Below are 55,667 nucleotides of genomic sequence, written 5' to 3'. Positions count from 1 at the left end.
GGCGTCGCTGACGGCGCCGTCTTCCAGCGCGAAATGCACGCGCATGAAGAACAGCTGGGATTCCTGGTCGCCAAATTGGGCGGAATCGAGGATGTTGCAGCCGTGTTCGGCCAAGAAGCCGGAGACGCGGTGCACGATGCCGCGCTGGTCCAGGCAGGACAGGGTCAGGATGTATTCGGGATGCGTCATGGTCGCGGAATCAGGTAAAAAGTAAGGCTATGCTCGGCTCAGCCACGCGCGCCGGCCATCGGCTGCGCTGCCGCGAGCCGGCTATTGTCGCACGGCCGGGCCTGTAAACATGCATTTTCCACACAAGCGGCATGGCTGCCGACTGCGGCGACCTGATTGACGTTCATTTGATCTGGCACAAAGTGATTGCGTTTTTCCATCTGCCAGCCCTCATTCTCGCGCCAAACCGGCATCTGCCATGGAACCTGGCACGCCGTTGGGCGTCTATCTCTTTGCTTGTTTCACCATACGTCGCACCCGGCGCACCGGGTGTTTCCCGGATCAGTTTTTCATTGAGGTAGAACATGTTCACAAACAGTATTTCCCCCAGTCTCAGCCCCGCCCTGAAGTCCCATCTCGAGGCCCAGTGCAGTTTCGCCACGGAACTATCGCGCAAGATGTTCGATACGGTGCAGCAATTGAGCGAGCTGCATCTGCGGCTGGCGCAAGACCTGCTGCAGGAATGGAGCAACGCCAGCCAGCAACTGCTGTGCGCACGCGACACGGGCGAGTTCATGTCGATGGCCGCCGGCCAGCTGCAGCCAAGCGGCAACAAGCTGCGCCAGTACCAGCAGCAACTCGGCAATCTCGTCGCCAACGCCAATGTCGAAATGAACCGCACGGCAGAAAATCACCTGCCCGAAGCGCGCCGCACGGCCGTGGCCTTCGCTGACGAAGTGGTGCGCAAGACGGCGGAAGAAACGGAAAAAGCCGCGCAACGCCAGCGTGAAATGATTGAAAAAATGCATGCCACGGGCCACCGCGACGGCGCGGGCAGCAGCCGCGATACCAGCAGGCAATCCGAGCAGGCGCATTGAGCACCTGCATTGACCACTTGACCCCACTCGACAGCAAGGAGAGCGATATGGCTAGCAATCAAGGAAATGAACAGGGCAAAGGCGCTGGCAGCAGCCAGAAAACCAGCGAATCGGGCAGCGCCAAAGGCACGAGCAAACGCGGTTTCGCCGCCATGAATGAGGAGCAGCAACGCGAAATTGCCAGCAAGGGCGGCCAGGCAGCCCATCAAAAAGGCACGGCGCATGAATTCGACTCGGAAGAAGCACGCCGGGCCGGGCAGAAAGGCGGCGAAGCCGTCAGCCGCAACCGCGAACACATGGCGGAAATCGGCCGCAAAGGCGGCGAAAGCCGGCAATCGGCCCAGCGCGCCAATGAAAGCCGCAGCACGGCGGCGCGCGGCGGCGGCACTGGCCGGCAGGGCGGCAAGGACGAAGACGACAAGGGCTGACCAGAGTTGACAGGACTGCCCGGGCTGAGCGGCTTGGCCCGGCAGCGCACGGCTTGACGCAGGAAGGCGCGGGGCGGCCCTGGCGGCCCCATGCAAGGGCTGGCGCAGCGCCAGGGGCGGCGGTATGGTACATTCTCGCCTTACCGACACCTCCGCGCCACGTCCCGCCCTTCCCCGCATGCAGCCATCCCTGAAATACCTGAGCGCCTATTCCGAACAAACGCAAGCGCAAGTGCAGCAACTGATCGCACAGGACAAGCTGGGCGACGTCCTGTTGAAACGCTATCCGAACGCGCACGATGTGCGCAACGACAAGGCTTTGTATCAGTATGTGCAGGACTTGAAGAATGAATTCCTGCGCAATGCCGAGCCCATCAACAAGGTGGCGTTCGACAGCAAGATCCATGTGATCCAGCATGCGCTGGGCTTGCATACCTCGATCTCGCGCGTGCAGGGCGGCAAGCTCAAGGCCAAGCATGAAATCCGCGTGGCCACCATGTTCAAGGAAGTGCCGCTGGAATTCCTGCGCATGATCGCCGTGCACGAACTGGCGCACGTCAAGGAAAAGCAGCACGACAAGGCGTTCTACAAGCTGTGCACGTATATGGAACCGCAATACCACCAGTACGAATTCGACGTGCGCCTGTACCTGACCCAGCTCGACCTGTCAGGCCAGCGCCTGTGGTCATGAAGTCCTGGTCATGACATCCATGTAAAAATGCCGCCCGGCATACAACTGGGCGGCATTTTTACTGATGCGCCGGCATGACCGGCGCCATGTTCAAGCTCAGGCGGCGTTTTTGCGGCGAAGCATGAAGCCCATCAGGCCCAGACCGCCCAGCAGCATGCCGTAGGTGGCCGGTTCCGGCACGGCGCTGACAGTGGCGGCGATATTGTCTACCTGGAAGGTGTGCAAGGCGCCTTCCTTCCACGTTGCCGACAGCAGATTGCTGAAACCTGTAAACGTGTAATCGGCAAAGGTGTGGCCGCCACCGAGGGTGAAGGTCTGGCTCACCGTGCCGCCGCCCACTTGGTGGCCGACGAACGTCACGTCAAAGGAACCGGGCAAGCTCACGAAGTCGGCCAGGCTGATCGAGCTCAGCGAGAAAGCGGCGCCATCGGCACGGCTCAGGGTGGTCGTCGACAGTGGGGTCGCGCCGAGACCGGCCGAGCCGGCATAGGCGAAGCTATCCTGGTGCGCCGAGCTCAGCAGGCCGAGGAAGCTGCTGTCGAAGTTGTAGCCGCCTTCGGAGTAGGAATTGAACACGGAACCGAAGTAGCCCGGTTGTTCCAGCGAATCAAAGCCGATGGTGGTGGTTTGTGCGTGGGCGCCGCCAGCAGTAGCGAGAACGGCGGCGACAGCGGTCGCTCGCAAGAGGGTCATTGGTTTCAAAATAGCATCCTTTCGAGATGATGAAGTAGCGTGGTTGTGGCAACTTGAAACGGCTCGGCACCTTTTTTGGGGAGTCTGTACAGCGCTCGTCGGTGTCCGATATTCCTAACTTTTGAATCCTGACAGTAGACCACAGCCATGATTAAAAATCATCTTCATTTTCAAAAAAACATGCTTCTAGAGCAATTTTATAGCCATATTTTTATTAATTAAGTCATTCAGCCCGATCAATTTTCCCGTGCAGAAATAAAAAAGCCATGCAGTGCGCACCGCATGGCTCTTTCAAGCGACATCAAAAATAGTTGATCGGCGGCGCCCGCACGGCCAGGCGAACATGGCGTTACGGCACGCACTCCTTCAGGCGCTGCACCAGCGCTGCCGGATCGGCGTCGGCATTGAGGAAGGCCGCGTGCTGCGGGCGGATAAAACCCTGTTCCTTGCCATTTTGCACGAAAGCGATCAAGCCATCGTAGAAACGGTCGACATTGAGCAGGCCGATGGGCTTGGCGTGCAAGCCCAGCTGGGCCCACGTCAACATCTCGAACAGTTCTTCCAGGGTGCCATAGCCGCCGGGCATGGCGATGAAGGCGTCGGACAGGCTGGCCATCATCGCCTTGCGCTCATGCATGTCCTTCACGATGAACTGGCGCGTCAAGCCCATGTGGCCCACTTCGCGTTCGACCAGCTGGGTGGGAATCACGCCCGTTACCTCGCCGCCCAGGCGCAGCACTTCATCGGCGATCACGCCCATCAGGCCCACCTTGCCGCCGCCATACACGAGCGAAATATTTTCCGCCACCAGCACGCGCGCCAGTTCGCGCGCCGCCACGGCATAGTCCGGCGAGACGCCCGCGTTGGCGCCACAGTACACACATAAAGCCTTGATCACAGTAATCCCTACCCTTTCAATTCATCGATGGCCGCCTCGACTTCGAGGCGTTCCTTGGCGTCCAGCGCCACGCACTCGGCCGCCTTTTCATACAGGGCCAGCGCTTCCGCCAGCTTTTTCTTTCCGTCGAGCATATTCAACGCACGCGCATATTCACTGTGCGCCAGCGCCGAATACGGCGTCAGGGCCAGCGCCGTCTTGAAGTGCTGGTAGCCGTCTTCCTTGTTGGCGCCGTAGGTCAGGCTGCCTATCATGGCGCCGACCTTGTCGATAATTTCCGTATGATAAATCCCAAACGCGATATGCGCTTCCGCATGCATGGGCGCTACCGTCATCGTGCGGTCCAGGCTGTTGCGCACGCGCGCGCCCATGCCTTGCGCCAGAGCCTTGACGACGGACGTGCCCAGCGCGTAGCGGCCCAGGCTGTAGGCATGCCAGTAGTAGCCGGCCGGATTGTCCGGCTGCTCGCTCTGCTGGCGCTCGCAGCGCTCGGCCACTTCCTCGTACATGTCGAGTTTCTGGCTGTCGTTTCCTTCCAGGTGCGTGGCATAGATGCAGGTGGCCTTGTGCGCCACCGCATAGCCGGGCACGCCGACTGCCAGGCCCAGCTTCACGGCGCGCTCGAAGTCGCCCGCGTGGAAGGCCAGCCAGGCTTGCAGCAGCGCAGGGTGCGTGGGAAACGGTTCCACATCGCCCGCATGCAGGCGCGGCCAGGCCGCTTCCAGGGTTTGCGGCGTGTAGACATATGCTTCGTCCGGATAGGGGAATTGTTTCCAAGCCATCTCTCTCTCCTGTAATTGACGACGTGGCGCCAGCAGCAGCGTCAGTCGTTCTTGAGTTTGGTCACATACTCTTCCGACAGTTTGCGAAACAGCAAATGCGTTTCATTGCGCAGATACGGCCCGATCAGGGATAGCACCTGGTAGCAGCCGCGCGCCAGCGCATCGGACATCGATTGCTGCTCGCTGTACTTGCGCGGGTTGCGCACGTACTCGTACGACAGCCAGTAGGTGGCGACGACGACCATATTCGTCGCCATGGCAGCGACTTCCATGTCCGACGCTTCGAGCGACTGTTCGCTGCGCAAGTCTTCGCACAGCTGGGTGGCCACCTTGATCTTGTGCGCCAGGATCAGTTTGAAATGCAGTTCCAGCTTGCGGTTGCGCGACAGCAAATCGTTGAGGTCGCGATAGAAAAAGCGGTAGCGCCAGATCAGTTCGAACATCAGGTGCAGGTACAGCCAGACGTCCTCGATATTCGAGCGGCGCCCGTCGGGCACGGTCAGGATGCGTTCGATTTCCGCCTCGAACTGGACGAAGATCGAGTTGACGATGTCGTCCTTGTTACGGAAGTGGTAATACAGGTTTCCCGGCGAAATGTTCATCTCTTCCGCAATCACGGTCGTCGTGATATTCGGCTCACCAAACTCATTGAACAGGCGCAGCGACAACTCCAGGATGCGTTCGCGGGTACGGCGTGGTGCTTTTTGTAGCATGGCGGGCAATCTCTCTGTGTTCTGCCTCAAGCATACCACCTAAGATAGTCGTAATGAAACACTGCGCCCGCTGGCACCGGCGAAAACCGCAGGCAAAAAAAAGCCTGCGCGAGCAGGCTGGAGGAATGCGGCGCCAGCTCAGGCGGCCGGCGCTTTTTTCTTCGCCGCCGGCCTCGCGGCGGGTTTGCTCACCGCTTTGCTCGCGGGCTTGACCGGCGCCTTGGCGGCAGCCGCTTTCGGTGCAGCTTTTGGTACGGCTTTCGATGCGGCTTTTGGCGCCGCCTTCACGGCAGGCTTGGCCGCAGCCCTGGGCTTGGGCGCCGGCGCGGCCTTGGCCGACAGCGCCGCCACCTGCCGGCTCAAGGCATCGATCTGCGCGTGCAGCGCGGCGATGTCCTGTTGCGTGGGCACGCCGATCGTGGCCAGCGCGCGCGCCACGCGCTCTTCGAACACTTGCTCAAGCTTGTCCCACGAGCCGCTGGCCTGCTTGCCCACGCCATCGGCCAGTTTGCCGACGCTGCCGCTGACGTCGGCCACCTTGTCTTCGGCCCGTTTCTGGAATTCCGTGCCTTCCTTCACCAGCCGGGAAAACACGCGTCCGCCCTCTTCCTGCGCCTTGGCGAATGCGCCGAGGCCCGCTTGCCAGATCTGCTGCGCGGACGAGCGCACGGCACTCGTCAATTCCGTATCTTCCGTCAGCGCCTTCAATTTCTTCACCATCGCCAGCTCCCGTCATGTGAAAGGCCATGCCACTTCATGGATGCGTTTTATTCTAGAGAGCAAAACTAGAGACGGGAGTCTAATTCGATGGAAAGCTGCTGCGCAAGGTGCGCCAGCGCACGCGGCGGCCAATTACCCGCTGCGGAAAATCCTCAGGCCGCCGCTTTCACCTGGCCATGCAGCAGCTTGTGCAGCCGAAACCCTTCGCGGATATTCTCGCGCAGCACGGCGCCTTTCCACGGCTTGGTATAGAAGCGGTCGACGGCGCCGCGGTTGATGGCTGCCATGATGGGCGTCAGGTCGGCAAAGGCCGATAGCATGATGCGGAAGGTGTCGGGGCACAGGTGCTTGACCCGCTCCATGAATTCGGTGCCGCTCATGAGCGGCATGCACTGGTCGCACAGGATCACCTGCACCTTGTGGCGCGCCAGGATGTCGAAGCCCTCGGCGGCCGTCTGCGCCGTCAGAATGCGGTAGCCGTCCTGCGCCAGGAAGTCGCTGAGCACGTCGAGCATGAAGACATCGTCGTCGACGATCAGCAAGGTTTGCTGCTCTTCGCTGCCCGCATCCTGCGGCGCCTGCAGCAGCTTGCCGCCCATCAGCATCTGCTCGAATTCTTCCTGCGGCACGGGGCGGCTGAAATAATAACCCTGCATCTCGTCGCAGCCGTGGCGACGCAGATAGGCCAGCTGCGCATCGTTTTCCACGCCTTCGGCGATCACTTCCAGCTTCATGCTGTGCGCCATGCTGATGATGGCCAGCACGATGGCCGCGTCGTCCGGATTGCTCGTCACTTCGCGCACGAAGGCGATGTCGATCTTCAGCTTGTCGATGGGGAAGCGCTTCAGGTAGGCCAGGCTGGAATAGCCGGTGCCGAAATCGTCGATGGAAATCTGGATGCCCAGCGCCTTCAGGTTGCGCAGCACGGCGATGGTTTCCTCGGCATTCGACATCAGCGAGCTTTCCGTCAGCTCCAGCTCCAGCAGGTCGGGCGCGATATCGTGCTTGCGGATCGCCTTGAGCACCTCTTCTTCCAGGCCGCCGACGAAGAACTGGATGCCCGACACGTTCACCGACAGGTGTACGGGGCCGATGCTGCTGGCGCCCCACTCGCTGATCTTCTTGCAGGCCTCGTCGAGCACCCAGTTACCGACGCGCACGATGAGACCCGTTTCTTCCAGCAGGGGGATGAACAGGGCCGGCGAAACCATGCCGTGGCCAGGACGGCGCCAGCGTATCAGCGCTTCGGCGCCGCTGATGCGCCCCGAGATGATATTCACCTTGGGCTGGAAGAACAGCACGAATTCCTCGTTGTCGATGGCGCGCCGCAGGGCATTTTCCATGTCCAGCCGCGCCATCGATTGCGCGTTCATTTCCGCCGTGAAGAAGCGGAAGGCGTCGCGCCCCGCTTCCTTGGCGCGGTACATGGCCGTGTCGGCATATTGAATCAGGGTGTCCGCATCGGCAGCATCCTCGGGGAAGACGGAAATGCCGATGCTGACCGTCACCGTCACCTCGTGGCCCTGCAAGTCGAAAGGCTTGCGCATCGCCTCGCGGATCTTGTCGACCACGCCAACAGCATGCTGGGCGCCTTCGGGCAGCAGCAGGATGGTGGCAAATTCATCGCCGCCAAAGCGGCCAATGGTGTCGCGCACGCGCAGGCAATCGACGAGGCGGCTGGAAAACTGGCGCAGCAGGTCGTCGCCGATCGTGTGGCCCAGGGTATCGTTGATATTCTTGAAGCGGTCGACATCCATGAACAGCACGGCCACGGCCCACTGGTGCTCGGCCGCCTGGGCCAGCGAATGGGTCAGTGAAGCGTAGAACTGGCTGCGGTTCGGCAAACCCGTCAAGGTGTCGAAATGAGCCAGTTTCATCAAGCGCTGCTCGGCGTCCTTGCGCTCCGTGATGTCGCGCGCCACGGCCACCAGGATCCAGCTCTGCCCCGAACGCAAGGTGCGCCGCTGCACTTCCACCGACAGCGGCGAACCGTCCTTGCGCTGCAGCTGCAATTCCGTCATCGGGCCGCCCTGGTCGCCAGCCAGCAGCTTGTTGTACAGCTCTTCCAGCTGGGATTCGCCCTCGTGCGCACGGCCCGGGCCCACGCGCAGGAAATCCTCGCGCTCGAAACCGAGCATGCGGCACGCCGTCTGGTTGACGTCGACGAAGCACATGCCGGCGCGGTCGACGAGGAAAATCGCATCGGCCGTGGCGTCCATCGCCAGGCGGAAGCGGCGCAAATCTTCGTCGAGGCGGATGCGCGCCGCCATGTCCAGGGTCAGCTGCTCGTGGTGGCGCTTGATCTCGTCGTACAGCAGCAGGTTGTCGTAGGCGACGGCGATCTGCGCCGCCACCGTGGCGGCGACCCGTTCGTCGACTTCGGAAAATTCATTCGCCCCCAGCTTGTCGACCAGGTACAGCCAGCCGTGGCTGCGCTCGCGCGAGGCGATGGCCACGCCGAGGAAGGAGTGGACGGGCGGATGCGTGTCGGGCAGGCCCAGCGCGCCGGGATCGCCCTTCAAGCCATTGACGCGGTAAGGCTGGCGCTGTTCCAGCAAGCGGTTCAAAATGCCCGTGCGCGGCGTGCTGGCGATGCGATCTAGGTTTTTCTCGGCGCCGCACGAGGAAAAATAGCTGAGCTTTTCGGCGCCCTCTTCCAGTACGCCGATGCAGGCGTACTTGGAGACGCAGATATTCTGCGCCACCTTGCAGCCCGCCTCGATCAGGGCGCGCGGATCGCGTTCGGCACCCAGCTCGATGCCCAGTTCGATCAGGGCCGTCAGGCGCAGGCTCACCGCCTGCAGGCTCGACAGCGAGCGCGACAAGCGCTCCGTCATGATGCCCAGGTCTTCGGGGAGCGCGGCTTGGCCCTCGCGCTGGCTGGCCAGCTGCGAAATCTGCTGGCTGCTCGATTCGAGTTCGTCGAGGTAGCCGCTGACCTGGTGCTCGATGCCGGCCAGCTGGCCCGTGGCGGGAAGCGCCGCCCCGCCGCCCGCGCCAGGCGTCGCCGGCACTTGGGGCGCCGCCGGCATCAGTCCCAGCGCCTCGTTGACGGTGCGTACGATGACTTCGGGATCGGACGGCTTGGGCAGCACCCAGCGCACGCCGCACGCCTGCGCCAGCAGGATCGCTTCCTGCTCGCGGTAGGTGGCCGTATAAAAGATGATGGGCACGTCGGCCAGCGCGGGATCGGCATGCACGCGCGTGACGAATTCGTAGCCGTCCATGTTCGGCATGAGGATGTCGGAGATGATCAGGTTGGGCCGCTCGGTGCGCAGTATTTCCAGCGCGTCGGCGCCGTTGGCCGCCTCCAGCAGGCGGTGGCCGCCGTAGCCGAGAAGTGCGGTCAGGAACTCGCGGTTCAGCACATGATCATCGACGATCAGGATGGTGGCTATGTCGTTTTTAACTGGCGTCGACGGCGCCCCGGGTAAAAAAGACTCCAGCTCCGCGACGAACAGGTCGGGTTCGATCGGTTTGCCGATGTAGCCATTGAAGCCCGCTTCGAGCAGGCGCTCGCGGTCGCCCACCATGGCCAGCGCCGTCACGGCCAGCGCCGGGATCTTGCGCAGCTGCGGGTCTTTCTTCAGTTCCGCCACCACGCCATAGCCATCGAGCTTGGGCAAGTGCACGTCGCAAATGATCAAGTCCGGCAACTCGCTGCGCGCCATGCGCACGCCCTCTTCGCCGTCATAGGCGGCCAGCGGCGTGTACCCGAAGGCACGCAGCAAGTACACCATCAATTCCATATTGGTGGCGTTATCTTCGATAATCAGGATACGTGCGGACAATTAGCGCCCCCAATAAAAACGGCATGGACTCATTTTTCCGCATGCGCGGGCTACATAACAATCGTATAACATCTTGCCATACATTCAGGGAAATTTCTGGCCCACGTACGCCTGCAGAACGGCTCAAGCGGCCTCATGAACAAATTTTTCCCGCTTATCTTCTGACGTTAGCTTAACTTATCTTCTGACGTTAGCTTAATACAGTACGCCAGTGGAAAACAGCATTTTCTGCCTCGTGCGTTGTTAAACATGGGCAACAGCAGAGTCAAAAGAGACAGTCTTGCCATGCAGACAAAACACAACAGGACTCAGGCGAAATGGGGAGCGGAGGGAGGCTGGGCGACTTCGCTCTTGATAGTGATTTCTGCCAGCAGCTGGCGCAGCACGCGCGCATCGCTGGCCAGCGCCACGTGGCCGATGCCGCCGAAAGCGATATTGCGCGCGCCCGGCAGCTGCGCGGACGCTTGCGGCGCGACGATATTGTCGTGATGCGAATAGATCGACGTGATCAGGGCGCGCGTCTCGGGCGTCTCGCTGGCGGCCAGCTGCGCCAGCCAGCCGCTGGGCGTGCCATCGACGCGGCTCATCTGGCGCGCATTGGCGCCCGCCGCCAGGTTGGCCAGCGCCGTGCCGTGGTGCGGCGTGCCGATCGTGACGATGCGCGCCACGCGGGCCGCGCCGTAATGGCGCAGCCAGGCGCGCGCCACCAGGCCGCCCATGCTGTGGGCGACGAGAATCACGCGGTCGCTGCCCGTGCGGGCACATAGCTCGGTGATGGCTTGTTCCACCAGCGGCACGAACTCCTCGATATCGGCGTTGATCGGTTCCAGGTCGATCGCCTTGTGCACGATACCGGCCCGTGCCAGCTGCAGGCTCAGCTTGGTCCAGTAGCCACCGTTGCACACATAGCCGTGCACCAGCAGCACCGGCAGGCCTTGGCCGGGGATGGTGCCGGCCGCATGCAGGCGCGGACGCAGCATGCCCCATGACGACGTCCACAGGGTGGCACGCAGTTCGCCCAAAAACAGGCGCGCCGCGCCCATGGTGCCCAGCTGGTATTCAGGCGGCACGGGGCTGCCCAGGCGCCGGCTCTCCCAGAAATTGCGCACGACGATCAGCGCGCGCACGGCCAGCAGCATGGCCAGCGCCAGCAGCACGGCCAGCAGCGGCGAAGCGACGCCCCACGCCTGCATGGCCAGGTACGCCAAGCCCAGCACGGCCAGCACTTGCAGCAGCATCAGCCACTTGAGGATGCGCGCGATCATGCGGCGCCTGTTGCGGCGGCAGGCATGGGAACGGGCGCCGGTTTGCCCGTCAGCGCTTGCGCCAGGCCGCTGGCCAGGCGCGCTGCCAGCGCGTAGATCGTCAATTGCGGATTGGCGCCGATCGACGTGGGGAACAGCGAACCGTCGTGCACGGACAGGTTGCGCACGCCGTGATAGCGGCCGTCGGCGCCCGTCACGCCCAAACGCGCATCGTCCGACATGGCGCAGCCGCCCATCACGTGGGCCGACACCATGCGCGCCAGCAGCGCCTTCATCGGCAACTCGCCGATGGCCTGCTTTGCCTGCGCCCAGCTCGTGTAGTGGATGGCCAGCTCATGCACGGGATAGACGCTCCTGGCGCCGGCCGCGAACTGGATTTCCGCCATCGACAGCAGCGCGCGCCGCACGCCGTCCCAGAGAAAAGGCGTGAGCGGATAGTCGAGCACGGGCGCGCCGAAACTGTCGATGGAGACGCTGCCGCCCGCCGCATCATGGTGAAAGCCGTCGCGCAGCAGCGCCAGCAAGGCGTGCGCATGGGGAAATTCGCGCATGGTGCGCGCATGCTCGTCGCCGAAGCCGCCCATGGTGGTGGCCATCAGCAGCGGGTGCAAGGGCGGCGCTTCGAGCTTGTAGCCGATGGGGCCATCGATGGGCGCCGTATGCAGGAAATGGTCGGAATAAATCGTCTGTGGCGCGCCCGCATAGGCGTCGACCCTCTGCTTGAACAGGCCCGCCGACACCACCGTCGGATGCAAGAAGGTGCGCCGGCCCAGCAAGCCGTGCGGGTCGGGCACCTGCGAGCGCAGCAGCAGCGCGGGCGAGTTGATGGCGCCGCCGGCCAGCACAAAGTGTTTCGCGCGCAGCGTCAGGCGCACGCCCGTCGGCACTTGCCCGGCGGCGTCCAGCGCGGTGACTTGCAGGCTGTCGATGCGCTCGCCCTTGAAAATAAAACGTTCGGCGCGCGCATGCACGAGCAGGCCTGCGCCCAGCGCCAGCGCCGACGGGATCGTCGTCACCAGCATCGACTGCTTGGCGTTGGTCGGGCAGCCCATGCCGCAGTAGCCGAGGTTCCAACAGCCGTTCACGTTGCGCCGGATGGCGGCCGTGGGAATGCCCAGCGCCGTGGCGCCACGCCGCAGCAGATCGTTGTTTTCATTGGGCGGTGCGGCCCAGTCGCTCACGTGCAGGCGCTTTTCCATCATGGCGAACCACGGCGCCATGGCGTCGACGCCATAGCCGGACAAGCCAAAGTGCTTGCGCCAGTATTCGAGCGTGCCTGGCGGCGTGCGGAAGCTCGAGGTCCAGTTGACGGTGGTCGAACCGCCGACCGTGCGTCCCTGCAGGATATTGATCGCCTTGTCGCGCGTCTTGCGCGCGGCCGATTCCTGGTACAGCGCGGGATAGGCCTGCGCTTCGCGCATCTTGAAGTCTTGCGAGGACTTCAAGCCGCCCTCTTCGACGATCAAGACCTTCAAGCCGGCCAGCGCGAGGATTTCCGCCGTCACGCCGCCGCCGGCGCCGCTGCCGATGACGACGACGTCCGCTTCCAGGGTGCGGTCGGCGGCCAGGGTGCTGGCGTCGGTGACGTTCCAGCCGGCGGCCAGGCCGGCGGCAATCGGGTCGGGTATGGGGGATGTGCTCATGGATGCCTTATGCGCTCAGTTCGGGCAGCGGTCCCGGATAGCCGATGGCGGCCCAGTGGGCGGCATCGGCATACCAGGCGCCGAGGATCAGATCGTGCAGGGCCAGGTAAGCCGTCTGCAGTGTCGCCAGGCGGTGCGTGCGCCACGCCTGCAGAAAGGCGGCCACCTGGGCCGGGTCGGCGTCAAGCCAGCCTTTCTCAACGCCGGCGACGAAGCGCCGCGCGGGCGCCAGCGCCAGCAGCCCAAACAGATCCTGCACTTCCTGTTGCGCCGCCAGCGGCAAGCCGCGGATGGCCGTGTCCACGCCGGCGATGGCGCCATCGAGCGCCGTGGCCCGCGCGGTCGCGTCCCGAGTCAGTGCGCTGCCCAGCATCGCCGGCACGATGGCCGCCAGCGCCGCGCGCGCTTCGCCGTCGAGGACGAAGCGGCCCGGTGGCGCCGGTCCGCGCACCAGGCGGTAGGCGGCGCCGCCGGCGGCCAGCACACCGGCGCCGAGCACGCCCAGTTTCAGAAACGATCTGCGTCGCATCCCCATGTCTCCCTTGTTTTGTACGGCCTTTTGCAGGCCAGTGTACGCCAAAGGCAGCGGGCATTTAAACGCAAAAACTAGAGCGACCCGTCTAGTTTGCGCGACGGGAACCATAGCAGCAGCATGGCCAGCAGCGCCGCCAGCGCGCCGCCGATGGCGATGCTGGGTAAGCCAAAGGCGACGATCAGCGCGCCGCCCAGCGCGCCACCGGCCGCCGTGCCCGCATTGAAGGCGGCGATATTCAGGCCCGCCGCCACGGCGTCGCTGCCAGGGCAATGCTGCTGCGCCAGGCGCAGCAGCCGCATGGTCGACAGGGTCACGAGGGCGAAGAACAGCAAGCCCAGGGTGCCGCACAGGGCCAGCATGGCCACGGGCTGGGCGCGCAGCATATAAAACGCCAGCAAATTGAGCGCCAGCGCGGCCAGTGCCAGCACGGTGGCGCGCAGCGCGTGGGGCCTATCCGCGCACCAGCCGCCCAGCAGGTTGCCGCCGATGGCGCACGCGCCAAAGCACAGCATGGCGGCGCCCAGCCAGCCCGCATCGAGTCCGCCCAGCTGCAGCAGGAACGGCGAGATATACGTGAAAAAACTGAAGGTGGCCACGCTGACCAGCGCCGCCACGCCGGCCGCCAGCAGCAGGGGCGGCTGCAAGATGGCGCGCAGGCTGGCCAGCGCCGAGACGGCAGCGGTTTCCTGGCGCACGGCCGGCATGGCGAAGCGCAAGCCGGCGCCGCCGCACAGGGCCAGCACGCCGATGGCCGCAAATACCCAGCGCCACGACGAGACGGCGCCTAGCCATGTCCCCAGCGGCACGCCGCCCGCCAGCGCCAGGGTCAGGCCCAGCCAGACGATGGATAGCGCCCGTCCCGCGCGCGACGGGTCGACCAGGCTGGTGGCCGCATGCGAGGCGACGGCCATGAACACGCCATGCGCAAGTCCCACGGCAAAGCGCACACCGAGCAGCGCGCCCAGCGCCGGCGCGGCCGCCATGGCCATGCTGCCGGCCGCCAGCACGAGCATCGTGGCCACCAGCACCTGGCGCGTGGGCCGGCGCGCCAGCATGGCCGTCAGGATCGGTGCGCCGATGGCCGCCCCCAGCGCATACGCGGCAATGGCGCCGCCTGCCGCCGCCACGCTGGCGTGCAAGTCGCGCGCCATCGGCGTCAACAGGCCGGCGGCGATGAATTCAGATAAACCAAAGGCGAAGCTGCACAATGACAGCAAATAAATAGAGGGTGGCAGCGCGCGGCTGCGCGATGAAACGATGGACATGGCGGCTCCAGTACAGGCAAAACGCCATGCTGGCCCCTGGACCATCATCTGTAAAATATCTTATTTATCTTGAAATGAGACCTTAAAAGTCTCAATGCGTGGAGGACAGCCGCAACTGCGCCAGCAGCCGCTCGCGCACGGGCGACGTGCGCTGCGGGTCACACGCCATGTACAGGTCGAGCTGGCGCAGCGCCTCGGGCGCGCTGCTTGCCAGCGGCAGCATGATCACGCCGGCAGGTGCGCAGGCCGCCAGGCTGGCCGGCAGCAGCGCCACGCCAAAGCCGGCCGCCACCAGTCCCAGCACCGTTTGCAGGCGGCGCGCCTGCTGCACCACGCGCGGCACGAAACCCGCATGCAGGCACAGGCTGGCCAGCTGGTCGTGGAAACCCTGGCCCAGCTCGCGCGGCGAAGCGACGAAATCGTCACCGGCCAGGTCCGCCAGATCCACCATCGCCTGTCCCGCGCAATGGTGGTCCAAGGGCAGCGCAATCACGATGTCTTCGTCCGACAGGCGCTCGAAGCGCAAGCCCGGCGTACTGCGGCCCGGTGCGCGCAGCAGCGCGATATCGATGTCGCCCCGCTCCAGCCACTCGACCTGCTGCTGCGTCGACGCTTCGCGCAAGGTGAATTGCACGGCGGGCGAGGCGGCGCGAAACGCGCGCAAAGCCTCGAGCACGTGGGCATACGGCGTGATGTGGATAAAGCTCAGGCGCAAATGCCCCTCGATGCCTTGCGCCACGCGGCGCGTGGCGGCCACGCCCTCTTCCAGGCTGGCCAGCACCTGGCGCGCCGTGGCCAGGAAAGTGCTGCCGGCCGGCGTCAAGGCGACCTTGCGGTTGGTGCGTTCGAAAACTGGGTAGCCAAGCGCCTCTTCCAGCCGCAATATCGCTTGGGACAAGGGCGGCTGCGCCATGTGCAGCCGTTCGGCCGCGCGCCGGAAATTGAGCTCCTCGGCGACGGCAATGAACTGGCGCAGCAGCCGGGTCTCTATCATGGGCCTTTTTTGGCTACCGCCAGGATATGGCGCGCGATGCCGCGCAGGATATTGACTTCTTCCGTTTCCAGTCCCGTGCGCGAAAACAGGCGTTTCAAACGGGGCATGAGCTTTTTCGGGTTGTCGGCGTCGAGGAAATCGATGGCGACCAGCGCCTGCTCCAGATGCGCATACATGCCGTCGACCTGCGCCAGGCTGGCCGCGTCGCCATGGAAACCGACGGGGCTGGCCATTTGCCCATCGCCGAGCGCCGCCACGCGGCATTCATAGGCGACGACCTGGGCCGCCTGCGACAGGTTCAGCGACGAATACTCGGGATTGGCGGGGATGTTGATCAGCACATTGCACTGCTCGACGATCTCGTTGGGCAAGCCGAAGCGCTCGTTGCCGAAGATGACGGCCGCGTGCAAGTCTGCGCCGGCCGCCAGCTGGGCCGCGATGGCGCGCGGGGCAGTGACGGGCGGCGAAAATTCGCGCAACCTGGCCGACACGGCGGCCGCGTAATTGCAGCCTTCGAGCGCCTCGGCGATCGAGCCGACGATGCGCGCGCCCGACAAAATATCCTGCGCGCCGCTGGCGAAGGCCACCGCTTCCGCATCCGTCAAGGCATCGGGAAAGCGGGGATTGACCAGCACCAGATCGGAAAAACCCATCGTTTTCATGGCGCGCGCGACGCCGCCAATGTTGCCAGGACGACTAGTTTCGACAAGAATAAATCGCAGGCGTTTGAAAAGAGACGTGTTGATTTCGGGCAGATTCATTTAAAATAGCGCTATTGCGCGGTATCGATACAGGAAATTTCGGGAAACGGAGTCACAAAACGCTGACGCCAGGCCGGGATTTTAACCACTTCGGCACCGCTCCGCTCTTTAATTCATTCTTGCACTCTATCGTACCGGCGCCGCAAGGCGGCCATGGGCGGTCGCGTGCTTTTAACGGAAGCTCACATGCACCCAATGCTCAATACGGCGATCAAAGCCGCCCGCCGCGGCGCCGCCGTCATCAACCGCGCCTCTTTTGACCTCGACCGCGTCGTCGTCACGGAAAAACAACATAACGATTTCGTCACCGACGTCGACCAGGCGGCCGAACAAGCCATCATCGAGGTGCTGTCCAAAGCCTACCCGGACCACGCGTTCCTGGCTGAGGAATCGGGAGCTTCCGCCAACTCGCACGACGAGAATGAATATCAGTGGATCATCGATCCGCTGGACGGCACCACCAACTTCATCCACGGTTTCCCGCAATACTGCATCTCGATCGCCCTCGCGCATCGCGGCGTCGTCACGCAAGCCGTCATCTACGACCCGGTCCGCAACGACCTGTTCACGGCCACCAAGGGCGCCGGCGCCTACCTGAACGAAAAACGCATCCGCGTCACCAAGCTCGACCGCATCTCGAACGCCCTGCTGGGCACCGGCTACGTGGCCGGCAGCGCCCGCGCGCTGGACGAATACCTGAAGATGTACGCGATCATGGGCGAACGCAGCCAGGGCGTACGCCGCGCCGGCTCGGCCGCGTTGGACCTCGCTTACGTCGCTTGCGGCCGCCTGGACGGCTTCTACGAAAAAGGCTTGAAGCCTTGGGATATCGCAGCAGGCGCCCTGATGATCACGGAATCGGGCGGCATCGTCGGTGAATTTTCCGGCGAATCGGACTACCTGTACAAGGGCGACGTCATCGCCGCCAGCCCGAAGATCTTTGGCCAGATGATCACCTTGCTGACGCCATTCGCCTGATTGCCAGGCAAGGGCTGATGTAAAGAAGCTGCCGGAGGAAACTCCGGCAGCTTTTTTTTGCCCGCTCGGCTACCCCTCAGCTGCCCCGCATGGCCGGCAGCAGCACGCGGTAAATCTGCAGGAACGCCGGGCCCATCAGCACGACCATCAGCGATGGAAAAATGAAAAAGATCAGCGGAAACAGCAGCTTGAGGGCGATCCTGGCCGCCGTTTCTTCGGCGCGCTGGCGCCGCTTGGTGCGCAGCTGGTCGGACTGCACGCGCAGCGACGCGGCGATGCTCGTGCCGAAGCGTTCGGCCTGGATCAGCAAGGTCACCAGTGCGTCCACGTCTTCCACGCCCGTGCGCAGGGCCAGATTGCGCAAGGCCTTGTCCTTGGCGCTGCCGGCGCGCAGTTCCAGCGTCACCAGTTGCAGCTCTTCGGCCAGCACCGCGCTTTTCAAGCCGATTTCTTGCGCCACGCGCGCCAGCGCCGCATCCATCGCCAGGCCCGCTTCGACGCACACCGTCATCAGGTCGAGCGCATCGGGAAAGGTCTCGAACACTTCGCGCTGGCGCTGTTTCAAACAGTGGGACAGCCAGACATTGGGCAGGTAATAGCCGAGGGCGGCCGCCGCAACCAGCCATAACAGCATATTCTGTCCGCCCTGGCGCAGCAGGAAATACACGAGCAGCGGCAAGCCCACGAACAGGCCCGTCTTGGCCGCATAAAACAGGGCCGGCGCGGCCTGGCTGCGCCAGCCGGCATGGACGAAGCGGCTGCGAATGGGCGAACTTTCCCAGCCTTCGTCGGGCAGCGACAGCCTGGCCAGCGGGCGCGTGAGGCTGACGGCGTGCGCCACCCAGCGCCGCCTCGCATGGCGCTCCCGGTCGTCGGCGGCGCCCGCATCACCGAGCGATTGCAGCCGCTGCTGTACGGCACTGCCGGCGAACAGGCGCAGCACCAGCACGGCCAGCGCGAAAACAATCAGGAACAGCAAGCCCTGCAAAGCCAGCTGCGACGCATTCATGCCGCTCATCGTGTTTGCTCTTTCATGTCACACCCGGATATGGATAGTTTTTCGGATACAGAGCACGCCAACCAGCAGCAAGCCCAGCGCCACGCCGACCATCTTGCGCCCGCCCGCATCCGTGTACAGCACGGCAATGAATTGCGGATTCATCACGTGCATCATCAGCGCCGCGCCAAACGGCAGCAAGCCCAGTACCCAGGCCGACATGCGCCCTTCGGCCGACAGCACGCGCACCTGGCCCAGCAATTTCAATCGGTCGCGGATGATGGCGCTGATGCTGCCCAGCAATTCAGTCAGGTTGCCGCCCGTTTCCCGCTGGATCAGCACAGCGATGACGACATAGCGCAAGTCCGTGCTGGGCACGCGCGCGGCCAGGTTGCCCAGCGCATCGGCCATCGCCACGCCAAAACTGACTTCGTCGAACACGGCGCGAAACTCGTCGGCCAGCGGCCCCGTCATCTCCTCGCCCACCATTTTCAGCGCGGTGGGAAACGCATGGCCGGCGCGCATGGCGCGGCCCATCAGGTCCAGCGCGTCCGGCAATTGCTGCTCGATGCGCACCAGCCGCCGGCTTCTGGCGCGGCGCGCCAGCAGATACGGCAGCGCGGCGGCGCCCGCGCCCACACCCAGGCGCACATACCATGGCAGGGGCAGCGCGCTGGCCGCCAGCAGGCCGGCGGTCGCGCCAAGCGCGCAATAGCCGAGGAAGCCGGCCACGAGCCAGCGCATGCCCGCCTGCAGCAGCAACTGCTCGATGCGCCACACGCCGGGCAAGCCTTCCAGCACGCCCTGCAGAAACGGATAGCTGCTCAGCGGGCGCTGCTTGGTGATCGACAGCGCCTGTTCGCCATCGCTGGCCGTGTACATGGACTGCAAGCGCCGCGCCACCCGCGCAGCGCCCGCCCCCCGCGCCGCTTGCCACGCCAGCCAGGCGCCCGCCACCAGCAGCACGACGGCAAGGAAGAGGAACAGATAGACAAGATAGGAAAGCATGGCGTTCAGCGTCCCGCCGCGGTGGGTTCGAACAGGGCGGCCGAGACGCCGATGCCAAAGCTGTTCAGGCGCTCGAGGAAGCGCGGGCGGATGCCGCTGGCCGAGAACTGCCCGACCACGGCGCCGCCCTCGGCCACGCCCGTCTGCTTGAAGCTGAAGATTTCCTGCATCGTGATGACCTCCCCTTCCATGCCCGTGATTTCCTGGATCGACGTGACCTTGCGCTTGCCGTCGATCAGGCGCGACACTTGCACCACCACCGACACGGCCGAGCTGATCTGCTGCCGGATGGCCTTGCTGGGCAAATTCGCCGCCGCCATGCTGATCATGTTTTCCAGCCGCGTCAGCGCGTCGCGCGGCGTATTCGCATGGATGGTGGCCATCGAGCCTTCGTGGCCCGTGTTCATGGCGCCCAGCATGTCGAGCGCCTCGGCGCCGCGCACTTCGCCCAGGATGATGCGGTCGGGGCGCATGCGCAGCGCATTGCGTACCAGCGCGCGCTGGCTCACTTCGCCCTTGCCTTCGATATTCGCGGGCCGCGTTTCCAGGCGCACCACGTGCGGCTGCTGCAATTGCAGTTCGGCCGCGTCTTCCACCGTGACGATGCGTTCGGTATGGCCGATGAAGCCGGAAATCACGTTGAGCATGGTGGTCTTGCCGCTGCCCGTGCCGCCGGAAATGAGGATGTTCATCTTCGCCTTGCCCAGGCCCTGCAGCACTTCGGCCATCTCGGCCGTCATGCTGCGGTAGGCGACCAGGTCGGCCAGGCGCAGCGGATCGACGGAAAAACGCCGGATCGACATCACGGGACCGTCGATGGCCAGCGGCGGGATGATGGCGTTCACGCGCGAACCGTCGGGCAGGCGCGCATCGACCATGGGACTCGACTCGTCGATGCGCCGGCCCACGCGCGAGACGATCTTGTCGATGATTTTCATCAGATGGGCGTCATCGTCGAAGCAGATGTCGGTCAGCTCCAGGCGGCCGCCGCGCTCCACATAGACCTGCTTGTGGCCGTTGACGAGGATGTCCGACACGCTGGCGTCCGACAACAGGGTTTCGAGCGGCCCGAAGCCCAGCATCTCGTGCTGGATGTCGCGCGTGAGGCTCTTGCGCTCGGCGTCGTTGATGACGACCGCCTCTTCGTCCAGCAAGCGCTCGACGAGGCCGCGCAATTCTTCGCGGATGCGCTCCTGCGACAGGCGCTGCATGCTTTCCAGGTCCACCCGTTCGAGCAGCAGTCCATGGATGCGCAGCTTGAGGGCGCGGTAGCCGTGGTTGTCGATGGCCGCCGCGCGTTGCGGCGCGAGTGCGGCGATCTTGGCGCTGCCGAGCCTTTCGCGGATGGACAAGGCGGCGGTGGGGGAACTAGCCATGCAATGCTCCTGTTCTGGGGTGTGGGTCAAGCATGTGCATCAAGCGCGCCGCAGGACGCGGCCCAGCCAGCCCTGGCGCGCCGTGCTGGCCGCGCCGCCGGCCAGGCTGGCGGCGAACTCCTGCAGCGAGCGGGTGATCGGGCTGGCTTTGTCGAGCTGCAAAATCGGCATGCCCTGGTTGACGGAGGCGGCCGCCGAGGCGTAGTGATTGGGCACCGTGCGGTAGACAGCCGTGCCATACGCCGCTTCCAGGTCGCGCAGGCGGATTTCGCCGCCCTTGTCGTGGCGGTTGACGATGATGTGCACCTTCTCCTTCGCGTATTCGAGCGAGCGGAACATGCCCAGCAGGCGCTTGCCGTCGCGGATGTACGGCAAGGTCGCCTGCAGGACGGGAAAGATCATGTCGGCGTGGTCGAGCGCGCGCACGCTGACGGCGTCGAGGTTGCGGCCCACGTCGAGCACGATGAAATCGTACTGGCGCCTGGCTTGCCGGATGATGGCGTCGATGTGTTCGGGCGCCACTTCGCTGGCGTGGGCCGGATCCTCGGGCGCGGCCAGCACGCTGTAGTTGGGCAGGATGTGCAGCATGCTCGATCCCAGGAACGAGGAGTCGAGCCGGTGGATGTCGCGCGTGACGTCGGACAGCGTGGCCAGCGGCTTGTTCTCGGAAATGAAGAGCGAAGCGTCGCCAAAATGCAGGTTCATGTCGATCAGGGCAACGCGCTGCTGGCCGCCGGCGGCCAGCGCATAACCGAGGTTGCTGGCAATGAAGGTGGCGCCGCTGCCGCCCTTGCAGGAAATGAAGGCCAGCACCTTGCCGTTGCCATGCTCGCGCCGCTCCAGCTTTTCCTCGATGCGTTCGAGCGCCGCATGCAGGCTGGCCGGCACGGCGGGAAACGGCAGCACGTCGCGCACGCCCGCGCGCATGGCCTGCAGCAGGAATTCGGGCGGCTGCTGGTGGCACAGCACGATGAAGGCCATGCGCGGATGCAGGTTGCTGAGGCGCTCGATGGCGGCCAGGTCGGCGCCGTCGTTCGACGGGCGGTCGAAGATCAGCACGTCGGGCAGCGATTGCGCCGCCTGCAGCGGTTCGAGCGATTCGCCGCCCGCGCTGATCTCGTCGAGCCGGTTGCGGCTGCGCAGCAGCCGGCCCAGTTCGGACAGTATTTTTTCATCCCTGGAATTGATGGCGATTTTCACGATATGCCTTGCTGATTCTGTGGTGACGGTGCCAGGCTCACGGGCGCGCCCCGACGCCGATGGTCAGGGCGGCCCCTTGCGGCGCGGGCGCGGCAAAGCTTTTCTGGTACGCCGCGTGGGCGGCCTGCGCGGCCTTGCCATCGATGCCGGCCACGGGGTCGCGGTTCGCGCCCGCCTGCGGCGCCAGCACCTGGCGCGCGCGCAGCTGCTCGACGCTGTGGCCGAACTGGCGGTCCAGGTTCGGCGTGGCGGCGCAGCCGCTGGCGGCCAGGGCGGCCAGCAGCACGGGGAGGGAAAGTGAATGCTGCATGGTGTGCTCCTATTGAATGTCCGGGCTGGCCGGCGCTGTCTGTGTGGCCGCTTCCTGCCGTGGCCGTGGTGGGGCGGCGCCTTCCATTTTTCCTTGCAAGAAGAACTCGCCGCGGCTCGGTGCCACATAGGCGTCGGTCGGCAACACGACAGCGGCGCCATCGGCGGTATCGAGCGGCTTGACCAGATGCGGCGTGATGATGAATACCAGTTCGGTGCGGTCGGTCTGGAAATCGCTGCTGCGGAACAGCGCGCCCAGCACGGGAATCTCACCCAGGAAGGGCAAGGCCTTGATATTGGTCGTCACATTGTTCTTGATCAAGCCGCCAACGGCAAAACTCTGGCCATCGAACAGCTGCACCGTCGTCGTGGTGCGCCGCGTGGTAAAGGCCGGCAGCACCGCATTGGCGGCGGCGCCCCCGCCCGTGGTGATACCGATGCCTTCGCGGTTCAGTTCCGACACTTCCGGCGCCACCTTCAGGTTGATGCGCCCCCCTTCCAGCACGGTGGGCGTGAACTTGACGGCGATGCCGAATTCCTTTTCCTCGAGCGTGATCTTGTTGGTCGTGCTGTCTTGCGCTACCGGAATGAAAATCTTGCCGCCCGCCAGGAAACTGGCTTCCTGGCCGCTGATGGCCATGATGTTCGGTTCGGCCAGCACCTTGACGAGGCCGTCGCGCTTTTGCGCATCGAGCGTCAGGCCGTTGCCATTCTTGCCGTTGATGGCGCCCAGCTGGCTGGGGTTGCCGCTGAGCAGGTTCGACAGCAGGCCGTAGCTCCAGTTGCCGCGCGTGCCGCTGATGCCCACGCTGGCGCCCAGCTGGTCGACGAGGGTCTTCGACACTTCGGCGATCTTCACTTCCAGCATCACCTGTTGCGGCGCCGTGACCGACAGCATATTGATGACCTTGACGGCGGCGCCCGCACTGACGGTGGCGTCGGCCGGTGCGGCCGGCTCGCCGGCGCCGCGCTGCGCATAGGCTTGCGCCATCTCGAGGATCTGGCTGGCCTTGACGCCGTCGCTCACCTGTCCCGACAGCACGATGCTGCCGCCGGCCGCGCCAACTTTCACGGCGCGCTCGCCAGGGAAGACATAGGCCAGCTGCGCCTGCAAGCCTTCGACGTCGATCTCGACTTCAATATCGACGATCACGGGGCGCTGCTGCCGGTCCCACAGGATCAGGTTGGTGCTGCCCGGGGCCAGGCCCCAGACGAACAGCTGGCTGGACGAGCCCAGCATCCTGGCGCCGGCCACGCGCGCATCGTTGACGGCGATCTGCGACACCGGCAAGCTCAGCTTGCGCAAGGTGGACTTGCCCACGGCGATGCGCACGGGCTCGCCCAGGCGGGCGATATCGGCGCCCAGCGACATGGCCGGCGCCGCCACCGGCGACATGACGGCCTGCCGGGCCGGCGCCGCCGCGATGGCGCCGCCCGGCCAGGCCAGTCCTGCCGCCAGGGCCAGGCGCATGCCCGCACTCACGGAGTGCTTACGAAATGTGTTCATCGGTCATCCTTGCTTGCCTGCTGATTGTTAAAATTGCTGGACGCTCGTATCCATGCCCTTGACGACGGTGACGCTGTCGCGCGTTGCGGCGCGTGCCGGGGCCGCCTGGCGCCGCGCCGCTCGCACCGGCGCGGGCGCCGGCACCTTCAGTTCCAGCAACGACTCCTTGGTGGCGCCGCCCGTGTTGACGGGGGCCGGATCGACCTGGTTGCGCAGCACCAGCGACAGGCTGCCCACGCTGCGCGCCAGGTCCAGCTTTTCCACCTGCTCCGGCGTCAGTTCCAGGGTCACGGCGTTGACCACCTTGGGCTTGTTGTCGTCGCGGCCCGACTCCTGCGCCACGGCCAGCACCAGGATGCGTTCAAGCACGATCTTGGAAATGGCCAGTGGCGCGCCGCCCGCCGGCCTGGCGCGGTCATCCTGCGTATGGACGAGAATGTCGACGAAATTGCCCGGCAGGGCGAAGCCGGCCACGCCCACCACGTCATTGACGCGCACGGTCATGGCGCGCTTGCCGGCCGCCACGATGGCTGACAGACCGCCCGTGGCGCCGGGCGGCGCGAGTTTGCTTTCCAGCACGGGCTCGCCCCTGCTGACGGCGGTACGCGTGATGCGCCCGTCGAGCGCGCCGGCCTCGCCGAACGCCCCGGGCGGCATGGCGCCGGCGGGCCAGTCCATGCCGCGCAGCATGGCCGGCGTCACCTTCGCGCCCACGCCGATATCGACCAGCGCGACCATCACCGTCTGGCTGGCCGGCGCGCCCTGCCCCGACATCCAGCGCGCGGCCGCCAGCACGGCGGCCCCCGCCATCAGCAGCGCCAGCAGCAGCACGATCGCAACGCGGCTATTTCTCATTGTTTTTCCTCTTGATCAAGCGTGGGGTTCCGGACGGGCGCGTCATGCATGGCCGCCGGCCGCCAAGGCCAGCCAGATGGCGGTGCCGGCGGCAATGGCGATCGCGTACGGCAAGCTGCCGCCCGGCGTGGCGGGCGCATCAAGCTGCGGCGCCTCGCCCGCCGCGGCGCGCAGCCAGCCTTGCAGCAGCAATTGGCGGGCATTGGCCAGCGCCTGGCGCAGCGTGCCCTGATACACGGCGACGCCCAGCGCCAGCACGCCGCCGGCAAGCAGGCTGCACAACACGGCAAACACGGCGGCGCGCGGGCCGAGAAAAGCCCCCACCATCGCCATCAGCTTGACGTCGCCCGCGCCCAGCGCCTTCATCGCATGCATGGGCAACAGCAAGCCCAGGCCGACGGCCATCCCGCCCAGCGCCAGCCACGGTCCGGCCGGCGTCATGCCGGGCAAGGCCAGGCTGTTGAGCAACACGCCCAGCACGGCGCCGGAAAACACGAGCCGGTTGGGAATGCGCCGGCGGCGCACGTCATGCCAGACAGCCGCGGCAAGCAGCCCCCACAAGACTATGGCGGGGCTGAACGTCCAGAAAGAATGAGGGTCCATCGTGTACCTGATGCAAGCCGAGCGCAGCACAGCATGCGCATCGTTGGGCGGGAAGTCGGCAGGCCGGGCCGGATCGGCAGCCGGCCTGTCGGGGTGCAGCGCGGTGGGCCGGCGTTTTAGATCGCCGCGCCCGTCAGCTTGGTGCCGATCGCCTTGAAGGCGCCATCGAGGCCGGTGGTGAAATAGCCGACGGCCGTTACCAGCGCCGCAGCCACCAGCGCCGCGATCAGCGCATATTCGATCGCAGTCACGCCGTCTTCTTCGGCGATAAAGTTTTTAATGCAATTCATATTATTCCCTTTCAGGTCAAGTTTCAAACATGATAAAAACTGAAAATACAGTCTGAAAATAAAAACATCATCCTTGTTTTTATTTGCCAATTTCTGATGCGTGTATTTTATATAAACAAACATCAAATCGAATCAGAGAAAAGTCATTTTATGTGCAGTACAAAACATCTTAATTTTTTATTCACACCCAGTACATATGTACCGTCATTCCGCATGGATGGGCTCGGCCAGCCGGTTGCGGGTGGCGTACACATATAATTCCAAGCGGTTGGTGACATCGAGCTTGCTGTAGATCGATGTCAGATGATTACGCAAGGTTTGCTCCGAGATAAAAGCGCGCTGGGCTATCGCGCGGTTCAGCGCACCATTTCCTTCCACCATCATGGCAACGATCTTGCGCTCCTTCAGCGTCAGCCTGGCGATCCGCTGCTCTTCCGGATCGGGCGCCGTTTCCGGCTTGTTCAGCACGCCCAGCATGCTGTCGAGCAGCGCCGGATCCAGGCACAACTCGCCCTGATGCAGACGGACGATGGCGTCGACCATCTGCTTGACGGGCGTTTCCTTGCCCAGCACCGCCCGCGCGCCGCTGCGCACGGCGCGCCCGCATGCGGCCTGGTCCTGCGTGCCGCTGAACAGCAAGGCCCGCGACACGCCATTGCCGAGCAGCTGCGGCAGATAGTCGATGGCGCAGGCGCTGGCGCCGCTGCAGCCCAAGTCGGCGTCCAGCACGATGACGTCGGGACACAGGGTCCGCGCCAGCAGCAGCGCGCTGTCGATCTCGGTGGAGCTGGCCACCACCTGCATTGCCGGCTGGGCACCGGCGAGCAGCTGCTCCAGGCCCCACAGCCAGGTCTTGTGGTCCGACACCAGCATGACGCGGATGACATTTTTTGTTGACATGCTTTACCTCTTTACTTGAAGCCCACTCCCCTCGGGGAATGTTGTTGATCCGAATCGGCTTGCCTGCCTCGCGCGCGCGCCTTCCGCGGCTGCGCGCAGGGGAAAGAAGTCATGGGGGCACGAAGGAAGAGGCATCGGGCCGGCACGCGCAAACGCGGTGCGTGGCCCAGGCCAGCGGGCGCCGCATGGCGGGCGTGTGCCGGTGGATGGGCAGCGTGGCCGGGGCGGACGAGGCGCGGGCGCGCCAGCGCTGCTGCCACCGCTGCTGTTGCTTACATTGCAGCATTTTTGTTGCATCACCTTGCAAAACAAGTCCTTGCCTGCACGCAGGACAATCCTGACACCAGGCCTGTTTTCATACCCGCGCATATTACTCCCGGCCTTGTAAGGACGGGGCCGGGACAATTGAAATATGGCGATTAATTTCGATTATCTTGACCTGTAATAATTTAAATGGCGGCCACGCCCTTGAAAATCGATATAGAATAATCGCCAGTCAAATGGCGCATTGCCATCCGCCCGACATTCGTCATCGCGAAACTTTACCGGATTATTCCCATGCGTTTAAAAAAGGCCGATTCCCGCATATTGCGCAAGCACGGCGGACAAGGCGGCGCCACCTTGCTTGAATTTGCCCTGATAACGCCGGTCTTTCTCATGCTGATAATCGGCATCATCGAATTGAGCATGGCTTATTTTGCCAATATGACCATGCAGCACGCGGTACGCGAAGGCGCGCGTTATGCCGTCACGGGGGCCAAGGACTTTGACCCCGACAGCGCCAACCAGCAGCGCTACCAGGCCGTGATACAGAAGATCAGGGACAGTTCCATGGGCATGTATGACAAGGTCAGCCCCGTGATCGCCGTCAACGGCAGCGATGCCGTCGGCGCCGCCATGTTCGGCCAGGCCGGCGATATCGTCGTCATTTCCGTCGATTGCCGCTGGGCGTTTGCCACGCCGATGATCCGTGCCCTGTTCCGCGATGGGCAGGCGCATTTCGTCGTGGCCGCCACCATGCGCAATGAAAGCTTTGGCGGCCTGTGATGCGCGGCTACTTTCCTGCGCGCGCCCCGCGCGGCATCGCCGCCGTGGAATTTGCCATCGTGCTGCCGCTGCTGGCGCTGCTGCTGTTCATGGTGGTCGATCTGTCACGCGCCATCCAGGCCAAGACCATCTTGCTCAACATCAGCCGCGAAGGCGCCAACCTGGCTTCGCGCTCCACCTCCGACCTGAGCGGATCTAGCCAGGCCATCATGAACGCGCTGGCGGCCAGCACGCCGCCGCTGGACATGAACCAGCGCGGCATGATCTACATCACCAAGATCATGGGCTACACGGCCAAGAGCGGCATGCGCAACATCGTGCTGGAACAGTACCGCTGGGATGCGGGCGCGAAGGCCAGCGGCTACCTGCCCACCAGCCAGGTGTGGCAATGCGGCAGCTGGAGCAATGGCGCGTGCACGGGCATCGCCAAGGACGAGTCCGCCCCCACGGTGGCCTTGATGCGGGACCAACTGGCCGACGGCGAACTGATCTACGCAGTGGAAACTTTCTACAATTTCGACATGCTGTTCGGCACCTTGAAATTTGGCAACAGCACGACGCCCGTTCTGGGCCCCAACCTCACTTCGATGACGGTATTCTGATGCGCATTCCACACAAGCGGCAAGGTGGGCAAGTGCTGATCATGGTGGCGCTGTCGGCCGTCGTTTTGATCGCCTCGGTGGGCCTGGCCGTCGATTCGGCCCTCGGCTACTTCGTCAAGGCCAAGCTCAACGCGGCCGTCGACTCGGCCAGCCTGGCGGCGGCGCGCGGCGTCACGGCGGGCAGCTCGGAAGAGGAACAGCGGACCAATGCGCGCCAGTCGGCCAAGGAATTTTTCGACATCAATTATCCGGACCAGTTCCTGCTGTCGACGCCGACCCTGCATCCGGTCGGCGTCACGTTCGACAAGGGCACCGTCACCATCGACGTCTCGGCCACCGCCTCGCTGCCCGTCTCGCTGATGGGCGTACTCGGCTTCAAGACCCTGAACGTGGCCGCCAGCGCACAAACCATCCGCAAGGACCTGGACATGGTGCTGGTGATGGATACCTCGGGCTCGCTGGCTAGCAATGCCGACGCCGTGCGGGCGGCGGGCAAGTCCTTCCTGAACAAATTCAACTCCACGGTCGACCGGGTCGGCTTGCTGCACTTCGCCTCGGAAGCGCAGATCGATGTCCCGATCAAGCAGGTCGAGCGCGGTTTCGACCGCGCCAGCATGACCATGAAAGGTGGAAAGATCGATCAATTCGCCTTTGTCGGCGGCACCAATTCTTCCGCAGGCATGTTTCAGGCACGCAAGCAGCTGAACGACATCGGACAGGTCAACCGCTCCAGCCTGCGCGTCATCGTGTTTTTTTCCGATGGCTCGCCTGCGGCATTTTCCTCGTACTTTCCCAATACGGGCGGCAAATGCAAGACGGCGGGCGCGCTGGCCACCTTTACGGCTTTGCAAAACCCCGCGCTGGTCGGTCTGTACAAGATGGCAGTGAGCGACACGCGCCAGTACGGCGACTGCGATGCCATGCAGATCACGGCGCTTCCCCCGTGGTACAACGCGAATAATGCGTACGCCAAAGCCAACGACGCGGCGCTGCGCGAGTTTCCCATCGTCACCAACACACCGCGCGTCGTGACCTCGTCCCTATCATCGGCGCAGGTGCAATGGACGAATGTGCACCGCGCCTCGCGCAACCTGGTCGAGGCGATGGCGGCCAAAGCGCGTCAGGAAGGCATTTATGTCTTTACCCTGGGCATGGGCGCCTCGCTGAAAAGCAAGGAAGGACCGGACAACGAACTGGGCGAAGACTTGCTGCGCTGCCTGGCCAATACCACCGATGCGAAAGCGGCTTGCCGCAAGCCGGCCGAACCCGTGGGCCTGTACTGCTATGCGGCCACGGACAGCGACCTGAGCCCGTGTTTCACGCGGCTTGCCTCGGCCATCCTGCGCATTTCCAGATAAGGCCCGGCCAGCTCCTAGAAGGCGAAGCAGCTGCAGCCCAGGGTGCCCCAGAAGCCGGAAAAATCGCTGACCGGCACGGCCGACTTGCGCGCCCGGTCGTGGGCGTGGGCGTGCACGCCGCAGGCGCCCGCGCACTGGTGTGGCATGGCGGCTTGCACCTGCTTGGCAACCGGCCGGTAATGGCCGGGCACCGTGCGCACGGGCGACCACTCTGGCAGTACGGGAATCGGTGGCGGCGCCAGATTGGTGAACTCCCCCTGACCATAGACGACCTTGCCGCCCACCATGGTCAGCACGGATTCGATCGACTTGATCGCCTCTTCCGGCACCGTGAAATAATCGGCCGACAGCACGGAGAGATCGGCCAGCATGCCCTCGCGGATGCGCCCCTTCTTGCCTTGCTCGCTGGAGAACCAGGCGCTGCCCGCCGTCCACAGTTCCAGCGCCGTGTCGCGCGACAATCTGCCCGCCGCATCCGTCAGGGCCAGGCCGCCCACGGTGCGCCCCGACACCAGCCAGTACAGCGCCGTCCACGGGTTGTAGCTGGCGACCCGGGTCGCATCCGTGCCGCCGCCCACGGGCACGCCCGCGTCGAGCATGCGCTGCACGGGCGGCGTGGCCTTGGCCGCGTCCGCGCCGTAACGCTCGACGAAGTACTCGCCCTGGAAGGCCATGCGGTGCTGGATGGCCAGGCCGCCGCCCAGCGCCTTGACCCGGTCGATATTGCGCGGGCTGATGGTTTCCGCATGATCGAACAGCCAGTGCAAGCCGCCGAACGGCGTGTCGCGGTTGACCTTTTCAAACACGTCGAGCATGCGGCTGATCGATTCGTCATAGGTGGCGTGCAGGCGGAACGGCCAGCGCTGCTCGACCAGGTGGCGCACAACCTTTTCCAGTTCGTCTTCCATGCCGGCCGCCAGCTCGGGACGCGGCTCGAGAAAATCCTCGAAGTCGGCGGCGGAAAACACGAGCATTTCGCCGGCGCCGTTGTGCCGGTAAAAATCCGTGCCGTCGCCGGGCTTGATCATGCCCGTCCACTTCTGGAAGTCCTGCAGTTCCGCGCCCTTGTTTTGCGTGAACAGGTTGTAGGCGATGCGGATGGTCAGCTGTTCTTTTTGCGCCAGCTCGTCGACAACGGCGTAATCCTCGGGATAATTCTGGAAGCCGCCGCCCGCGTCGATGGCGCTGGTGATGCCGAGGCGGTTCAATTCGCGCATGAACTGGCGCGTGGAGTTCACTTGCAATTCCAGCGGCAGCTTGGGGCCTTTCGCCAGGGTCGCATACAGGATCATGGCGTTCGGGCGGGCGATCAGCAAGCCCGTCGGGTTGCCGGCCGCGTCGCGCACGATTTCGCCGCCGGGCGGATTCGGCGTATTCTTGTCGTAGCCGACGGCGCGCAGGGCGGCGCGGTTCAGCAGTGCGCGGTCGTACAGGTGCAGGATGAAGACGGGCGTGTCGGGAGCGGCCGCATTGATTTCATCGAGGGTCGGCATGCGCTTTTCCGCGAACTGGAACTCCGTCCAGCCGCCGACCACGCGCACCCATTGCGGGTTCGGCGTGCGCAAGGCTTGCTCCTTGAGCATGCGCAAGGCGTCGGCCAGCGAGGGCACGCCTTCCCAGCGCAATTCCAGGTTGTAGTTCAAGCCACCGCGGATCAGGTGCAGGTGCGAGTCGTTCAAGCCGGGAATCACCGTGCGGCCAGCCAGGTCGATCACCTGCGTGGCGGGGCCGCGATGGCGCATCACGTCTTCCACGTCGCCCACGGCGAGAAATTTGCCATCGGCGATGGCGACGGCGGACGCCAGCGGCTGCGTCCTGTCGACCGTGTGGAAACGGCCGTTGAGCAAGATGGTGTTTGCGTGCATGAGAACTCCCGGATCAAATGAAAACACGGCCCCGCCGGCGGGCGGCGGAGCCAAAATCAGCGAAAAATCAATGGCCTTCGCTGGCGTTGAACATCGATTTGGCGTAGATCAGGCCCAGGCCATAGCCGCCGCCGTGCGCCACGGCCGTCGCCACCGTCTCATTGTAGGTCTCGCCGCGGGCCCAGTCGCGCTGCAGTTCCAGCAAGTATTGCACGGACGTCATCGGCTGCGCACCCGCCTGTATCATGCGCTGCATGGCCATCGCATGCGCTTCGTCGGAAACGTCGCCGCTGGCGTCGGCGATCACGTAGACCTCAAAACCCTGCTCCAGCGCGGACAGCGCAGGGCCCACGATGCAGACGGACGTCCACAGGCCGGCCAGCACGATCTTGCCCTTGCCGTAGCCATTCACCTTGTCGGCGATGCGCGCGTCTTCCCAGGTGTTCATGCTGGTGCGGTCGATCGGCGCCTGATCCGGGAAGACGGACTGGATCTCGTCGAAGATCGGGCCGGAGAACGATTTGGCGGCCACCGTCGTCAAAATCGTCGGCACCTTGAATTCCGCCGCCGCCTTGGCCACCAGAGCCGCATTATTGCGCAGCAGGGCCAGGTCGATGGAGCGCGTGGCGAACGCCATCTGCGACTGGTGGTCGATCATGATCAGGGTATGATCGTTCGGGGTCAGCAGTTTTTGTGCGGCTTGGGCGGTGGCGATAGGCATGATGCTTTCCTTAGTGAAAATAATTGAATATAAAAATACGGATGTCGTTATACGGTGCTGCTGCTCCTGCCCTTGCGTCACGCTGTGTGTGCCGGGCCAGTGCTATGCAGTATGAACGAGATACTTTGAAAACAAAAACGGAAAGAATGCCAAGCTATATGCAATTTTTTCGATAATTAAAAAATGGCCGCGACAACAGCCTGTCCTCAAGGAGAAAACATGGGATTTGAATTCAGGATCGCGGCCAGCCTGACGCCAGAGCAGCGCCAGCACATCGCGCAGCTGCTGGCGGCACGGCCGCAGGCGCCCGGCGCCATGCCCGATACCGACGCCAGGCTGACGGAGGCCGGCCTGTATATCTGCCAGTACCTGCGCCCGGAGCCGTGGCACGGCCTGGAAGCCCTGCGCGCCTGGTTTGATACGCACGGCGTGCGCTACACCGTCGGCGAGATCGACGACTAAACACCTTTTCTTTACTTGCGACATTGCAAACCTGAAACAAAACAGGCGCGTTTTTGCCAGGCTGTTATACTTCGCGTGTGCGGCACATATGACCAGTCCCCTTGCCGCTGTCTTTCGACCCCTAATCTGATTGCCTGCGACTGGCGCCTCACGATGGCGACAGGCCGATCTCACAATAAAGTTACCATGTCCTTTTCCTCCCTCGGATTGTCCGACGCTATCGTACGTGCCGTTACCGAACACGGCTACACCGTGCCGACCCCGATCCAGTCGCAGGCGATTCCCGCCGTGCTGGCTGGCGGCGACTTGCTGGCCGGCGCACAAACCGGTACCGGCAAGACGGCCGGCTTCACCCTGCCCGTGCTGCACCGCCTGTCGACGGACGCCAATGGCGCATCCATCACCAGCAACACCTCGACGCGCCCTATCCGCGCCCTGATCCTGGCCCCGACGCGCGAACTCGCCGCGCAGGTCGAGGAAAGCGTGCGCGCCTACAGCAAGTACACCAAATTGAACTCGACCGTGATTTTCGGCGGCGTCGGCATCAACCCGCAAATCAAGCAGCTCAAGCATGGCGTCGACATCCTCGTCGCCACGCCGGGCCGCTTGCTGGACCACATGGGCCAGGGCACGGTCGACCTGTCGAAAGTGGAAATCCTGATTCTCGACGAAGCCGACCGCATGCTCGACATGGGTTTCATCCGCGACATCAAGAAAGTGCTGGCAGTACTGCCGCCAAAACGCCAGAACCTGCTGTTCTCGGCCACGTTCTCGGAAGAGATCAAGGCCCTGGCCGACGGCTTGCTGAACAAGCCAGCCATGATCGAAGTGGCGCGCCGCAATTCGACCGTGGAAGTGATCAAGCAAAAGATCCATCCGGTCGACCGCGACAAGAAGCACCCGATGCTGTCCTACCTGATCAAATCGAACAACTGGACGCAAGTGCTAGTATTTACGCGCACCAAGCATGGCGCCAATAAACTGGTCGAACAGCTGGGCGCGGACGGCATCGGCGCCCTGGCCATCCACGGCAACAAGAGCCAGTCGGCGCGCACGCGCGCGCTGTCCGAGTTCAAGGATGGCACCCTGCAAGTGCTGGTCGCCACCGACATCGCCGCGCGCGGTATCGATATCGACCAGTTGCCGCACGTCGTCAACTACGACTTGCCGAACATTCCGGAAGACTATGTGCACCGTATCGGCCGTACGGGCCGTGCCGGCGCCAAGGGCGAAGCCGTGTCGCTGGTTTGCGTGGATGAGCACGAAATGTTGAAAGACATTGAAAAGCTGATCAAGCAAACCCTGCCGCGCGAAGTCATCGAAGGCTTCGAGCCCGACCTGAACGCCCGCGCCCAGCCTGTGCAATTGCGCAGCGGCACCGGTGGCCACCGCAACAACAGCCGCGCGCCAGCGGGCGCCGTCGTGCGCGTGAAAACCGGCGGCAGCGGCGCCAAGCCACGCAGCGCCGGCCCATCGGGCGGCGGTGGCGGCGGTAACCGCAGCGGCAATGCGCCGCGTTCGGCAGCATCGCACCGTTCCGGCGGTCGCGGCCGTTAATACCCGCAGGTAAGCGTATCGCAGCAATCAAAACCGTTCCAGAACTTGTTTCTGGAACGGTTTTTTCATGCCCGCCACCAATTGCCGATTTGGGCTAGGATAGTGTCCATTGCCCTCACCTGCGTGCCGCCATGCCGAACTTCGCTGCCAACCTCAGCATGATGTTTACCGAACTGCCCTTCCTCGACCGCTTTGCCGCCGCCAGGGAAGCGGGCTTCGATGCCGTTGAATTCCTGTTTCCCTATGCCGTCGAGGCGCGGCAGATCGCCATGCGGCTGGAAACTCACCATCTGCAGCTGGCCCTCTTCAACTTTCCGCCCGGCGACTGGGAGCATGGCGAGCGTGGCATTGCCTGCGACCCGCGCCGGGGCGAGGAATTCCGCAGCAACGTGCAGCTGGCGCTCAACTATGCGCTGGCGCTCGGGGCAAAACAGCTGCACTGCATGTCCGGCATCGTGCCGCCCGGCATGAGCCTGGAGCGGGCGCGGCAAAGCCTGATCGGCAACCTGCAATTTGCGGCCGAAGCCTGCCGTCCGCATGGCATCAACGTGCTGATCGAGCCGATCAACCACCACGACATGCCCGGTTACTTCCTGAACCATAGCCAGCAGGCGGCCGACATCATCGCCGACTGCCAGCGCAGCAATATCTTCCTGCAGTACGACATTTATCACATGCAGCGCATGGAGGGCGAGCTGAGCAACACCATCCGCGCCATGCTGCCCCTGATCCGCCACATCCAGATCGCCGACACGCCGGGCCGCCACGAACCGGGCACGGGCGAGATCAACTACCGCCACCTGTTCAAGCTGCTGGACCAGGTCGGCTACGCAGGCTGGGTCGGCTGCGAATACCGTCCCGCCAGCGACACCGTTGCCGGACTGGGCTGGCGCGAGCAATTGACGGGCGCCTGATCGCAGCCTGCTTGCGCCCGCACAAGGCGGGTTGCGCAGGCCGGCACGACAATACCTTTCCATACAGTATTTCCTGTCGAGAGGTGACGTGTTTGCCATGCCCGCCCGCCATCGCCGCGCTCTTTACCTGCACCTGTACCTGAGCCTCTTCCTGGCTGCCGTGCTGTGCGGCTGCGCCACCGCGCGCCCCGAGCTGGCGCATGTGCGCGCCCTGGCGGCCGGCACCGATGCCTTGAGCGCCTTCAGCGAACTGTCGCAGCGCCACGTGGACAGCTACCAGCGCGCCCGCCCCTATCTGTCGCCGGCCGAAGACGCGCGCGAACGCCTGCTCGATGCGCAGCGCCGCGCCGCGCAGGCGGACGCCGCACGCCTGGTGCAAGCCGTGCGCCTGTACCTGCAGGCGCTGGGCCGGCTGGCCGATGCCGACGCGTATGACGTGCGGCCGGAACTGGCGGGCGCCGGCGCCGCCATCCGCACCTGGCCGGATAGCGGCATCGACGACCACCATGTCAGCGCCTATACCCAGTTGCTGCAGCAACTGTCGCGCCTGAGCAGCGCGGCCAGTCAGCAGGCGCACCTGGCGCAAGTGCTGCACGATGGCGACGCGCCGCTGCAAGCCTTGCTGGCCGCGCTCGACAGCTTGCTGGCGCTGTACGACAAAAGCGGCGACAACGAGCGCGACATGGTGCTCGGCTTGCTCGACGTGGAAATCGCGTATGCGGACACGCCGCAGCAGCGCCTGCTGGCCGTGCTGGCGAAAAACATGCAGCAAAGCAAAACCGAGGAATACCGCCTGGCTGGCTTGCGCCATACCCTGGCGCGCCGGCAACTGGCGGCACTGGGGCGCGAACACGCCCGGCTCGCCGCTACCCTCACCACCACGGAGGCACAATGGACGGATCGGTAGGCAGGAGCAGCAACAGCGAACGCCGCGAAGCGGCTCTCAGCAGCGCCATGCGCGTCGAGCAACTGGCCGACAGCCTGTCGCAGGCGGCCGTCACCCTGCACGGCGCCGTCATGCGCGCCATCCGCAAGCGCGCCAGCCAGGGGGCCGACGGCATCAGCCACAGCCAGGCGCAAGCCGTCTTCGCCCTGGAGGTGGCCTTGCGCCAGCAAGCCAATCAGCTGTATGCCGATGCGGCCGGGCACACAGTGGCGGGCCTGGAAACGGCGCAGCGCCAGCTCAGCGGCCTGCTCGACACGGTACGCCTGCGCATCGCCCGCAACGACGACGTGCGGCACTGGATCAGCCTGGCGACGAGCTTGTTGCACCTGGGCAGCGCCGTGCTCGCCGGCAGTCCCGAACGCATCCTCAGCACCCTGGGCAAGGTGCGTGAGCGGCTGCAAGAGATGGCCCCGGAGTGATTGAAATCGGCTGGCGAGCGCCTATACTGGGACCTCCCCCGCGTGGCAATCGTGCCTGCGGGACGATGACCAGAGGAGACCAAGATGCGTATCGAACCGTATTTGCAATTCAATGGAAACTGCGCGCAAGCGCTCGAATACTACCGCCAGCACCTGCATGGCACCGACCTGTGCCTGATGCCATTCCGGGGCACCCCGGGCCAGGAGCAAGTCAAGGAAGACTGGTATGACAAGATCATGCACGGCTCCGTGCAGCTGGGTCCCACCATGCTGATGGGTTCAGACGGCGGCTGTACCGAGGATGGCGCCAAGGGCATGCACGGCAGCTCGATCTGCCTGACCGTCGATACGCCGGAAGAGGCGGAACGGGCCTTCGACGCGCTGGCGCGTGACGGCACCATCCAGATGCCCATGGAAGAAACGTTCTGGGCCAAGCGCTTCGGCATGTTGAAAGACCAGTTCGGCGTCGCCTGGATGGTCAACTGCCTGAAAGAGCCAGCATAGAATGGCCGCTGCCAGCCTGCGCCGCATCAAACGCGGCGCGGGTGGTAGCGCAAGCAGAGCCGCCAATCTTGGACTACCATGATGGAAGTAACCTCTACCGGGTGATGGCCATGAATGGATTGCCGCAAGACCAGCTGCAGCGCCTGCAGGGCGTGCTGGAGCAACGCAAGCTGGCGTTGCTGGAACAGATCGAGAACGAAGCGGCCGAAGCGGACGCGCGCGCCTCCTTGCTCAATGAAATCGAAGCCTCGCCGGCCGACAACGCCAGCGTGCGCACCTTGAACGCCCTCGTCAGCGAAGCGGCCGAGCACAATCAGGCGCAGCTGGCCATCATCAAGCACGCGCTGGCCAAGTTTGCCGATGGCAGCTACGGCCTGTGCGACAACTGCGGCGAAGCCATCGGCCTGTCGCGCCTGAACGCCCGCCCCGAAGCGCGCCTGTGCATCGATTGCCAGACGCGGCTGGAAAAAGCCCGGCGCCCGGTACCATAACGGCTGCATGACTGCGCAACAACAAAGGGCAAGGCATCGCTGCCCTGCCCTTGTTTTCCAGCGTGACTGCCATTGCCTGCCGTCCGCCGCCAGCGTCTGTGCGCCGGCTGGGTGGACGGGTCTCCTCTACTGCCATTGCCTCTGTGCAAGCTGTATGCTTGCTTAACTCATGTGCTGTCCGCCATTGATGGCGATGTTCGCGCCCGTCACAAACGCCGCCTCGTCCGACGCCAGGTAAGCGACCAGGGCCGCCACTTCGTCCGGCTCGCCCAGGCGGCCCAGGGGAATTTGCGGCAGGATCTTCGTTTCCATGATATCGGCGGGCACGGCCGTCACCATCTGCGTGCGCAGATAGCCGGGCGAGACCGTGTTGACGGTGATGCCGTGGCGCGCCACTTCCAGCGCCAGCGCCTTGCTGAAACCATGCACACCCGCCTTGGCGGCTGCGTAGTTGCACTGGCCAAACGCGCCCTTCTGGCCGTTGACGGACGAGATATTGATGATGCGGCCCCATTTATGTTCGAGCATCGGTTCGAGCACCTGCTTGCTCATGTTGAACAGGCTGTCGAGATTGGTACGCATGACCTCGGACCAGTGCGGCAATTCCATCTTGCGCATGCTCTGGTCGCGCGTGATGCCGGCGTTGTTGACGAGCACGTCGATGCGGCCGAACTGCGCCAGCACGCTGGCCACGGCCTCGCTGCAGGCAGCGAAATCCGTCACGTCGATGGCCAGCGGATGGAAATAATACTGCTGCGCCTGCTGCTCGTCGAGCCAGCTTGCCACCCGCGCATTGTCCGGCGTATGCGCGGCCACGACGGCAAAGCCCGCCCCATGCAGGCGGCGGCACAAGGCCGTCCCCAGGCCGCCCATGCCGCCCGTGACCAGCGCTACCTTTTGTTCCTTCATGACTGTCTCTCCCCGCTTGTTATGGTTGTTCTGCGTGGCATCAAGTGTAGGAGCAGTTTTTATTGCCAGCCTTGCGCCAGATCAAGTGCTCAGCCTGATGCAGTCGTGCGCGGCCGGCACCCCGGACTGTGCCAGAATGGCCGCTACTGCACAGCGAGAGGACAAGCCATGACGTACAAGACCGTATTGCTCCACATCGACGACAGCGCCGGGCGCGCCGCCCGCATCGAAGCGGCGGCCAGCATCGCCCAGGCTTGCGGCGGCCACCTGACGGGTGTGGCGCTGACGGGCGTGTCGCGCCTGCTGTACCAGAACCAGCCCGACCTCGATGCCGACCCGAACCTGAGCTTGCACCTGAACTTCCTGCGCGACCGGGCCACGCACGCCCTCGACGGTTTCGAGGCGCAGGTGCGCGCAGCCGGCGTCGCTTCGTTCGAACAGCGCGTGCTCGACGACGAGGCGGCGGGCGGCATCAGCCTGCTGGCCCGCTATGCGGACCTGGTCGTCATCAGCCAATACAATGCCAAGGATAAGTCGCCGTCCGTGATGCGCGACTTTCCCGCCTACGTGCTGCTGCATTCGGGACGTCCCGTGCTGATCGTGCCGTATGCGCCGCCGCTGCCCCTGCTGGCGCCGCCGGCGGCCGCGCGCAATGTACTCATATCCTGGAACGCCAGCAAGGAAGCGAGCCGCGCCGTGAGCGCCGCCCTGCCCCTGCTGCAGCGCGCCGGCCAAGTCCATGTGGCCATCTTCGACGCCCAAGTGCATGCCGCCGAGCACGGCGAACAGCCGGGCGCGGAACTGACGCAATACCTGGCGCGCCACGGCGTGGAAGCGCGGCTGCATTTGCTCGATGGCGGTGGCGTGCGGCGCGGCGATATCGGCGAAGCGCTGCTGTCGCAGGCGGCCGACCTGTCGGCCGACTTGCTGGTAATGGGGGCGTATGGCCATTCGCGCCTGCGCGAAACCATCCTCGGTGGCGTCACGCGCACAATTCTGCAAAGCATGACGATCCCCGTGCTGATGGCGCACTAGGGTGTATTGAAAGCGGCGGGCTAGCCGCCCTGCCAGGGCTGGCTGCGGATCTTTGCCACCTGGCGCTGCGCCAGCCACTGCCACAGCTGCAGCGCGTCGTCCTGCGGCAGGGCCGACATGTGGCGCGGACTGGCCAGGGCGATTTCGCAATCGCGGTCCGACCATTCCTCGAAAGTGACTTCGCCTCCGCTAGCGACCTCGACCTGATACATCAAGCCATCGTCGTAACCAAAACGCAACAGGACGGCGGCCGGGCTGCCATCCTGCGCCACTGCGCCGCCGCGGTAGACCTCGGCCAGCGCATCGGCCAGCTGTGCCGGCGAGGGCGCGCAGATGTCGCGCCCATCGGCCCGTGTCAGAATGAACCATGCCTGTGTCATGACGCGACCTCCTATTCATACCCGTTAGCATGCGAGGCAAGTACTACAGGCAGTCACCTTGGTCCAGTGTCACTTCGGGCGCGCGGAAACTATCCCTGTCGGCATTGTTTACCAATAATTACGAATACTAACAAGGATCATACCTAAATTTCATGCAGCGCGGAATTTATGCATATTCCGCGGCTGGCGCGCCAATTCACGCCACCAGCACGGGTATGCTGAGCGGATCGAAATCCAGCCAGTCGCCATTGGCGATCGTGCCTTCCGCTTCCTCGATGTGCTCGGCGCCGAGACGGTGCAAGGTCTCGAGCGCCCGTTCGCGCTCGTCGGGGCCACCAAGCGCGACGGCGATCAGCATGCCCGGATGGCGGGGCTGGCGGCGGTTTTCGCCATTACCCTCGCCATTTGCTTCGGGTTCGCCCGCGTCTTTCATTTTATTGAAACTGTAGAGCGAACCCACATGGGCGCCCACGAGCGCCCCCACCACCGGGCCCAGCGGCCCCGTCGCCAGGGTGGTGGCCGCGCCGATGCCGGCACCGACGGCGGCCCCGACGGCCGCGCCTTCCACTACGCCTTCCGGCGTTTCCTTGGCCCCAGGCGACATGTCGCGGTCGCCGCCAAGCGCGTGCAAATCATGCTGGCCCGGCTGGTTGACAAAGAAGGAACTGATGCGGCTGTCGGGAAAGCCCGCCTGGTTCAGGGCCGCGCGCGCGGCGTCGATCTGCTCCTGCAACTGAAAATGACCTGCGATGATGCGTGACATGATACGGCCCTCCTGGTCGGCTGCTGGCGCACCGTGCGCCGCTACGATAGCGTGCGCCGGACGGCGCCAGGATACCGTTCGCTTACGCACACAGTTACGCACACAGCCAATCAATCATGCGGCTGCGCCGTACGGGCTGCGGATATCGGACAGGAATTATTGTGCGCGCAAAGCCCATTAGGCGTTCTAAGGCGCCAGCGCCTTCGTCTCGCCAGCGAGGCGGAGGATCGCCGCTTTTGCCCCCACGGCGCCCGGATAGCGGGGGTCGAGCCGCAGCGCCTGCCGGTAGGCCTCGACAGCCTGCGGGTGCAAGCCTTGCTCGACATAAAACTCGGCCAGGCTATCCTGCAGATTCGCGTCGCGCGGATGCAGGCGGACGGCGGCCTGCAGCACGGCCATGCCTTGCGCCACGGCGCCGCTGCCTTTCAAACGGTAGGCTTCCAGGTTCAGCGCCGCCGGGTTGGCCGCACCGAGCGGATCGCGCTCCAGCGCCAGGCGCAGGGCGGCGAGGGCCGCTTCCGTCTTGCCGGCGCGCAGCAGGGTCAAGCCTTGCAGCGCATGCGCACGGTCGCTGAGCGGATACAGTTCCACGGCCAGGCGGCTGGCCGCCAGCGCCGTATCTATCTCGCCGCGCGCGGCCGACGCTTGCGCCAGTTCCTGCAGCTCGGGCACGAAATCGGGATAGGCGCGCTGGCCACGGAAGGCCGTGCGCAGCTGGCTATCGAGCGCGGCGATGGATGGGGCCGCGGCCGGCCAGGCGATGGCGGCCGTACGGTCCCAGCTGCCGGCCAGGGTCACGATGGCTTGCTCGAAGGCAGGGTCGAAACGGGGCAAGGCGCCGGCCTTTGTTCCTTGCGACAACAGGACATAGTCGCGCGCAAACGCCAGCGCGCCGCCACGCGCGTATTGATTCAAGTCGACGCCCGACTGGCGCAACTGCCTGGCCATGCTGGCGCCGGCCGTGAGAAACACGCGGCCACCTGCGGGATGGCGGGCCGCGTCGATGTAGGCGCGCGCCGCCCTGACATCGGGCGCCAGCGCTTGCCGGTTGATTTGCGTAAATGCTTCGCGCGTGGCGGCCGCATCGGCATACGGTTGATCCGTGCGCTCGGCGTACGCCCTGCCCTCTTCGAACAAGCCTTGCGCCACCTGGTACGCGCGCTGCGCGCCCGCATCGGCGATATACGTGTTCAGCTGCCACGCTTCGCCCGTGACGACTTCGAACAGGCGCTGCACGAACGCCTCGGGATTGACGCGCTCGAGGTTGGCGGCGACGGCAACGGTGAGCTTGCGCGAGGGAAAACTGTACAGATAGGTGACGGTCTCCGGCTGCTGGCCGCTGTGGGCAATCGCGTAGCGCCCGCCCGTCGGGACGACTTCCCAGCCCATGCCATAGTCCGTCAAGCGGCCGGCGCGCGTGGCCATCGGCTGCACCATGGCGGCCACGCTGGCCGCCGAGAGTATCTTGCCTTCATGCACGCCCCTGCCGAACGCCAGCATGTCGGGCACGCTGGCGTGCGTGCCGCCGGCGGAAAAGCGGCTGCTGATGTCGACGAATTCCGCATTTTTCCACTCCTTGCCGGCCAGCCGGTAGCCGCGCACGCGATGGGCGATCACGGCGTCGGGGTCATCCATCACGATCGTGTCCATGCCCAGCGGCCCCCATACGTGGCGCCGCATGTAGCCGCCATAGCTTTCGCCAGAGGCGCCCTCGATGACGGCGCCCAGCAGGTTGTAGCCATAGCTGGTGTAGCGAAAGCGCGTGCCCGGTTCGGCGATCAGGTCGAACTGCTCGAAGACGGCGATGGACTGGCGCGTATCCTTGTGCTCCTTGAAGTGCTTCTCCGCCTTGCTGTTACGGTAGGCGTCGATGCCGCCCAGGTGGCCCAGTAACTGGCGCACCGTCACGGGAAACGGTTTGACGGGGAAATACGGCACATACGTTTGCACGGGCGCATCCAGGTCGATCTTGCCCTGTTCCACCAGTTGCAGGATGGCCACCGCCGTCATGGGCTTGGTGACGGACGCGAGCCGGTAGCTGGACCGGGCTGTGGCCGGCACGCGGTTTTCCAGGTCCGCATAGCCATAGCCTTTGACCCATTCCACGTCGCCTTGGCTGAACCCGACGGTCACGCCCGGGATGCGTGCTTTGTCCATGCGCTGAGCGACCCAGCCGTCGAAATCGGCCAGGCGCGCGGCCAGAGCAGAAGCGGGAACAGAAGTGGGAGCGGAAGCGGCTTGCGCCGCGCCGCAGAACAGCGCCAGCGCGCCGGCGAAACCGTAGTATTTGCTGCTTTGCATAATTAATATTCCATGGTGAGGGCCGTGTCCACAGCACGGCACTGATGCATGGTAAGTGTCTTTTACACACCGTTGGCGGGCCGTGCACGAAATGCACGAGGCCCGCATGAACGGCACCGAAGCGGATGAAAATGTTGCAAAGGGTTGGCAAATGAGCAGCTACAATGCCCGCCATGCCCTCCTGCTTCCGCTACCTGCTGCTGTGCTGCCTGGCCTTGCCCTCTTTCGCCATGGGCATGGACAGGCTATCGCTGGCCGAAGGCTGGCGCGCCTGCGGCACAACCAGCGCCACGCCCGCCGCCTCGCTGTACCATCTGCTCAAGCCGGGCCTGCTGCTGTGCGTCGAGCGCGACCTCACCGTGGCCGCCACGCCCTCGTCGACGCAGCTGCTGGTGCTGTCGGCGCTGGCTTCCAGCGAAGTCTGGCTCGATGGCATATTGATCGGCAGCAATGGCCAACCGGCCCGCCAGGCCAGCGGGGAACGCGCGGGCGACATCGATTTCGCCATCCACCTGACGCCACGGCAGTTGGCCATGGGCAGACACCACCTGCGCCTGCTGCTGTCGACGCTGCAGGCGCCTGAACGCCTGGCGTCGCCACTGTACGCGCTGTACCTGGTCGACCGGCAAGACTACCGCGCGGCGCTGGCCTGGTACCGGCTGCCGCCGCTGCTGCTGGCCGGGGCCTTGGGCGCCGTCGCCCTGCTGTTTCTCGCCTTGACGGCGCTGTACCAGCGGCAGCGGCACTGGGCCATGTTTGCCGCGCTGTGCATGGTGGCGGCGCTGCTGCTGGTGGTGGAACTCTGGCGCAGCGTTACCGGCTATGCCTATCCCATGCATTTGCCGCGCCTGTACGCCGTCAGCGCGCTGACCTGGCTGTTTTCCGCCTTGCTGCCCCTGTATTTTTATACGGCATACCGGCTGCCGCGCTGGCCGCTGGCGGCGGCGGTACTGCTGGCGGGCATCGCGCTGGCCGGCGCGCTGCCCGCGCATTTCGACTCGCGCTGCTGGTCGATGTTCTTGACGGGCCTGGCAGCAAGCCTGGCGCTCAACCTGGGCGCCCTGTGGCGCCGCCTGCCGGGCAGTCTCGGCGGCACCTTGATTGCGCTGGCCTCGTGCGCCCTGTTCCTGCTGACGGGCAGCCAGTTTGCCGAAGGGGGCTTCGCCCTCGTCGTGTGCTTCTTGCTGCTGCCCCTGTGCGCGCAATTGCTGGCGCAGCTGCTGCGCGAACGCAGCAAGGCGGCACGCGCCCAGCAGCTGGAAAACCAGCTCTTGCGTAAAAGCATGCAACCGCATTTCCTGATGAATTCCCTGAGCCTGATCAGCGAACTCAACGCGCAATCGCCGCAGGCGGCCGAAACCTTCATCGAGGCACTGGGCGCCGAGTTGCGCATGCTCAACGAGTTCGCCCAGCAGCCCAGCATCGCCCTGACGCAGGAACTGGCCCTGTGCGAGAACTACCTGAGCATCATGGGCACGCGGCTGCAGCAGCCATGCAGCCTGCAGCTCAATGGCGAGGCGGCGGGCATCACCGTGCCGCCCGCCACCTTGCTGACGGCGCTGGAAAATGCGTTCAGCCACAACCGCTACCGCCACGGCGCCACCTTTATCCTGCGCATCGCACACCATGCGCAAACGCACGTGCTCACCCTGATCCTGCCCGAAGGCGAGACACGCCAGCATGAGGGCGGCGGCGTGGGCGAACAATACATCCGCGCCAGCCTGCACGCCGTGTTTGGCGATGCGGCCCGCTATGAGCGCGAATATGCGAGCGAACAGCAGCAGGCGGGCTGGCGCCTCACCTTTACCTTGCCGGCGGCGCCATGAATGTGTTGATACTGGAAGATGAACCGCTGATCGCGCAAGGCATCGAACGCGAGGTGCGTGCGCATTTCGGCGCGCGCCTCGGCAATCTCGTGCTGCATGACAATGTCCCGCAAGCGCTGGCCGCGCTGGCCCAGGAACAAGTCGACTTGCTGCTGCTGGACTTGAACCTGCATGGCGCGGACGGTTATGACTTGCTGCGCCTGGCCCAGACAGCCCCGTTCCAGACCATCATCGTCTCGGCCCACGCGGAACGCTCGATCACCGCCTTCGAATTCGGCGTGCTCGACTTCGTTGCCAAACCTTTCAGCCGCGAACGCCTGCACAAGGCGCTGCAACGCTATACGGGGCGGCATACGGAAGCGGCCTCGCTGGCCGTCAAGAAACGGGGGGCGCTGGAATGGATCGCCATGGCCGACATCGACCATGTACAAGCCGATGGCCACTACAGCAATATCGTGCTGCGCAGCGGCGAACAGTATTTTCATGACCTGGCCATCGACAAGCTCATGGCCCTGCTGCCGCCCCACTTCCTGCGCGTGCACCGCTCCTACATCGTCAACAGCCTCGGCTTCAAACGGCTGCAGATCGCGGCGGGCGGCAAATACGCGCTCGACACGCAGACCAGCACGGGCATCCCCGTGTCGCGCAGCAGCTATCCCGCGCTGAAACAGCGGCTGCTGGGCTGAACGCTTACCAGTGTGCCGCGTAGTTGGGAAACGGCGAGCTCATGTGCTCGGGTTCCACGGGCGGCGCCATCCAGTCGCGCGGGTCGACCTTGTAGTACTGCAAGAATTGCGCGTACAGTTCTTCGTGGTGCTCGGCCATCTGGTACGGTTTTTCAAAGAAGGTTTCCGTGGCCACGGCAAAGAATTCGGCGGGATTCGTGGCGCCGTAATGGTCCATCACGCTGTGCTGCTGGTAGATGGCGTCGTGGCGCAGGTTGTCGAAGTCGCGCGACAGCACGGTGGCCCAGCTGCGGTAGCTCGACACGCTGGGCAAATACGGCGCGCCATTCGCGGCGCCCGATTCGCTGTCGAGCTGGTGGGCAAATTCATGCAGCACGACATTGTGCCCATCGGTCCAGTCGGCCGCGCCGCGCTGCACATGGTCCCAGGCCAGCACGACTCTGCCATCGCCCCAGGATTCGCCCAATAGCCCATTGGCCGATGGCGTCACCACGCCGCCCGGCCCCACTTCATCGCGCGTGACGATGAATTCCGTGGGATACACGAGGATGGTGTCGAGTTCCGGATACACCTGCGTCTGGCGGTTCAGCAGCAGCAGGCAAGCCTGGCCGGCGATGGTATAGCGCATCTCGTCCGTGATCTCCAGGCCGCCGCAACCGACGAATTTCTTCTGATACAGGAATTGCACGACGAGACGGCGCAATTGTTCCTGCAGCGGCGCCGGCATGCGCGGATACACGGGAATATTCTTTTCCAGCACGGCCAGGCCTTCAGCCGGCAAGGGCCTGGCCAGGGCCCGCTTCAAGCGCCAGCGGGGTAACCACAGCGAAAAGACGATGGCGGCCGTGACGAGGGCGATCCACAGCAGCGGGTTCATGCGAAGTCCCGTTTCAGGCAAGGCAGTGGCAGACACGATAACGAGGCGGCGTAGGCAGACAAGGACAAGCTCCTTCAAGTGAACCCGCGCGTTGCGGGCAGCAGTCCAGCCCACATGGGGATGCTTGCAGTCTTTTCAATCAGACGACATGAAACGGCCTGTCCCAACGCCAAAAGCCGGGTTGCAACCCGGCTTTCGACATGCATCTGAGAATCAAAACCACAAGCATTCCGCCCGCCGGCCGCCAGGCGGCCGCTCAGACGCGTTTTTACTCGGCAGATTTTTGCTGCGGCGCTCCGAACAAGGCTGCCACCAGCGGATCGCGCGTCACGGGACCGCGGTTGACGCGGATGGCGTAATGCGTGTCATCGGCCAGGATGTGGAAGTGACGGCCGCTGCCTGCCATGCTTTGCTCGCGCAGGCCGGGACGGTCCTTGCGCGGTGGCGCGCCTTCGCGTTTTGGCTGGACGATGGCGGCCAGGAAGGCGCGCACGCGCTCAGGATCCGGCGTCAGCTGGTACACTGCCTTGCCCAGGTAGGTGGCGGTGCCTTCGATGTAGCGGGCCAGTTCGATCACGCCCGCTTCGCGCAGGTCGCGGATGTATTTGCGGGCGCCCGATGGCGAAAACTTGAGGAACCAGGCGATTTCGTCTGCCAGCATCTCGTGCAGCGACAATTCGCCGATCAGCTTTTGCATGTTTTCGATGCGGCGCAGGGTGGCCGACGTCGAACGCACGCGCTCGATCGGTGCCATGGAAATGGGATTCATGCGTTCCGGGGGGATAGGTGCTGCGCGTTCTACCATTTGCGAGCCTTTTTCGGGGCTACGAAGTTCCTGGTGCGCTGCCTTTAATTCGCTCTTCACGTGAGACTGAGTCATTGCATGCATTTGAATACTCCTTTTAAACGATTGCCGGTAGCCCGGATTGTTAAGTTCTTGGCAATTTTTATACCAGAACGCCACGAATCCTGAGCGTCTGGGCACAGAATGCCATCCTGCTCCTCACTGGTCTGTGCGTTAACGAACATTAGAAGCAAGAAAGTGAAAAATATTGCCTTGTTGAATTATTTCTCTCAGTGCATCTATAAAAGACATCTAAAAACGCTGCGCTCGCATACGCGCACAAAGTGAAATAGCGAACAGAAGCGTCGGCATCCTTGCAATAAATTCAAGCTTCGCGCGTGGCACCCGCCGCCCGCATTGCGCCAATCTTGATACTTTGCAAAGGAACCATCATGAATATGCCCAGTCTGCTGGCAGCCGCCGCCCTGATCACCTTGTCCGCCTGCAAAAAACCGGCCGACGCGCCGCTGCCCGAAACGGCGCCCAACCCCGCTTCCGCGCCCCAAGTGATGCCGCCCCCCGTCGCGCCAGCCACGCCGGAAGCGGGTCCTGGCAGCACGACGCCGCCTGCGCCGCTGACGGACCCGGCCACCGCGCCGGCCCTGCCGCCCGCCACGGCGCCAAAGTAAGCCCGGCAGACAGAGCTATCCATCAGGCGCCCGCGCGGCGCCGCCCCTACTCCACGGGGGAGTTACGCGTTGCCAGCCTGTTTGCAACGCGTTTTTTTACGATTGGAGTCGGCCGCGCCATTTAGGTTCACCTGCTCCGAGCCCGCAAGCCGGTATCGAACCCGCCCGCCACAATGCGGCAATCCGCACAGTCTTTCCCCTGGCCGTGCGGAAAGGCGGAATCTCGCCATTTCCCAATTTCAATAGATTCAAATTAAACCTTTATAAACAATCACTTGCAATAAACGCCAAAATGCGCTCCACTGGCACGGAAGATGCTTTTATATTTTCATAGCCGCCATCAGAGCGGCGGCCTGACCCACTATATAAAAACCATCTACCTTTTGGAGACAACAGCATGGCAAGCACCTTCCGCATCTCGTCCTTCCTCAACACCAAGGCACTGGCCGTGGCCGTCGCCCTGGCCGCGCAATTCCCGCTGGCCGTCCACGCGGCCGATACCGTACGCCTGGGCAACCTGAAATTCGCCCATTACGGCGCCGTCGCCTACATGAAGGAAATCGCGCCGAAATACGACCTGAAGATCGAAGAGCGCATTTTCGCCAAGGGCCTCGACATCGTGCCGGCCATGATCGCCGGCGAAATCGACGTATCCGCCAGCGCGCTGGAAGCGGCCATCACGGGCCGCGCCACGGGCTTGCCCGTGTATCTGGTGGGCGGCTTCGCCAAGGGCGGCGTGCAGATCGTCGGCCGTCCCGACCTGAACATCAAGGGTATCGCCGACCTGAAAGGCAAGAAAGTCGGCGTCACGCGCGGCGGTCCGCAGGAAATCCTGCTGTTTGCCGAATTGACCAAGGCCAAGCTGACCTGGTCCGACAAGCCGGGCAAGGACGTGCAGATCCTGTACATGGGCTACCCGGACTTGAACCAGGCGCTGCTGACCAAGGATATCGATGTCATGAGCCAGTCCGAGCCGTACTCGACCCAGGCCATCCACAAGAAATACGGCGCAGCCATCATCAAGCCCTACGACACGCCGCTGGGCGAGCCCGTGCGCGCGCTCGTGATGACGGAAAAGATGTACAAGGAAAAGCCGGCCGTGGCCCAGCGCTTCATGGATTGCTTCGTCGCCGCCACGCGCGCCTTCCTGGCCGATCCGAAACTGGCGGAAAAATACGTGCGCGAATCGATGTTCAAGAACCAGATCACCTCCGACGATTACCGCGACGCCATCGACAACGCCATCTTCACGGAAGACATCACGCAAAGCCACGTGCAGCTGACCACCGACTACATGGTGAAATTCGGCGTGGGCCGCATGGCCAAAGCGCCTGCCGCCAAGGATTGGGTCAAGCTGGATCTGCTGGAAAAAGCCAAGAAGTCCTACGCACCACGCTAATCTGAAAGTGTCACGATGAATATTCAAATGATGAAACGCTTCGCGCACGGCGCCGCCGTGCCCGTCGCCGTGCTGCTGCTGTGGCAAGCCATGTCAACGTTCGGCTGGATCAACCCGCAAATCCTGCCCTCGCCCGTCGCCGTGGTCGTGAAGTGGTATGAATACCTGATCCCCATGGAAGCGTACACGCCCGAAGCGGGCAATTACCTCGTGTGGATGTTCTCCGGCGAATTGCCGCACGACGCCTGGGCCAGCCTGTCGCGCGTGCTGGGCGGCTTTGCCATCGGTGCCGGCCTGGCTTTGCCGCTGGGCTTGCTGATGGGCACCAACAAGACCATCTATAAACTGTTCGACCCGCTGGTGCAGGTGCTGCGCCCGATTCCGCCGATCGCCTACATTCCGCTGGCGATCTTGTGGTTCGGCCTGGGCAACCCTCCCGCCTTCTTCCTGATCAGCATCGGTTCCTTCTTCCCCGTGCTGATGAATACCATCGCCGGCGTGCGCCAGGTCGACGGCATCTACATCCGCGCCGCGCGCAACCTGGGCGCCAGCCAGATGACCATGTTCCGCCGCGTCATCCTGCCGGCCGCCACGCCGTACATCCTGGCCGGCGCGCGCATCGGCATGGGCACGGCCTTCATCGTCGTGATCGTGGCGGAAATGATCGCCGTCAACAGCGGCCTCGGTTTCCGCATCCTGGAAGCGCGCGAGTACTTCTGGTCCGACAAGATTATCGCCGGCATGTTTACCATCGGCCTGTTCGGCCTGGCCATCGATATCGCCATGAATGCCCTGAATAATCATTTGCTGCAGTGGCACCGCGGCCTGGAACACTGAGAGGAACGGCCATGACCACGATCAATATCAATGCAGTCAATAAAATCTTCACCACGGGCGGCGCGGACGTCATCGCCCTGAAGGACATCAACCTGGAAATCGCCAGCGGCGAGTTCATCTGCCTGCTGGGACCGTCCGGCTGCGGCAAGTCAACCCTGTTGAACGCCATCGCCGGCTTTTCGCAACCGACGTCGGGCCAGATCCTGGCCGGCGGCAAGCTGATCACCGAACCCGGCCCCGACCGCGGCATGGTGTTCCAAGAATACGCGCTGTTCCCATGGATGACCATCGAGAGCAATATCGCTTTCGGCCTGGAAATCGCCGGCAAGACGCCAGCCGAGATCAAGGAACGGGTCGACATGCTGCTGAGCATGCTGGGCTTGACGGAATTCCGTGCCCGCTACCCGAAAGACTTGTCGGGCGGCATGCGCCAGCGCGTGGCCATCGCCCGCGTACTGGCCCTCGATTCGCCGATCATGCTGATGGATGAACCGTTCGGCGCGCTGGACGCCTTGACGCGGCGCAACCTGCAAGATGAGTTGCTGAAAATCTGGAAAGTCTTCGGCACCACCATCGTGTTCGTCACGCACTCGATCGAGGAATCGATCTACCTGGCCGACCGCACCATCGTCATGACCTACCGTCCCGGCACCATCAAGCGCGACGTGGCCATCGACCTGCCCCGCCCGCGCGACCCGAGCGACCCGGAGTTCAACCGCCTCAAGCGCATGCTGGGCGAGATGGTGATGGAAGAGCAGCAGCGTCATCACAATGCCGAAACCATGGCCAGTACCGCCGATTGAGGGAGCTTGATTAAGCGACCGCAAACTTATTTGGGGTCTGACCCGGCGGGTCAGACCCCAAGGCCATTCGCCCCCCTGCTGGCCGTGGGGTCGCTGGTCGTGCTGACGTGGGCGTCGTATGCCTGGGTCAAGCAGCGCCAGCTCGACGAATTGCACCGCACCCTCGATTCGCGCGCGGAACTGTACGCGGCGTCCATCGGCGGCGCCCTCAACAAATACGAATTCCTGCCCCTGGCCGTGGCCCAGAGCGATGCGGTGGCGCAATTGCTGGAACAGCCCAGCGCCGATAAAGTCACGCAGATCAACACCTACCTGGTCGACATGAACCGCCGCGCGGGCGCCTTTGCCGTCTACGTGCTCGACGACAAGGGCACGACCCTGGCGTCGAGCAACTGGCAAGACCGCAGCTCGTATGTGGGTGTCAACTATGGCTTCCGTCCGTATTTCAAAAACGCCATCGCAGGCGGCATCGGCCGCTTCTACGGTATCGGCTTTTCCACCTTCGAGGCCGGCTATTTCATTTCGCAGCCCGTGCAGCGCGACGGACGCATCATCGGCATCGTCGCCGCCAAGGTCAACCTGGACTGGATCGAGCAATCGTGGCGCACGCCCGGCGCGGGCGAACAGATCTGGGTCAAGGATGCGAATGGCGTGATCATCCTGGCCACGACACCGGCCTTCAAGTTCAAGACCCTGGCCCCGCTGTCGCCGGACGCCAAGAAAGACATCAGCGAACAGCGCCAGTTCCTGCAAGAAAATCTGCCCATCTTGCCGCACCGCGTCAGCCGCCAGTATGCCGACGGCGCCAGCGTGATGACCCTGGAACGTCCGCAGACGGGCGATACCCCCGCCCTGTCCGGCAGCGCCGACTACCTGGCCGTGAACCGCGCGCTGGGGCCGCTGCAATGGCAGATCACGGTGCTGGCCGAACTCGACCAGGTGAATGAGGCGGCGCGCAACGCGGCCATCGCCGCCGCGCTGGGCTGGGCCTTGCTGCTGCTGGCCCTGATGTATGCGCGCCAGCGCCGGCGCCGTATCGCCGACAAGCTCAATGCACAGCAAACCCTGGCACGCGCGTATGAACAGCTGGAAATCAAGGTCGAGCAGCGCACGGCCGACCTCGTCCACGCGAACGGCCGCCTGCAAGCCGAGGTGACGGAACGCGAACGGGCCGAGCAAACCTTGCGCTATGCTCAGGCGGAACTGGTGCAAAGCGGCAAGCTGGCGGCCATCGGCCAGATGGCGGCCGGCGTCACGCACGAGCTGAACCAGCCGCTGGCCGCCCTGCAAACGTTTTCCGACAATGCCAAGGTCTTCCTGGCGCGGGGCCAGATTGACGATGCGCTCGACAACCTGTCGACCATTTCCGACCTCGTCAAGCGGCTCGGCTATGTCACGTCGCAACTGAAAGGCTTTGCGCGGCGCAGCGACGATGCGCGCAAACCCGTCAGCGTGCGCCAGGCGTTCGCGCAAACCATGCTGCAAATCCGCACGCGCAAGAACTCGCAGCGTTTGACCCTGCATGAAAGCTGGCTGGAGGACGACATCATCGTGCTGTGCAACGCCATTGGCCTGGAACAGGTGTTTACCAACCTGATCACCAACGCCATGGATGCCGTGCCGGAAAACGAGCCCGTGCAAATCTGGTTCCAGGTGCGCCGCGAAGGCAGCCTTGCCGTGCTGCATATCACCGATAATGGCCCCGGCATCCCGCTGGCCTCGCTCGACAAGATCTTCGACCCCTTCTATACCACCAAGGAACACGGGCTGGGCTTGGGATTGTCGATCAGCGCAGGCATACTGCGCGCTGCCGGCAGCGCCCTGGCCGTGCGTAACCGCAGCGCGCAGGAAGGGGGCGGCGCACAATTTACCATCACCCTGAGCTGCGACCCGGGGGAGAGAGACAAGGAAACATCTGATGCACGAGAATAATTTTGAAGGCATGCAAGTGCTGCTAGTGGAAGACGATGCCGTCGTGCGCAAGGGCGCCCGGCAATCGCTGGAACTGGCGGGCTTGCAAGTGACGGCTGTCGCCACGGCCGAGGAGGCGCTGCCCTATCTGGTGCCCGAATTTGCCGGCATTTTATTGAGCGACATCAAGCTGCCCGGCATGGATGGCTTGAAACTGCTCGATATCGCCGTGGCACAGGATGCCAGCCTGCCCGTCATCCTTGTCACCGGCCACGGCGACGTGTCGATGGCCGTGGGTGCCATGCGTCGCGGCGCCTACGATTTCATCGAAAAACCGTTTTCCGCCGACTTGCTCGTGGAAGTGTGCCGCCGCGCGCTCGACAAGCGCCACCTTGTGCTGGAAAACATGAACTTGCGCCGCCAGCTCGAGCAGCGCGTCGGCATCGAAGCGCGCATCGTGGGCCGCAGCGCGGCCATGGCCAAGGTGCGCCAGCTGGTGCTGAACCTGGCGCCGAAATCGGCCGACATCATCATCCTCGGCGAAACGGGGACGGGCAAGGAACTGATCGCCCGCTGCCTGCACGACTTCAGCGAGCGGCGCGACCATCCGTTCGTGGCGATCAACTGCGGCGCCTTGCCTGAATCGATCTTCGAATCGGAACTGTTCGGCCACGAGGAAGGCGCGTTTACAGGCGCGCAGCGCCAGCGCATCGGCAAGATCGAGTACGCGAACGGCGGCACCCTGTTTCTCGATGAAATCGAAAGCATGCCGCTGGCCCTGCAAGTGAAACTGCTGCGCGTGCTGCAGGAGCGGCAGGTGGAGCGGCTCGGTTCCAACAAACTCATTTCCGTCAATTTCCGCGTCATTGCCGCCGCCAAGGAAGACTTGAATGTGCTGGCGGAACAGGGGAAATTCCGTCCCGACCTGTATTACCGCCTGAACGTGGCCAGCCTGACTTTGCCCGCCTTGCGCAACCGGCGCGAGGATATCCCGCTGCTGTTCGAATTCTTCGTGCTGCAGGCGGCCCTGCGCTACGGCCAGCCCGCCGCCCTCGTCAGCGGCGAACTGATCGCGTCCCTGATGGCGCAGCGCTGGGCCGGCAATGTGCGCGAGCTGCACAATGTGGCCGACCGCTTCGTGCTGGGCTTGCTCGATGACACGCTGAGCCCGGCCGGCTGCCGCGAAGCGTCGCTGGCCGAGCAAGTGGACACGTTCGAAATTTCCATCATCGAGGAAGCCTTGCGCCGCCACAATGGCAACGTCATCGACGCGGCGGCCAGCCTGAATATTCCCAAGAAAACCCTGTACGACAAGCTCAAGCGTTTCGATATTTCGACCGAGCAATTCCGCTGACGCCTGCGCCACGGCCAGCCATGCACCCACAGCCGCGGGCGGCGCGCTCCTACTTGCCGCCCTGCCCGCGCATGCCAGAATCGGTACTCCACTTCAAGCCACGAGAAGGAGTTCCCATGAAACCATCTGCATTGATGCTGGCCACCCTGCTGCTGGGCGGCGCAGCCGCCCTGGCTCAGGCGCAATCGACGGGCAATAGCAATACCACGGGCAACACTGGCAACACGGGCACGGCGGCCCAGCAAGATACGCAGCAAAATACGCGACAGGACGACACGACGCCGCGCAAGCATGACAATAAACAGAAGCAGAAATCCGGCAAATCGCGCAACAACGATACGACGGGACAATCCACCAGCGGCACCAACTCGGGCGGCGGTACCCCGGGCAGCGCCGGCCAGTCCGCAGGCAACGCCGCGCGCAGCGGCACGCAAAACATGAACGGCAATACGGGCGGCACAGGCACGTCAGGAACTTCGGGAACGTCAGGGACGTCGGGGACTTCCGGCAACTCTGGCACCTCGGGTAACACCGGCAACACGGGCAATTCCGGCACCTCGGGCAACACGGGCGTGGTGCCGCCGCGCCAGCCCGGCCGCTAAGCGCCGGCAACGCGGCACGGGATAGCCATGACGGCGCTGCAGGCCGCGCTGCTGCTGCACGGCCTGCTGGGCGGGGCCGACGTCATCCTCAACCACGAGCTGCTCGTGCGGCTGCCGTCGCGCCCGGGCGCAGCCGCCGAGCAGCGCCTGCACAGCGCGCGCGAAGTCATCTTCGGCCTGCTGTTCCCCTCGCTGGGCCTGTTCAGCTGGCACGGCTGGCTGGCCTGGTGGCCCGTGGCACTGCTGCTGGCGGAGATACTGGTCTCGCTGCGCGACACCGTGGTCGAAGGCGACACGCGCCGCTTGCCCGTGCCCGAACGCATCCTGCACGTCCTGCTGTTCATCAACCTGGGCGTAATCGCCACCTTGCTGCTGCAGGCGCTGCCCGGCTGGCTTGCCCTGCCGGCCGCCATGCAGGCCCTGCCGCCCGGCGGACCCGGCCAGTGGCTGGCCGCCATGGGCGCCATCTCGCTGGCATGGTCCGTGCGCGATGGCCTGAGCGCGCGGCGCCTGCGCCTGCGTGCGGGCCAACATGCGTGAACACTGGCAATATGCTCACACGCGCATGCGGCATATTCCTACTTGGAAACGGCAGCACGCATGTGACAATCTAGTCTCGACAGCAACTCCCAACTTTTACACAGGACACGCACCATGAAAACTCCCGCTCTCTTGCTGGCCGCCACCCTGATGACCGTTGGCGGCGCCTGGGTGCAAGCCCAGTCGACGACGAATCTGAACCAGACAGGCAACCACACCAACAATGCCAGGGACCCGGGCCAGCAATCGGATGCCTCCGACAAGCTCGACAACAAAGGCAAGCTGGTCCACGACGGCAAGGCCAGCAAAACCCGCACGGACAAGCGCACGCGGCGCGGAAAACAGACGGCCAATCATGGGGACAAACCGCACAGCGGCACGCCCACCGAGCCGCCAGCGTCCACACCTGCGGTGCCCAGCATCCCCGTCGCCCCCGTGAAATAGCATCAGCGCTGCGCCACGTTGCTTCCAGTCACGCTATCATCGCGCTTTTACAAGATAGCCAGGAAGACAATGAAAGCAGCATGGTGTGGAATGATGGCGGCGGGCGTATTGGCGGCCGCGAGCGTACAGGCGGCGCCCACGGTGGGCGAGTGCATGGAACTGACGACGGGCATCAAGTTCAGCAAGAACAATGGCGACGCACAAGTCAACGTCGAGGAACTATTCGAGGGCAAGAAACAAAAGGGCACGCAACTGATCCTCAACGGCGGCGTGCTGCTGGCCACCTCCTACCAGGACATCCGCGATGGCCAGGTATTCCTGACGGGCAACGTCCACTACAATGAAGACGGTACCGTGCGCAGCAAGAACGTCTACACGCCGCAGTCCGCCATC

At 64.1% G+C, this 55,667-nt stretch carries 58 protein-coding genes (2 of these 58 only partly in view); 27 read left to right on the top strand and 31 right to left on the bottom strand.

Going from position 1 to position 55,667, the window contains the following annotated elements; translation table 11 throughout:
- A protein-coding gene (gene purU, locus V3C40_RS25570) for a formyltetrahydrofolate deformylase (protein ID WP_034758753.1) crosses the window boundary here: on the bottom strand, positions 1-189 show its 5' portion. It extends 693 nt beyond the left edge of the window; 189 of the gene's 882 nt are visible here — the first part of the coding sequence; the start codon lies at positions 187-189; its stop codon lies off the left edge, out of view.
- 344 nt (positions 190-533) lie between these two features.
- Between purU and V3C40_RS25565 the strand changes: the two genes are divergently transcribed.
- The 3 genes from V3C40_RS25565 (at position 534) to V3C40_RS25555 (ending at position 2,165) form a co-directional block, all read left to right on the top strand.
- Positions 534-1,046 (top strand): phasin family protein, encoded by a 513-nt coding sequence (locus tag V3C40_RS25565; RefSeq protein ID WP_072456539.1) that lies wholly within the window; start codon positions 534-536, stop codon positions 1,044-1,046.
- 47 nt (positions 1,047-1,093) lie between these two features.
- Entirely contained in the window at positions 1,094-1,474 is a 381-nt protein-coding gene (locus tag V3C40_RS25560; RefSeq protein WP_034758763.1) for a KGG domain-containing protein, read from the top strand.
- Positions 1,475-1,652: 178 nt separating this feature from the next.
- Positions 1,653-2,165, top strand: a complete 513-nt coding sequence (locus tag V3C40_RS25555; RefSeq protein ID WP_034758768.1) for a YgjP-like metallopeptidase domain-containing protein — start codon at positions 1,653-1,655, stop codon at positions 2,163-2,165.
- A 96-nt stretch (positions 2,166-2,261) separates the two neighbouring features.
- On the opposite strand, the gene V3C40_RS25550 is transcribed toward V3C40_RS25555, so the two are convergent.
- From V3C40_RS25550 to V3C40_RS25495, 12 genes are all read right to left on the bottom strand, one after another.
- Positions 2,262-2,867, bottom strand: a complete 606-nt coding sequence (locus tag V3C40_RS25550) for a PEP-CTERM sorting domain-containing protein (RefSeq protein WP_413774600.1) — start codon at positions 2,865-2,867, stop codon at positions 2,262-2,264.
- A 340-nt stretch (positions 2,868-3,207) separates the two neighbouring features.
- On the bottom strand, positions 3,208-3,753 hold the full coding sequence (locus tag V3C40_RS25545; protein ID WP_034759494.1) for a TIGR00730 family Rossman fold protein: 546 nt from the start codon (positions 3,751-3,753) through the stop codon (positions 3,208-3,210).
- 11 nt (positions 3,754-3,764) lie between these two features.
- A complete protein-coding gene (locus V3C40_RS25540; protein WP_034758773.1) occupies positions 3,765-4,538 on the bottom strand; it encodes a hypothetical protein in 774 nt (257 codons plus the stop codon).
- Between the two features lie 41 nt (positions 4,539-4,579).
- Positions 4,580-5,251: a TetR/AcrR family transcriptional regulator gene (locus tag V3C40_RS25535; RefSeq protein ID WP_034758777.1), complete on the bottom strand. Its 672-nt coding sequence runs from the start codon at positions 5,249-5,251 to the stop codon at positions 4,580-4,582.
- Positions 5,252-5,389: 138 nt separating this feature from the next.
- Positions 5,390-5,971, bottom strand: coding sequence for a phasin family protein (locus V3C40_RS25530; protein WP_331778850.1), 582 nt, complete (start codon positions 5,969-5,971; stop codon positions 5,390-5,392).
- A gap of 152 nt (positions 5,972-6,123) precedes the next feature.
- A complete protein-coding gene (locus tag V3C40_RS25525; RefSeq protein WP_331778849.1) occupies positions 6,124-9,762 on the bottom strand; it encodes an EAL domain-containing protein in 3,639 nt (1,212 codons plus the stop codon).
- 308 nt (positions 9,763-10,070) lie between these two features.
- The gene (locus tag V3C40_RS25520; protein ID WP_331778848.1) at positions 10,071-11,027 is read right to left on the bottom strand and encodes an esterase/lipase family protein; all 957 of its coding nucleotides are present in this window, start codon (positions 11,025-11,027) and stop codon (positions 10,071-10,073) included.
- Complete coding sequence (locus tag V3C40_RS25515; protein ID WP_331778847.1) at positions 11,024-12,670, bottom strand: GMC family oxidoreductase; 1,647 nt, start codon at positions 12,668-12,670, stop codon at positions 11,024-11,026. Before V3C40_RS25515 ends, V3C40_RS25520 begins: the two co-directional genes overlap by 4 nt.
- A 7-nt stretch (positions 12,671-12,677) precedes the next feature.
- Entirely contained in the window at positions 12,678-13,205 is a 528-nt protein-coding gene (locus V3C40_RS25510; protein WP_319993307.1) for a hypothetical protein, read from the bottom strand.
- Positions 13,206-13,276: 71 nt separating this feature from the next.
- Positions 13,277-14,470, bottom strand: coding sequence for an MFS transporter (locus V3C40_RS25505; protein WP_331778846.1), 1,194 nt, complete (start codon positions 14,468-14,470; stop codon positions 13,277-13,279).
- A 91-nt stretch (positions 14,471-14,561) separates the two neighbouring features.
- Positions 14,562-15,464 (bottom strand): LysR substrate-binding domain-containing protein, encoded by a 903-nt coding sequence (locus tag V3C40_RS25500; RefSeq protein WP_331778845.1) that lies wholly within the window; start codon positions 15,462-15,464, stop codon positions 14,562-14,564.
- On the bottom strand, positions 15,461-16,225 hold the full coding sequence (locus tag V3C40_RS25495) for an RNA methyltransferase (RefSeq protein ID WP_034758797.1): 765 nt from the start codon (positions 16,223-16,225) through the stop codon (positions 15,461-15,463). The genes V3C40_RS25500 and V3C40_RS25495 overlap by 4 nt, the downstream gene beginning before the upstream one ends.
- A gap of 195 nt (positions 16,226-16,420) precedes the next feature.
- On the opposite strand from V3C40_RS25495, the gene V3C40_RS25490 reads away from it, so the two are divergent.
- Positions 16,421-17,203, top strand: coding sequence for an inositol monophosphatase family protein (locus V3C40_RS25490; RefSeq protein ID WP_034758799.1), 783 nt, complete (start codon positions 16,421-16,423; stop codon positions 17,201-17,203).
- 76 nt (positions 17,204-17,279) lie between these two features.
- On the opposite strand, the gene V3C40_RS25485 is transcribed toward V3C40_RS25490, so the two are convergent.
- From V3C40_RS25485 to V3C40_RS25440, 10 genes are all read right to left on the bottom strand, one after another.
- Positions 17,280-18,221, bottom strand: a complete 942-nt coding sequence (locus tag V3C40_RS25485) for a type II secretion system F family protein (RefSeq protein ID WP_331778844.1) — start codon at positions 18,219-18,221, stop codon at positions 17,280-17,282.
- An 18-nt stretch (positions 18,222-18,239) separates the two neighbouring features.
- Positions 18,240-19,208 carry a type II secretion system F family protein gene (locus V3C40_RS25480; protein ID WP_331778843.1) on the bottom strand — a complete coding sequence of 323 codons (969 nt, stop codon included), beginning with the start codon at positions 19,206-19,208 and terminating at the stop codon, positions 18,240-18,242.
- Positions 19,209-19,213: 5 nt separating this feature from the next.
- A complete protein-coding gene (locus V3C40_RS25475; RefSeq protein WP_331778880.1) occupies positions 19,214-20,560 on the bottom strand; it encodes a CpaF family protein in 1,347 nt (448 codons plus the stop codon).
- A gap of 63 nt (positions 20,561-20,623) precedes the next feature.
- Positions 20,624-21,784 carry an AAA family ATPase gene (locus V3C40_RS25470; protein WP_331778842.1) on the bottom strand — a complete coding sequence of 387 codons (1,161 nt, stop codon included), beginning with the start codon at positions 21,782-21,784 and terminating at the stop codon, positions 20,624-20,626.
- A gap of 37 nt (positions 21,785-21,821) precedes the next feature.
- A complete protein-coding gene (locus tag V3C40_RS25465) occupies positions 21,822-22,094 on the bottom strand; it encodes a pilus assembly protein (protein ID WP_230517685.1) in 273 nt (90 codons plus the stop codon).
- 9 nt (positions 22,095-22,103) lie between these two features.
- A complete protein-coding gene (locus V3C40_RS25460) occupies positions 22,104-23,600 on the bottom strand; it encodes a type II and III secretion system protein family protein (RefSeq protein ID WP_331778841.1) in 1,497 nt (498 codons plus the stop codon).
- 27 nt (positions 23,601-23,627) lie between these two features.
- Positions 23,628-24,455 (bottom strand): Flp pilus assembly protein CpaB, encoded by an 828-nt coding sequence (cpaB, locus tag V3C40_RS25455; RefSeq protein ID WP_331778840.1) that lies wholly within the window; start codon positions 24,453-24,455, stop codon positions 23,628-23,630.
- 42 nt (positions 24,456-24,497) lie between these two features.
- A complete protein-coding gene (locus tag V3C40_RS25450; protein ID WP_331778839.1) occupies positions 24,498-25,058 on the bottom strand; it encodes an A24 family peptidase in 561 nt (186 codons plus the stop codon).
- Positions 25,059-25,174: 116 nt separating this feature from the next.
- Positions 25,175-25,348: a Flp family type IVb pilin gene (locus V3C40_RS25445; RefSeq protein WP_070304077.1), complete on the bottom strand. Its 174-nt coding sequence runs from the start codon at positions 25,346-25,348 to the stop codon at positions 25,175-25,177.
- 204 nt (positions 25,349-25,552) lie between these two features.
- On the bottom strand, positions 25,553-26,248 hold the full coding sequence (locus tag V3C40_RS25440; protein ID WP_331778838.1) for a response regulator transcription factor: 696 nt from the start codon (positions 26,246-26,248) through the stop codon (positions 25,553-25,555).
- 558 nt (positions 26,249-26,806) lie between these two features.
- Here V3C40_RS25440 and V3C40_RS25435 point away from each other — a divergent pair.
- Genes V3C40_RS25435 through V3C40_RS25425 form a run of 3 tightly spaced genes read left to right on the top strand, consistent with a single transcriptional unit; the run spans position 26,807 to position 29,255 of the window.
- Positions 26,807-27,295, top strand: coding sequence for a TadE/TadG family type IV pilus assembly protein (locus V3C40_RS25435; protein WP_331778837.1), 489 nt, complete (start codon positions 26,807-26,809; stop codon positions 27,293-27,295).
- Positions 27,295-27,897: a TadE/TadG family type IV pilus assembly protein gene (locus V3C40_RS25430; RefSeq protein ID WP_070304080.1), complete on the top strand. Its 603-nt coding sequence runs from the start codon at positions 27,295-27,297 to the stop codon at positions 27,895-27,897. The genes V3C40_RS25435 and V3C40_RS25430 overlap by 1 nt, the downstream gene beginning before the upstream one ends.
- Positions 27,897-29,255 (top strand): vWA domain-containing protein, encoded by a 1,359-nt coding sequence (locus V3C40_RS25425; RefSeq protein WP_331778836.1) that lies wholly within the window; start codon positions 27,897-27,899, stop codon positions 29,253-29,255. The genes V3C40_RS25430 and V3C40_RS25425 overlap by 1 nt, the downstream gene beginning before the upstream one ends.
- A 14-nt stretch (positions 29,256-29,269) precedes the next feature.
- Here V3C40_RS25425 and V3C40_RS25420 read toward each other — a convergent pair whose 3' ends face one another.
- Together V3C40_RS25420 and V3C40_RS25415 are read right to left on the bottom strand one after the other, a co-directional pair.
- Positions 29,270-31,120 (bottom strand): amidohydrolase, encoded by a 1,851-nt coding sequence (locus tag V3C40_RS25420; RefSeq protein WP_331778835.1) that lies wholly within the window; start codon positions 31,118-31,120, stop codon positions 29,270-29,272.
- Between the two features lie 67 nt (positions 31,121-31,187).
- The gene (locus V3C40_RS25415; protein ID WP_034758835.1) at positions 31,188-31,841 is read right to left on the bottom strand and encodes a hydrolase; all 654 of its coding nucleotides are present in this window, start codon (positions 31,839-31,841) and stop codon (positions 31,188-31,190) included.
- Positions 31,842-32,060: 219 nt separating this feature from the next.
- On the opposite strand from V3C40_RS25415, the gene V3C40_RS25410 reads away from it, so the two are divergent.
- The 7 genes from V3C40_RS25410 to V3C40_RS25380 all read left to right on the top strand — a co-directional run bounded on the left by V3C40_RS25410 (position 32,061) and on the right by V3C40_RS25380 (position 37,134).
- Positions 32,061-32,303 carry a hypothetical protein gene (locus V3C40_RS25410; RefSeq protein WP_331778834.1) on the top strand — a complete coding sequence of 81 codons (243 nt, stop codon included), beginning with the start codon at positions 32,061-32,063 and terminating at the stop codon, positions 32,301-32,303.
- A gap of 186 nt (positions 32,304-32,489) precedes the next feature.
- Positions 32,490-33,860 (top strand): DEAD/DEAH box helicase, encoded by a 1,371-nt coding sequence (locus V3C40_RS25405; RefSeq protein ID WP_034758850.1) that lies wholly within the window; start codon positions 32,490-32,492, stop codon positions 33,858-33,860.
- A 131-nt stretch (positions 33,861-33,991) separates the two neighbouring features.
- Positions 33,992-34,774, top strand: a complete 783-nt coding sequence (otnI, locus tag V3C40_RS25400) for a 2-oxo-tetronate isomerase (RefSeq protein WP_331778833.1) — start codon at positions 33,992-33,994, stop codon at positions 34,772-34,774.
- Between the two features lie 97 nt (positions 34,775-34,871).
- Positions 34,872-35,681 carry a hypothetical protein gene (locus V3C40_RS25395; RefSeq protein ID WP_331778832.1) on the top strand — a complete coding sequence of 270 codons (810 nt, stop codon included), beginning with the start codon at positions 34,872-34,874 and terminating at the stop codon, positions 35,679-35,681.
- Positions 35,666-36,139 carry a hypothetical protein gene (locus V3C40_RS25390; protein WP_331778831.1) on the top strand — a complete coding sequence of 158 codons (474 nt, stop codon included), beginning with the start codon at positions 35,666-35,668 and terminating at the stop codon, positions 36,137-36,139. Before V3C40_RS25395 ends, V3C40_RS25390 begins: the two co-directional genes overlap by 16 nt.
- Positions 36,140-36,223: 84 nt before the next feature.
- Entirely contained in the window at positions 36,224-36,643 is a 420-nt protein-coding gene (locus V3C40_RS25385; protein ID WP_034758858.1) for a VOC family protein, read from the top strand.
- A 110-nt stretch (positions 36,644-36,753) separates the two neighbouring features.
- A complete protein-coding gene (locus tag V3C40_RS25380) occupies positions 36,754-37,134 on the top strand; it encodes a TraR/DksA family transcriptional regulator (RefSeq protein ID WP_034759509.1) in 381 nt (126 codons plus the stop codon).
- Between the two features lie 162 nt (positions 37,135-37,296).
- Here V3C40_RS25380 and phbB read toward each other — a convergent pair whose 3' ends face one another.
- Entirely contained in the window at positions 37,297-38,043 is a 747-nt protein-coding gene (phbB, locus tag V3C40_RS25375; RefSeq protein WP_034758859.1) for an acetoacetyl-CoA reductase, read from the bottom strand.
- Positions 38,044-38,211: 168 nt separating this feature from the next.
- Here phbB and V3C40_RS25370 point away from each other — a divergent pair, with 168 nt between their 5' ends.
- The gene (locus tag V3C40_RS25370; protein WP_072456452.1) at positions 38,212-39,078 is read left to right on the top strand and encodes a universal stress protein; all 867 of its coding nucleotides are present in this window, start codon (positions 38,212-38,214) and stop codon (positions 39,076-39,078) included.
- A 20-nt stretch (positions 39,079-39,098) separates the two neighbouring features.
- Here the strand turns inward: V3C40_RS25370 and V3C40_RS25365 are convergent, their stop codons facing one another.
- The 3 genes from V3C40_RS25365 to V3C40_RS25355 form a co-directional block, all read right to left on the bottom strand.
- Positions 39,099-39,458, bottom strand: coding sequence for a hypothetical protein (locus V3C40_RS25365; RefSeq protein WP_034758862.1), 360 nt, complete (start codon positions 39,456-39,458; stop codon positions 39,099-39,101).
- Positions 39,459-39,654: 196 nt separating this feature from the next.
- The gene (locus V3C40_RS25360) at positions 39,655-40,221 is read right to left on the bottom strand and encodes a glycine zipper domain-containing protein (RefSeq protein ID WP_034758864.1); all 567 of its coding nucleotides are present in this window, start codon (positions 40,219-40,221) and stop codon (positions 39,655-39,657) included.
- 186 nt (positions 40,222-40,407) lie between these two features.
- Positions 40,408-42,522, bottom strand: coding sequence for a serine hydrolase (locus V3C40_RS25355; protein ID WP_331778830.1), 2,115 nt, complete (start codon positions 42,520-42,522; stop codon positions 40,408-40,410).
- A gap of 164 nt (positions 42,523-42,686) precedes the next feature.
- Between V3C40_RS25355 and V3C40_RS25350 the strand changes: the two genes are divergently transcribed.
- A complete protein-coding gene (locus tag V3C40_RS25350; protein WP_331778829.1) occupies positions 42,687-44,348 on the top strand; it encodes a histidine kinase in 1,662 nt (553 codons plus the stop codon).
- Entirely contained in the window at positions 44,345-45,034 is a 690-nt protein-coding gene (locus V3C40_RS25345) for a LytR/AlgR family response regulator transcription factor (RefSeq protein ID WP_331778828.1), read from the top strand. The genes V3C40_RS25350 and V3C40_RS25345 overlap by 4 nt, the downstream gene beginning before the upstream one ends.
- Before the next feature lie 4 nt (positions 45,035-45,038).
- Here V3C40_RS25345 and V3C40_RS25340 read toward each other — a convergent pair whose 3' ends face one another.
- Together V3C40_RS25340 and V3C40_RS25335 are read right to left on the bottom strand one after the other, a co-directional pair.
- Positions 45,039-45,911, bottom strand: coding sequence for a zinc-dependent peptidase (locus V3C40_RS25340; protein WP_331778827.1), 873 nt, complete (start codon positions 45,909-45,911; stop codon positions 45,039-45,041).
- Positions 45,912-46,179: 268 nt separating this feature from the next.
- Positions 46,180-46,680 (bottom strand): winged helix-turn-helix domain-containing protein, encoded by a 501-nt coding sequence (locus V3C40_RS25335; RefSeq protein ID WP_223278908.1) that lies wholly within the window; start codon positions 46,678-46,680, stop codon positions 46,180-46,182.
- A 467-nt stretch (positions 46,681-47,147) separates the two neighbouring features.
- Between V3C40_RS25335 and V3C40_RS25330 the strand changes: the two genes are divergently transcribed.
- The 10 genes from V3C40_RS25330 to V3C40_RS25285 all read left to right on the top strand — a co-directional run.
- A complete protein-coding gene (locus V3C40_RS25330) occupies positions 47,148-47,384 on the top strand; it encodes a hypothetical protein (protein WP_034758874.1) in 237 nt (78 codons plus the stop codon).
- Between the two features lie 397 nt (positions 47,385-47,781).
- Positions 47,782-48,783 carry an ABC transporter substrate-binding protein gene (locus V3C40_RS25325; RefSeq protein ID WP_070304092.1) on the top strand — a complete coding sequence of 334 codons (1,002 nt, stop codon included), beginning with the start codon at positions 47,782-47,784 and terminating at the stop codon, positions 48,781-48,783.
- 27 nt (positions 48,784-48,810) lie between these two features.
- Positions 48,811-49,620 carry an ABC transporter permease gene (locus tag V3C40_RS25320; protein ID WP_370385376.1) on the top strand — a complete coding sequence of 270 codons (810 nt, stop codon included), beginning with the start codon at positions 48,811-48,813 and terminating at the stop codon, positions 49,618-49,620.
- Positions 49,621-49,631: 11 nt separating this feature from the next.
- The gene (locus tag V3C40_RS25315; RefSeq protein WP_034786306.1) at positions 49,632-50,423 is read left to right on the top strand and encodes an ABC transporter ATP-binding protein; all 792 of its coding nucleotides are present in this window, start codon (positions 49,632-49,634) and stop codon (positions 50,421-50,423) included.
- A gap of 30 nt (positions 50,424-50,453) precedes the next feature.
- Positions 50,454-52,355 carry a sensor histidine kinase gene (locus tag V3C40_RS25310; RefSeq protein WP_331778826.1) on the top strand — a complete coding sequence of 634 codons (1,902 nt, stop codon included), beginning with the start codon at positions 50,454-50,456 and terminating at the stop codon, positions 52,353-52,355.
- The gene (locus V3C40_RS25305) at positions 52,342-53,688 is read left to right on the top strand and encodes a sigma-54-dependent transcriptional regulator (RefSeq protein ID WP_034758888.1); all 1,347 of its coding nucleotides are present in this window, start codon (positions 52,342-52,344) and stop codon (positions 53,686-53,688) included. Before V3C40_RS25310 ends, V3C40_RS25305 begins: the two co-directional genes overlap by 14 nt.
- Before the next feature lie 116 nt (positions 53,689-53,804).
- Positions 53,805-54,290 (top strand): hypothetical protein, encoded by a 486-nt coding sequence (locus V3C40_RS25300; RefSeq protein ID WP_331778825.1) that lies wholly within the window; start codon positions 53,805-53,807, stop codon positions 54,288-54,290.
- 27 nt (positions 54,291-54,317) lie between these two features.
- Positions 54,318-54,830 (top strand): hypothetical protein, encoded by a 513-nt coding sequence (locus V3C40_RS25295; RefSeq protein WP_331778824.1) that lies wholly within the window; start codon positions 54,318-54,320, stop codon positions 54,828-54,830.
- A 114-nt stretch (positions 54,831-54,944) separates the two neighbouring features.
- Positions 54,945-55,274, top strand: a complete 330-nt coding sequence (locus tag V3C40_RS25290) for a hypothetical protein (protein WP_139248463.1) — start codon at positions 54,945-54,947, stop codon at positions 55,272-55,274.
- A 69-nt stretch (positions 55,275-55,343) separates the two neighbouring features.
- Positions 55,344-55,667: the 5' portion of a hypothetical protein gene (locus tag V3C40_RS25285; protein WP_128140005.1), read on the top strand. The gene runs 357 nt beyond the window's last position; only the first 324 of its 681 coding nucleotides appear in the window; it begins with the start codon at positions 55,344-55,346; its stop codon lies off the right edge, out of view.

Origin of the sequence: Janthinobacterium sp. LS2A, from assembly GCF_036543145.1 — a bacterium.
GTDB classification, from domain to species: domain Bacteria; phylum Pseudomonadota; class Gammaproteobacteria; order Burkholderiales; family Burkholderiaceae_D; genus Janthinobacterium; species Janthinobacterium aestuarii.
This window is presented reverse-complemented; position numbering and strand designations above follow the sequence as displayed.

What these genes read in the sequence shown, in the direction of transcription:
- V3C40_RS25565 (WP_072456539.1), top strand. Translation starts at nt 534, where the DNA reads ATGTTCACAAACAGTATTTCCCCCAGTCTCAGCCCCGCCCTGAAGTCC.
- V3C40_RS25560 (WP_034758763.1), top strand. Translation starts at nt 1,094, where the DNA reads ATGGCTAGCAATCAAGGAAATGAACAGGGCAAAGGCGCTGGCAGCAGC.
- V3C40_RS25555 (WP_034758768.1), top strand. Translation starts at nt 1,653, where the DNA reads ATGCAGCCATCCCTGAAATACCTGAGCGCCTATTCCGAACAAACGCAA.
- V3C40_RS25540 (WP_034758773.1), bottom strand. Translation starts at nt 4,538, where the DNA reads ATGGCTTGGAAACAATTCCCCTATCCGGACGAAGCATATGTCTACACG.
- V3C40_RS25535 (WP_034758777.1), bottom strand. Translation starts at nt 5,251, where the DNA reads ATGCTACAAAAAGCACCACGCCGTACCCGCGAACGCATCCTGGAGTTG.
- V3C40_RS25530 (WP_331778850.1), bottom strand. Translation starts at nt 5,971, where the DNA reads ATGGTGAAGAAATTGAAGGCGCTGACGGAAGATACGGAATTGACGAGT.
- V3C40_RS25520 (WP_331778848.1), bottom strand. Translation starts at nt 11,027, where the DNA reads ATGATCGCGCGCATCCTCAAGTGGCTGATGCTGCTGCAAGTGCTGGCC.
- V3C40_RS25515 (WP_331778847.1), bottom strand. Translation starts at nt 12,670, where the DNA reads ATGAGCACATCCCCCATACCCGACCCGATTGCCGCCGGCCTGGCCGCC.
- V3C40_RS25510 (WP_319993307.1), bottom strand. Translation starts at nt 13,205, where the DNA reads ATGGGGATGCGACGCAGATCGTTTCTGAAACTGGGCGTGCTCGGCGCC.
- V3C40_RS25505 (WP_331778846.1), bottom strand. Translation starts at nt 14,470, where the DNA reads ATGTCCATCGTTTCATCGCGCAGCCGCGCGCTGCCACCCTCTATTTAT.
- V3C40_RS25500 (WP_331778845.1), bottom strand. Translation starts at nt 15,464, where the DNA reads ATGATAGAGACCCGGCTGCTGCGCCAGTTCATTGCCGTCGCCGAGGAG.
- V3C40_RS25495 (WP_034758797.1), bottom strand. Translation starts at nt 16,225, where the DNA reads ATGAATCTGCCCGAAATCAACACGTCTCTTTTCAAACGCCTGCGATTT.
- V3C40_RS25490 (WP_034758799.1), top strand. Translation starts at nt 16,421, where the DNA reads ATGCTCAATACGGCGATCAAAGCCGCCCGCCGCGGCGCCGCCGTCATC.
- V3C40_RS25485 (WP_331778844.1), bottom strand. Translation starts at nt 18,221, where the DNA reads ATGAGCGGCATGAATGCGTCGCAGCTGGCTTTGCAGGGCTTGCTGTTC.
- V3C40_RS25480 (WP_331778843.1), bottom strand. Translation starts at nt 19,208, where the DNA reads ATGCTTTCCTATCTTGTCTATCTGTTCCTCTTCCTTGCCGTCGTGCTG.
- V3C40_RS25465 (WP_230517685.1), bottom strand. Translation starts at nt 22,094, where the DNA reads ATGCAGCATTCACTTTCCCTCCCCGTGCTGCTGGCCGCCCTGGCCGCC.
- V3C40_RS25460 (WP_331778841.1), bottom strand. Translation starts at nt 23,600, where the DNA reads ATGAACACATTTCGTAAGCACTCCGTGAGTGCGGGCATGCGCCTGGCC.
- cpaB (WP_331778840.1), bottom strand. Translation starts at nt 24,455, where the DNA reads ATGAGAAATAGCCGCGTTGCGATCGTGCTGCTGCTGGCGCTGCTGATG.
- V3C40_RS25450 (WP_331778839.1), bottom strand. Translation starts at nt 25,058, where the DNA reads ATGGACCCTCATTCTTTCTGGACGTTCAGCCCCGCCATAGTCTTGTGG.
- V3C40_RS25445 (WP_070304077.1), bottom strand. Translation starts at nt 25,348, where the DNA reads ATGAATTGCATTAAAAACTTTATCGCCGAAGAAGACGGCGTGACTGCG.
- V3C40_RS25440 (WP_331778838.1), bottom strand. Translation starts at nt 26,248, where the DNA reads ATGTCAACAAAAAATGTCATCCGCGTCATGCTGGTGTCGGACCACAAG.
- V3C40_RS25435 (WP_331778837.1), top strand. Translation starts at nt 26,807, where the DNA reads ATGCGTTTAAAAAAGGCCGATTCCCGCATATTGCGCAAGCACGGCGGA.
- V3C40_RS25430 (WP_070304080.1), top strand. Translation starts at nt 27,295, where the DNA reads ATGCGCGGCTACTTTCCTGCGCGCGCCCCGCGCGGCATCGCCGCCGTG.
- V3C40_RS25425 (WP_331778836.1), top strand. Translation starts at nt 27,897, where the DNA reads ATGCGCATTCCACACAAGCGGCAAGGTGGGCAAGTGCTGATCATGGTG.
- V3C40_RS25420 (WP_331778835.1), bottom strand. Translation starts at nt 31,120, where the DNA reads ATGCACGCAAACACCATCTTGCTCAACGGCCGTTTCCACACGGTCGAC.
- V3C40_RS25415 (WP_034758835.1), bottom strand. Translation starts at nt 31,841, where the DNA reads ATGCCTATCGCCACCGCCCAAGCCGCACAAAAACTGCTGACCCCGAAC.
- V3C40_RS25410 (WP_331778834.1), top strand. Translation starts at nt 32,061, where the DNA reads ATGGGATTTGAATTCAGGATCGCGGCCAGCCTGACGCCAGAGCAGCGC.
- V3C40_RS25405 (WP_034758850.1), top strand. Translation starts at nt 32,490, where the DNA reads ATGTCCTTTTCCTCCCTCGGATTGTCCGACGCTATCGTACGTGCCGTT.
- otnI (WP_331778833.1), top strand. Translation starts at nt 33,992, where the DNA reads ATGCCGAACTTCGCTGCCAACCTCAGCATGATGTTTACCGAACTGCCC.
- V3C40_RS25395 (WP_331778832.1), top strand. Translation starts at nt 34,872, where the DNA reads ATGCCCGCCCGCCATCGCCGCGCTCTTTACCTGCACCTGTACCTGAGC.
- V3C40_RS25390 (WP_331778831.1), top strand. Translation starts at nt 35,666, where the DNA reads ATGGACGGATCGGTAGGCAGGAGCAGCAACAGCGAACGCCGCGAAGCG.
- V3C40_RS25385 (WP_034758858.1), top strand. Translation starts at nt 36,224, where the DNA reads ATGCGTATCGAACCGTATTTGCAATTCAATGGAAACTGCGCGCAAGCG.
- V3C40_RS25380 (WP_034759509.1), top strand. Translation starts at nt 36,754, where the DNA reads ATGAATGGATTGCCGCAAGACCAGCTGCAGCGCCTGCAGGGCGTGCTG.
- phbB (WP_034758859.1), bottom strand. Translation starts at nt 38,043, where the DNA reads ATGAAGGAACAAAAGGTAGCGCTGGTCACGGGCGGCATGGGCGGCCTG.
- V3C40_RS25370 (WP_072456452.1), top strand. Translation starts at nt 38,212, where the DNA reads ATGACGTACAAGACCGTATTGCTCCACATCGACGACAGCGCCGGGCGC.
- V3C40_RS25365 (WP_034758862.1), bottom strand. Translation starts at nt 39,458, where the DNA reads ATGACACAGGCATGGTTCATTCTGACACGGGCCGATGGGCGCGACATC.
- V3C40_RS25360 (WP_034758864.1), bottom strand. Translation starts at nt 40,221, where the DNA reads ATGTCACGCATCATCGCAGGTCATTTTCAGTTGCAGGAGCAGATCGAC.
- V3C40_RS25355 (WP_331778830.1), bottom strand. Translation starts at nt 42,522, where the DNA reads ATGCAAAGCAGCAAATACTACGGTTTCGCCGGCGCGCTGGCGCTGTTC.
- V3C40_RS25350 (WP_331778829.1), top strand. Translation starts at nt 42,687, where the DNA reads ATGCCCGCCATGCCCTCCTGCTTCCGCTACCTGCTGCTGTGCTGCCTG.
- V3C40_RS25345 (WP_331778828.1), top strand. Translation starts at nt 44,345, where the DNA reads ATGAATGTGTTGATACTGGAAGATGAACCGCTGATCGCGCAAGGCATC.
- V3C40_RS25340 (WP_331778827.1), bottom strand. Translation starts at nt 45,911, where the DNA reads ATGAACCCGCTGCTGTGGATCGCCCTCGTCACGGCCGCCATCGTCTTT.
- V3C40_RS25335 (WP_223278908.1), bottom strand. Translation starts at nt 46,680, where the DNA reads ATGAATCCCATTTCCATGGCACCGATCGAGCGCGTGCGTTCGACGTCG.
- V3C40_RS25330 (WP_034758874.1), top strand. Translation starts at nt 47,148, where the DNA reads ATGAATATGCCCAGTCTGCTGGCAGCCGCCGCCCTGATCACCTTGTCC.
- V3C40_RS25325 (WP_070304092.1), top strand. Translation starts at nt 47,782, where the DNA reads ATGGCAAGCACCTTCCGCATCTCGTCCTTCCTCAACACCAAGGCACTG.
- V3C40_RS25320 (WP_370385376.1), top strand. Translation starts at nt 48,811, where the DNA reads ATGATGAAACGCTTCGCGCACGGCGCCGCCGTGCCCGTCGCCGTGCTG.
- V3C40_RS25315 (WP_034786306.1), top strand. Translation starts at nt 49,632, where the DNA reads ATGACCACGATCAATATCAATGCAGTCAATAAAATCTTCACCACGGGC.
- V3C40_RS25305 (WP_034758888.1), top strand. Translation starts at nt 52,342, where the DNA reads ATGCACGAGAATAATTTTGAAGGCATGCAAGTGCTGCTAGTGGAAGAC.
- V3C40_RS25300 (WP_331778825.1), top strand. Translation starts at nt 53,805, where the DNA reads ATGAAACCATCTGCATTGATGCTGGCCACCCTGCTGCTGGGCGGCGCA.
- V3C40_RS25295 (WP_331778824.1), top strand. Translation starts at nt 54,318, where the DNA reads ATGACGGCGCTGCAGGCCGCGCTGCTGCTGCACGGCCTGCTGGGCGGG.
- V3C40_RS25290 (WP_139248463.1), top strand. Translation starts at nt 54,945, where the DNA reads ATGAAAACTCCCGCTCTCTTGCTGGCCGCCACCCTGATGACCGTTGGC.